Source organism: Senimuribacter intestinalis (assembly GCF_943192965.1).
GTDB classification, from domain to species: domain Bacteria; phylum Bacillota; class Clostridia; order Peptostreptococcales; family Anaerovoracaceae; genus Senimuribacter; species Senimuribacter intestinalis.
This window is the reverse complement of sequence record NZ_CALPCF010000002.1, coordinates 230,687-288,357: the sequence shown is the minus strand read 5'-3', so window position 1 is coordinate 288,357 and position 57,671 is coordinate 230,687. Positions and strand designations below refer to the sequence as shown.

Here is a 57,671-nt window from a genome sequence, read left to right as displayed (position 1 = left end):
CCCTGTGCCTGCCATCGGAATAGTCGAGGACACGCCAAAACTGGAAAGCTCTACAAGAATCATAACTGTACCATCTTTTATTATGGACATGCTTGCCGAACTGCAGGAACTACAAAAAAGAAGCATGCGTATCATACAGGGAGATTAGAAAGATAATAGCTATGTCTTTACAACTGCTGAGGGCACCCCACAATATCCCAAGAACACTTATGGCTGGTTTAAGGCACCCATATGTCAAGCCCACGACAAAAATAATTAAAAACAGCAATTGCAAACATATTTCTTTATGCTTACAATTGCTGTTCATACCCTCATGGAAATAGGTGACAAATAAAGCTAATACAAAATCTTCACGACTGAATTATACTGATGATCTTTTGAAGTTCCTCGTAAATTATCTCTTCTGCAATGAAGCCTTCTGTTTGGCTGGTTTCTTTGTTTCTTCTCATTGCAATAAGAAAGGCAACAACATCCTTCTTGGTTTCTTTTGAAAGAATCAAAAATTCATGAGTTGTTACAAATACATTCATACGCGAATAGGCGTACTCTACATCAATAAATTCACTGAGAGTTGGCTGATAAATAATTCCTGCTCTGCAACCCACCTTTCTGCTTGCGTCAGATTAGGCAAAATTATTTTTTATCTTCCAACCCTTGTAATTCTTCTATACTTTCAAGAAAATGACATTCCACCGGAGAAAGGATATCCTCCTGCTTTTTCCGATATTTCTCGTATTCTCCATGCGCCTTTTCAAGAGCCTGTTTATGTGTAACTCTTCCTTTTGTAGTTAAAATATCCCTTCTTGTCATTTTCAGATAGTCGTCAATTGTTTCCAGCCAGTCTTTCATATACATTGGTTCTTGATTCAAGGCATGGACTTCCGCAATATCTAAATACGCCATAACGATTTTATTTAACGCATCTATTTCTTTTTCGTTTAAATAATTCTTTGCAACCTCTACATCAGAACGTTTAATCTCCTTTCCAGCCCATGCTGTTAATCCCATATTGTCTTTGTCCGCATCTGCCCGTTGATAAATTACTTCTGCTGCTGTTTGCTTATGAGCTGCCCAGTGCATTTTATTTTGTACTTGTTTAAAAAATATAATTGAATTCTCTGCTTTCGGATTGTAATCAATACTGGTTGCATATATTTCCAATACTTTTCTCCAAAATACTTTTTCGGAAGAGCGAATATCACGGATGCGAGCTAACAATTCATCAAAATAGTTTCCGCCTCCGAGATTCTTAAGTCGATTATCATCTAATGCGAATCCTTTTTTCATATATTCCTTCAAAATAGAAGTAGCCCATATTCTAAACTGTGTTCCTCTCAGGGATTTTACCCGATAACCAACGGAAATAATAACATCTAAATTATAGAAATCTACCTGATAGGTCTTACCGTCAGAAGCAGTGTAGGCAAATTTTGCCCAAACTGCTTCTTTTGCCAATTCTCCTTCTTTAAAAATATTTCTTACATGTTTTCCAATTACACTTTTATCTCGTTGAAATAATTCGGCCATTTGATCTATGGAGAGCCAAACTGTGTCATGGTCAAATGTAACTTCTATTTTTGTGACTCCATCTTCTGTCGTGTACATGATGATATTTGATTGCGTCATTATATCCTCCGAATATTAGATATTTATAGATGCCTGAAGTTCAGGAATAAACAGCCGATAACTTAATCTTATTGAATATTCCCTAAAAATGAACATTATTCTTGTATAAAAAGAGATGCAAGAGAAGCATACTCCCAAATACGATTCCTCACGTTATCATTTTTTGAATGACGATACTATTCTCGCTTAATACGTGCACATCCATTGATATTGAATTGAACGAACTTCCCAACTGCTTTGCAGCATGGGAAATGCTAGTCACAGGAAAGAGCTTAAGGTAATCATATGCGATCCAAACGTTCTTAGTCAGCAATCGTATATCTTTTAAATGATTTTTTATCTTTGACCATAATAGTTTCATACTGTATCAGCAACTGATCTGATCTTTTTGCAACTTTGCCTATAGCATCTACAAAGAACTTAATCCAACGAATCTATTTTCAGTATATCACTAATATCGAAATAAATGAAGTGCGATTTATGGAGTTTATTTCAAAAAATAAAGAAATAATACAATATAATTTCAAAAGCAAGTTTCATGACTTCGGCACACTCATGCAGCTATATTATCCTCTATTGGCGTACAAATCGTTGATGTGTCCAAATGATTGGGCATAGCAACACAAGAATCACGCAAGAAATATATGAGTATTATTTTAGAAGTTCTGATAAGGGTGTGTCAGATAAATTAGAGCAATTTTATGAAGACATAACAAAATGTAGTCAATAAAAAACCAACGCATAAAAACGTTGGTTTTGCAATGTTTTTGTGGTGGAGATGAGGAGAGTTACACGGCTTGCTCTGCAACCCGCCGTCCTGCGGCTCCCCCTTTCGGTCGCCTTGGACCGTGACCTACTCGCAGGTTCACCGAACCTGCTCCCTTCACGGTCACGCTCTTTCGAGTTCGACTCTCTTTCACTTAGACATGACAAAAGCCTGCCAAAAGGCAGGCTTTGCATGTCTGGTGGAGATGAGGAGAGTCGAACTCCTGTCCGAAAGCATTTCCACAGGACTTTCTCCGAGCGCAGCTGATGATTTAAAGTTCGCGCTTCTGACCGCCCGTCAGCAAGCTGACAGAAGCACTATTCCGTAAGTCCCTTACGATACCGGAAACTCTCGCAAGGTTTTCCTGTATAATCGATGCCAGATCTCCAGCCTACAGGTAAACCGGAGCTGACACGCGCGCTGCGTTAATTAAGCAGCAAATGCGAAATTGTTATTCTTTTTAGCGTTTATATTTAAACGGCCACTTTTAACGTAGACTTGGCGACTACGGCTCGCTGGTCCGGCTTCTACACCCCCGTCGAAACCTTTACACCCCCATAAATGTTTATATGGCTATTTTACAACACTTTCAGTTCGTTTTCAACAGGAATAAATTGTATTATTTTGAAATATTTATGAAAAAAATCTCTCCAGTTCTCTATATTTGTCAAAAGAAAGTTCATCCATGGTCTCTCAGAAGAGCATTTTCAATGCATGAAGCAGTATGTAATTTGGAAAACTGTTCTCCTAAATGCGCATATCTCATCGTAGATTGTATGTTAGCATGTCCAAGCCAAAGCTGAATATCCTTCAATGATACTCTACGATCTGTATCCGCAAGTAAGACGCTGGCACAGCTGTGCCGAAGATCATGGAATCGTATAGGCGGAAAGCCATTCCGTTCCAAATGTCGCTTAAACTCCCCTGAAATATATCCTGGCGTATAAGGCATTCCATTATCTTTCGTAAAAACATACCCGCTATCATAATACTTCTTTGCTACCATAGCCTGCTGTTTCTGTTTCGACTGCTGTCGGAATAGCATTTCCTCTATAGGTTTCAATAACGGAAAAGTTCTATGACTTGCAAGGTTCTTTGTACGATCTTTTGCATCATATATAGTCTTATGTCCCTTCATCTGAACTGCTACAACTACATGACTGATTGTGAGCTGTCTGTTTTTGAAGTCAACTGCCTCCCACATAAGTCCTGATATCTCTGAGCGTCTAAGCCCATAATACAATGCTAGAAAGACTGGAATCTCAATCCTACTGCCAATTACGCTGTCCAACAAAGCAATTGCAGTATCGGCCTCGTAATATGCATTAACGTTCGTAGGAACCTTTAATTTTGGCACGTACTGAACAGGGTTTTGCCATGGAGGAACAACTTGCAGTATTACTGCATATTTGAACATATCATTTAAAATATCCCTCTGGTCCATTGCTGACTTTATTGACAGCTTTTCAGAAAGTAAGTATTCGATATATTCTTGGATTTCTCCACTCCCTATTCCTCTAACCGTATAGTTATGTGTCAGGAAATATGGTCTCATCCACTTACACACACGGTTATAATATCCAGCATAAGTTGATGCTTCTACAACGTACTTTTTATAATTCAACCATCTGACACAAAGCTCCTGCATCTCCATATCATCAGTTACTTTAGAGTTTTCAAAAAAAGCAATGTCAACTTTTCCCTCCTCATTTCTAAGAGGATCAAATTCGTGCCGATACTGTTCCAACAATTTCTCAGCATTGCGCTTATTTCCTTTAACTTTAAGACCTGTTGATTTCCACTTTGATGCAGGCTTGCCATTTTCATCAGTATAAGTTAATACTATATACCAATACCCCTTCTTCTGCTGTAAATGTCCTGCAACCACCTGGCCTCCTTTCCCACGCTCATTTCACAGTATCGCATGTTATAAATTACGAGTCAAGGTAAAGAAACTTACCTGTTTCCAACTTATGCTCAGTATATTCTTCCAAAATATAATTCCAACATATTCTAGTAGCATCGGAATGGCATCCGATCCACATTCACATTCCCTCTATAAGCCTCATAAAGCATCTTCATCCGCACTCTTTCTACTCTTCACAATCAAAGTAAGCTGCCGCCGCTGCCATAAATACTACGGTCATCGGTATTACAATGAATGTAAAAAAAATCCCAAAATAATTCAACTTCTCGGCTCCTTTCATTGTTTCACGCAAAAAACACTTGCAATTAGAAAACAGCCCCTTTATAATTAATTTAAAGAGACTGCTTTGTTTACTTGCTGAAATTGCAGTTCAAACAAGTAAAGTTAGTGGTTATTGGATTTTAAGGTTTACGTTTCCGGTCAAAGTTGCGTAAACCTTTTTCATTTCAGTGCTTCTTTTAAGCGCTTCCCCGCTTTAAACACCGGTACTCTCGTTTCCGGAATTAGAATCTGCTGCCCCGTTTTCGGATTTATCCCCATATGCGCTGATCTCGTCTTTGTCTCAAAGCTGCCAAACCCTATCAGTTGAATTTTGCCTTCATTCTGCAGTTCAGATTCTATCACATTCTGAAAACCTTCTAAAACAGTTCCTACATCTTTCTGCGCCACCCCTGTTCTTTCTGCAATTTCCGTAATTAAATCTTTCTTGTTCATCAATTTACCTCCATAAAAATATAAGTCTGTGCTGGCAGCACATTGCAGGGGGGGATTACCCCCCCCTGTATATCTACTGCCATTACGCAGTAATTTTCATTTTGTTAAACCATATTTGCTCTTCCTGCACCCCTGGTCCGGGCAACAATACTACATTCACACCGCTATCTATTACCTGATACGGACGCTTTGGTCTATGCTGGCTCATTTCATCGCTATTCCCTGCGCTGCAGGCAGTCTTCCAAAGTGGACCCGTGATCATAGGCGGCCAGGTCTTATCTCGTGAGCCTGGCTAATGTGTTGCTCATTGCGATTAGGTGTCTATGCGACTGCTCCCCTCCTTAATGCTGCTATTTTTAACTGGCAAACACTCCAACATCAATAAAATGCAGAAGGATCTTGGCAACTCTATATCGCAAATCGCAGTAAAGTTGGAATATGTAGTTGTCAAGGTACAGAAATTTATAAAATCTCTTATAAAGACTTTATGCTATGAAAAACGCCATCACTATCTATTTCAACAGTTTCAAGCAAATCTGTGCCTGAAGGAACTCCGAAAAATGCCTCCAGACGTCGATATACCTGTAGGCTAGGTGTACGCTGCAGCAGTTCATACGCTTTTATAGTTGTTTTACCTACGCCTACTGCATCGCCCACCTGAGACAAGGTATATCCACGAGCGAGACGTTCTGCCCGCAGCTTTGTCACCTTTATTTTTTCTCTTTTTTTCATGCAACTACCTCACTCTGCTAAATTAAGCAGACTTTTTGTTCAGAGTATGGTAGACTAAAAGTGCATAAAAGAATTGTTGAAATTTCAACAATCAAAAAAAGCGCCAGCTTGAAACAAAAAGTCTACCTTTTGTTTCAAAAAACTTCAAAAAAATTTTAAAGCCATCGCAAAAAAGTAGGCTGTGACACCTGCAACATTGCGGCAGCTTCTCTGGACGTAATTTGATTTGTTTCATATAAAGTCTTGCATTGCGCAAACTCTTCCGGAATCTGCAATTTAGGTCTGCCAAATTTCACACCCCGCTGTTTTGCTGCTGCAATACCCTCTGCCTGTCTTTTTTTAATATACTCCCGTTCTGTCTGCGCAACATAGGACAATATCTGAAGCACCAAATCAGCAATGAAAGTCCCGGTCAAATCTTTCCCCTTTTGTCTCGTATCAAGAAGCGGCATATCAAGCACGACAACATCTACACGTTTTTCTTTTGTAATAAGTCTCCATTGAGCCAATATCTCATCGTAGTTTCGTCCCAAACGGTCAATACTGCCGATTACCAGTATATCTTGCGGCTTCAGACGACGAATCAGTTTCTTGTATCCTGGCCGTTCAAAATCTTTTCCGGATTTACGGTCTACATAAATGTGCTTATCAGAAATGCCAAACTCCTGAAGCACTAATAACTGCCTATCCAGATTTTGATCCTTACTGGATACTCTTGCATAGCCATAGTTCATAAAAAGAACCTCCTTAATATAATTTTTACCTAATTATATCAAAGAGGTTTTCCTTCGTCCCACGGTGGGACGCATATATTTAATTGTAAAACACCTTGGTATACTCCGTTCGCGTATCAGCAATATGGTAAACAAAAACCTCATTCTGAATTCGTCTATATATTGCAATATGCTTCTCACAAATGACCATCCTATAGCCTTGCTCATTCAGCCATTTATCGGGAGTTAATGAGCCAGAGTCAGGAAATGACTCCAGTCTACCGATTACTTTAAGGATGGTTGAAGACACTTTTAAAGCCGTAGATTTTCCAAATTGATAATAGTACCAATCCTCTATACGCTTCAAATCTTCCCAAGCTGTTGGGAGAAGAGTTACTTTACATGTCATTTAATCTTTCCTCCAGCATCGCCTGCGCTTCATTAAGAGAATATGTCTTTGTGCCGCTCAGACGCTCCTGCTCTGCTTGGAGGACTTTCGCTCTCATCTGTAATATTTGTTCTCTTCTCTCGAATGCTTCAATATTCATCAAGACCATATCCCCTTCACCATTCTTCGTAATATAGATTGGCTCATTTGTCTCTTTAGCAATATTTGAAACCGCATTATAATCATTTCTCAGAGTAGTTGACGCTTTAATAATCATGCAGACCACCTCCATATATCATTTTTATGGTATAATTATACCTTTTTTCTGCTTGAATGTAAAGTGATAATCTCAAACTCTGTTTTACTTCTATGTCCCACGGTGGGACAGATGCTTTCAAGAAAATATTTAGGAATTTATTTTTGAAATAATTATCTTATCATCATCAATAGTAACCAAAAAATGTTCTCCAGCTTTTAAGTCTAACGCCTCCCTTATTCTTTGAGGAATCGTTATTTCTCCGTGTTTATTTATTGTTGTCTCATTGGCATATGCTAAGTTGTCTCTTGTACAATCAGGGATTAAGCCTTTATCTAAGGCGCTATATATTGTATTTACTGACCTAATTGAATCAGCCGCAAATTCAGTTTTTCCTTTATTTATTTCATCAATTATCTTTGCAGGACTATATTTCTTTTCCAATATGCACTCCGAAATATATTTACAAAGCGATGGATTTTTCTTTAATATTGGCTTTGGACCTTTCTCTTTAGCCGCTTCTTCATATCTTTTTTGTGCTAATTCTGCATTATACGTACCATCAACTTGCCCTGCTTTAATCTGATTATATATCGTAGAACGATGGCAGCCAAATTCATATGCTATACCCTCTATGCTCATTCCTGATCTGAGCAACTTCTCAAGTCTAACTCGTTGTTCAAATGTGAAGTGTTTATATTTGGTCATATTGCATTTTCCTCATATGTTCTATATAGTTCCTACTTACTCGCCCAACTTTTTAAACAGCGGCACCCTTGTCTGATCACCATGCTGTCGAAAGTATTCTGTTTCCGCAGCAATCAGCCCATCCAGATTAAGATAATTTAGCCATCTGATATAGTCACCTTTATCTTCGTCATACTCGAACACTGCAATCAGCTGCGCTTTCTCCAGCGTCCAGAGCAGATTCTTATCACTTTCTACCCGAATCAGTTCTGGATTATCAACGTGAATGTCATAATCCGCATCTGGTCCAGTCAAAGAATATGGTATCTTTCCAATCCGCTCATCATAAAGGATAATAAATTCATCCGACTCCTCGTCTTCTCCAAGCTCCCCTGCAATTTCTGCTTCCACCTCGGTCGAAGCAATCAGCGCCAGGCACAGTTCCTTTGCAGCGTCCACTCTCATATGCCAATCCGTTTCTGCGGACTGGCTTTCATAGTAGTCAGTGCCACAGAGAATTGCTACCAGATCCCTATAATCATCCGCTTCATACATATTATCATCCATTGCCTTCATCATTTGAAACCGCTTTTCCGGCTCTTTTACCTGAACTTGTCCGTTATGCACTACGCTAAACATCTCGCACCTCCTAAATTTTCATCCCATCCTTAGTGATAAAGCGAATCTCCAGCTCCGACTCTGTAGCCTCCGCAATATCCTCTAAATCCTTAACCTTGAAATTGTCCCTAGATAACTTGTTATACAAATTCTGAGACGATGTGCCCAAACACTTTGCCAAATCCACCACATTCATGTCATTAGCGGCAAGCAGCACTTCTATCTTTTTCTTCATCATCAGTACTATGCTCCGATTATCATTTTGAAATTTCATTTTAACACTTTTTTATTTTAAAATAACACGAATCAGTTTGTTTGTCAATGCCTGCTCCAAGAATTTTTTGCTATGACAGATAATACATGCTGCTTGTCCTCTTTCCGGGAAAAAACTACATCCAAAGTGCGCATAATCGCTTCATCTGACCTCTGATTGTTTTCCTCATACGCATTGATAATATTGGCACGCTTTTTATCCGAGTCCGTTGATACCAGTGATTCCGTGCTACGCAATCTTGACCGTTCCGCGGAAAGAACCATACCAGCTGCGAATTTAACATTAGCCTGAATGACCCCAGGGGTCAGTGTTCCGTTAAAGCCTCGAAATTCTACTGTTTTTTTGGATCCCAGCGGGGAAAAATTAATCATGCGGTATTTCTGCCCAAGTCTTCTGCTGATTCTGGAGAAAAAATCACTGGTATCTCCTTCGCCTGGAAGCCTCATAACAATACCTGTACGATTTAGATCTTCTGAAGATGCGGCATAATGACCTCCCCTGAACACGCCTTGCTCTCCTCCGGATAATCTTTTATAAACCTGCTCAAAACCAGCACCCATTTTAAAAAGGCGCCGCCATCTCTGTTTTTTACCATCCAAAGCTTCGGAAGCGCCTATATGTACATGACCACCAGTTTGAAAATTCACCTGTGCCCCATGTCGTTTTGCCACATCGCAGACCTTTTCAATCGTCCGCCACGTCTCCGGCGTATCCGTAAGGATTGGTGATATCAACTCCCCACCTCGGCTGCCTGAAGTAACACTTCCGTCTCTCTCCAGCGCCCATTTACCCGGAACGCGTCTGCCATGATACCCTGACATAGAATCATTTCCGCAGATACCCATCTGATACAGTTCTGCAGCAATCGCATCACTATCCCCATGGACAAATTCGAGTTCAATACCGAAGGTGATGTCAGATCCATTCAGCACATTCTCATAAGTATACGGCACCGGCTCGCCTTGCAACCGCGCCATATCGCTTTCAAATACATCAGGATGTTCCGTATAGAAAAAATCATCGTCGGTACGCGCTCTTGCCGCATTACGCAGCTCAGCCGCCGTCTCCGCCCTTTGATGCTCTGACAAAACCTGTCCGTTGGACATTTCTATATCTTCTCTGCTGCCCGGCATGATACCCTGTCTTGCCTGTTCTCTGGCCACATCCACAGCCTCAACATGCCGACATCTGCCCTGACGATGCATATAATCCGGACATGTACAAGTGCCTTCCCAGATATTTACCCGATAAGAACCTCCTTCTGTGTTTACCTCAGCTTGATCTCTATCCACAAAATCAACGGTGACTTGTTCACGCCTATGTCTGGTTCGACTATCAATTTCTACTGTAATCGGATCCATGGCCTGCAATCGTCTCTCCAGTCGATCGCTCATCTCTTGGTCATTTCTGTTCTCCTGCTCAGTTCGATCTATCTCGTAAGTTCTTCCTGCAATAGTTCCGCTGTTCCTGTTCTTGGGCATATTTCTGCCTCCCTTCTGTATGATTTATCATAGTACGCGAGATTTCTCAGCAAAATTTGATTTTTAGTTAATTCTCCCGGCGCTTTCCCCGTTTCCGACAGAATCCCACGGCGGCTATGGACATATGCCGACTGATTCAGCACCGACAAAGGATTGCTGCAGACATCCTTTAAGAACTGCACCCTTTTGGATGATACCATTCCCGCCACGATGATTTCTGTTTCTGCAGGAATCCGCTCTGTAAGATACTTAAAAGCGGCGAGATAGTGCACATAGAGGTTTGACGCCCTAAGACCCGTGCCAACGGTCTGAAAACTAAAGGCAACGCATCTGACACCTTTGCTATTGATTTCCTGGATCCACTGGTCCAGGTCAATCTTATTGTACCAAGAGATGTCCGGCACTGCCGGAAGTCCAGCATCCAACATCTCGTTATACACGATACTGCTGCGCTTAATGTTATATAGGTGGTCGATTCGCGGCGCATCTTCATAAACGCTGTAGTTCGGAGCTATGATCGCCTGCCAGGGAAATTCCTGCAGCTGTGCGTAGATTTCCCTGCGCTTATCCCAAATACCTTCCAAGGTTCGATCTTTGACATAAAATTGCAATACACCCTTCACTGGCTGCAACAGATTCAGTGTGTCCTGTATGCCTTTGCGCCTATACACCGGCGCTACACGCTCACCGTTTTCGCTGAAAAAATTACCACCGTGGATTCCTACGACTTGGCCGACATCAATAGCCTCTGGCATGTGATCTGGCAGCACGGGAATCAATGCTGGCAACTGCCGAGACATATTTCCTTGCAATGTGACTTGACCGCCGCCTACTTGAGCTAGATAATGCCAGGAGAAACCTCGTCGCGGGCAAAGAGAAAAGCACTGTTTACAATCAAATTTGCAAAAAGGCATCTCACATAGACTACAACCTTGGCAATACATACGCAGATTACAGATATCACAGCTCCGTTCACACAAATTATTCATAGTCTGAACACCTCAAATTCCGCTTCCACCGCTTCAATGGCTTTCAGCAGCTTTCTCCTTTCCTCCTGGTTCATCGGCACACCGCGCAGCAAAAGCAGCTGCCTTTTCACAATACGCAGCAATCTGACCAGTTCGATTACCGCCATTTCATAAACCTTATCCATATTCCTCCTCCGTTTGCATGTCTGTCTAAGGCTCAAAATCACACCTAGAATCGTTTTTGGCATCTTTTTCGATATTCTTTTCGCCCAGGACGATAAAATCGCTTAAAGCGCAAAATAAAAGCTCACATCTGTGCCCGCATTTTTGAAAACCGAATCCCATTCACCCTCTCCTTCCTCACTTCGCGCACACGCGCGTTGACTGTTGAGGATGTTTTTCTAGTAATTAAAGTTTTTTGTTGTAGTTCTAGTAATTCTATATAAATATACTGTTTATATTAGTGTGGTCAAAACGACTACATGGACCCATTTCAACGGTTTGCGGGTTTTTTGCATTTTTTGCCCGTGTGGTCATTTCAACTACATGGACGAATTTCAACGTTTTTACCGCGTGGTCGTTTTGACTACATGGACAAATTTCAACGTTTTTACCGTGTGGTCGTTTTGACCACATGGATCCGCTCCAATGTTCCCAGTCATTTTTCCACGTTTTCAAAGCACATCTCAAACGATATCCGGCAGTCCGTGGTCTTCCAAATAGGTTCGACGCCGGATATCTATTTCATCACGTTTTCTCATCAGTTGTTCTTTTTCCGCCGCATTATCAGTTAACATTACTTTCGTAAGTCTGCGCATCACCTCGGTATAATCAGATTCAAGAGTACGTAGCTCCGGATGCGCATCCAAAATCTCATAGCGCTTCGTCTTTTCTGCCTGTTCACATTCATCTTTCTTTGCATCCTCTGCTTTCTGCCGTTGTGCATCCTGATATGTCAGGAAATCCTCTATCTCAAACGGGCTGTTACAAATCAACGTCTGCAAAAAACTTCTCATATTATAAATTTTGTAGTCTTTATTATTTAATATTTTCTTAAATTTAAAAAGTACAGTTCTTGTTGTATCTGCGTTTAGATTGTTCAAAACTGCAGCTATCTGCTCTCTTGACTTTATCGTTCCTCCAACCTTAATCTGCTCAGAATCCGCCATATCTGTGGCTGCCATATAGATCTTCTCTAAATGCTTTTTGTCGTTTGGCTGCTGCTGTGAAATCTCATCAATTGCCATGACTTCACGCAGCCAGCTGTTGCCCCTTCCGGTTTCAGGCATTGGCGCCTGCCGTCTTCCCCGCTGTTCGGAATTTCCCGATTCGGAGTAATTGATTCTACTTCGTTTTGCTTGTTTTCTCTCTGCCGCATCTCCCACCGAACATTCTACCTGTTCTCTTGCGGCTGCTCCGCATAGCTCCGTCTCACTATTTGTCTGCAAATCCTCTTCCTCTGGAACGGGATTACTTACAAGAGTATAAATATTTCGATCAAAAGAACCATACCTGTCTCTCTGTTTTGTAACAGTAATATATCCGCATTGCTGCAACAGTGAAAAATGTTTATAATAGCGCTTTGATGACATCCCTAGTTCTTCCAGCATAATATCGCGGCTCGGAAATGCTGAATTTCCATTCCCAGCAAATGACGCTATGTACCCATATATAGCTTTCGCTTCCGGCGACAAACGTCGATCCCTGTAAAGAATCTTAGGACTGATGCCGAAGCCCTGTGATAATATCCCTTCTGTTCTCAAGATTTCAGTTATTTCTTTCATGGTTATACCTCTCTTCTTTGACGTTTGACGCAAAATCGAAAAAGGGTCCATCACAACAGACGTTAAAACATCTGGAGCAATGGCCCCACATCAATCCACATATTCAGTTTTCCTATAAAAGCAGTGTTCTTCTCAAATGATTATCCTGAATTTTTAATGAACAGCATTCTTATTTTTTTCCATTTTCTTTTTTAGAATCATCAATATAAGCCCTATAATAATGGACAATATTGCAATCCCCGCTGTTACGATCAATACCTTCTGTAACAGCGAAAGTCCCACTTCTTCGTAATCCACAGTTACCATCACTTCATAGCTGATATCTTTCATACCGTTGGTATATGTTGCTACTGCATCATAAGTAGCAAGTGCCGGACTATCTGCTGTCAACTCTTCTTCGTAATAGGCCGTCCAGTCGCTCACTTTCCGTAATCCGCTAAACTCTGCGTATCGAACAGTTTGCCCATTTTCTGTTACATAATTGCTGCTCCATTTTCCATCGGTAATGCGGTAATCAGCTGGATTATAGTTCAAATGCCGCAAAATAGTTTCTTGATAACCTTCAAACGTTGGTGTTTCTGGATTATTCGGGATTTTCGTGTCTTCCAGCTTATAATAAGCGACATCTGGATCACCGATGAACTTTGCAGTCACTGTGAATGGCTTGCTATAGCTACTGCCAGTCTGTTCAATTCTCTGTAATTTCCCAATTACAGATATTTCTTTTCCATCCGGCAAAGATGCTATAATTTCTTTTGTTTTTGGAGCTGTCGGTCTTTTATCACTACTATAGGTAAGTGTACCTGTTGCAGCATTGCGGCGATGCTCTGTCCACTCTACATCATCAAGTTTCAGCTTTTCGCCTGATTTCGTAATACTGTTCTGCACCTTTTTGTCGGTAAGATTTGTATAGGTCTTTTTTACTGTAACAGGCTCACTTTTGCCTACTACATTTGCAGTCACTTTTACTGCCTTATATGTCCTGCCATCCTCATCAATTTCTGCAGTCATATTGGCAAGCTCACCTTTGCCGAGATCGTCAAGGGTGATATTTGCATAGTCTTGACCCGTTGTGATAGTCCATGCCTTTGTTGTCATGCTCCCTGCATAAATACTTGATGTAAGCGATAGCAGAAATATAAGGCATAGCACCGTCACTCGCTTTCTCTTCATTTCATCACCTCCGTTTTTATATTACAAAAGGCAGCTTACTGCTGCCTTTTGTCTCTCATTATTTATCCAATTTTCTCGTTGCAGCCAGAAGACTTCCCGCCGCAAGCAGAATCATTAAATACTTTAAAAAGTCAAAGTCATCGCCTGTTTGTGGCGTTCTACCAGGTTGATTATCCTGCCCGCCCTCAGTCGGTTTTATCTCGCCCTGATTGCTACCGTTATTCGGTTTGGCTGGTTTTATCGGTTTCTCCGGCTTAACATTGTCATCTTTATCTTTGCTGGCCAGAATGTATGTGCCGGCAGAAGATGTTTTTACAGCGACCCAGTTACCACCATCTTTATCATAGCGGTTATTATCAAGTTCCTGCTCTTCTCCATTTTTTAGATGGATTGCGGTAATCTCTTTGTCCAGTAACGGGCCGTCCGCATTTAACAGTAGCGTGATTGTGCCGTTTATGGATTCAATCTCTTCGTCGCCAATAGTAATAATTACTCGGTAGACAATTCCATCGTCTCCGGCAATTTCTTTTGCCTTGCCAGCTGGATCATTGTCTCGAATAATCGTAACTACGATGTCATCCTGTCCAGCTTTTTCAGCGAGGTCTAAAACGCCGTCGGTGTCTATTACGACTTTGCCGATCAGCGTGTTGATAGACAGGTCAAGCCCCGGTCTTTTGCTGATTTCCTCTAGCAGCGAGCCGGGAATCTTAGTGCTGATGTCATCGTCATCTGCTGCTGGTTTAATTACCACAACGTCAGAGTCATATAGATCAGCTTGCCGGAGTAGTTCACGCTGGTTTTCTTCTTTTACCTTATTTGTTCCATCATCACCCTTTACAGTCGGTGTTGTCGTAGTAGTAATATTTCCGCTACCATCATATTTTGGCACAACCTCTGTTACGACATCAGAGGTTTCTGGTATAATGTAGTTAAATTTGCTTCGTGGCATTGTCAGATATCCGCCGGTCTCGGCGCTTGCGCTTTGCGCATATGCGCAGGCAGGGACAGCGATAAGCATAGACAGTACCAAAGCCATTACAAGGCTTCTTCTCATTTTCTTTCTTTTCATTCGCTCTCCCTCCTTATTCCGCTCCGGTTACAGTTACAACCAGATTTGCAATCCGCTGCTTGTTTATAGCGTTACTTACAACGCCCGTCTTACCGGTCAGCTTAAATACCTTTTGTTCATCGGTAGGAATACTGCCGCCAGCGGTATATGCACCTTTGGACAAATCAAATTCGCCTATTACAAGCGAGAACATTTTACTATCCTTTGCAAGTGCGGCAAAGTCAGTACTGTTTGCAGCAAGCGTCCAACCATTTAATATATTGTTCACCTGCACGCTGCTAACTGTAATCTCTTTACGACCAAGATTTTCTACCGTTAAATCAGTAACAGTTAAATCTGCAGTATTTGCAGAACCTGTCATGTCAATAGATTCAGTTACAGCAAAGTCGAGCATCTTGCGAAGGTACACATGGCCTTGTGAAACGCTTCCACTTGGACCGTATTTCGCTTCGGTTTCCTCTGCCCAGCTGTATGCTGCATCATCTGGCACAAGGTAGAGCGTGCCTTTCCCCAGATTTGCATTCTTTGCAAAGCCGTTCCATTCGCCCTCTTCGTTGCAAGTCTGCACGCCGTTTATGATTAGCTCGCCGTAAACTTCCGATGAACTATTAAACATATTGCTAATGTCACATGCTGCTGGAATGGTAAAGCTGTCAAATCGCACCGCTCCGCTGCTCATAAACATTCCGCTTAAATTTGCTCCACCTGGGAATTTCCAGTTTTCAATGCCGGAAAGCTCTATCGAGGTTGTCGCGCCCATGCAAAACCAACCAAACATGTTATGTGCGTCCTTTACGTTTGACACATCCCAGTTTTCCAATCCTGCAATTTCGCCGCAGGTGGATTCCCCAAACATTTCAACTGCTTTAGTCACATGTGACATATCAAGCAGGGACAAATCCATCCTGGTTACATTTAGCGCAAAGAACCATCTTGATGTATTCACGGGTGAAATTTTGCTGCCAACTTCTACAGCGGCTATATCATCTAACCAACTCCATGGTACGCCATTGCCGTCTATGTTGTAATCATTTTTTACGCCATCCCATGCAGGGTATTCTTTTTTGACTGCACCATGCTTTGCTTCATTAGCTTCCTGGTCCTTTCCAGATTCATTGATAATCAGGGTTCCATCTTCATAAACCACTGTTCTCATCAAGTAGTCTCTGAGCAAATATATATTGCCCTCTGACTCACTGCCAGAAGGGCCGTATTTACTAACAGCCTCTTCTGCAAAAGTAAGCGCCTCTTTATTGGTTGGAGCAAGATATAAAGCACCGCCTTTAGTATTTGCATTCCACGCAAAGCTAGTGTCTCCACCATATTCCGAAACTGGCTTGCCTGTAAGTTTCAAGGTGCCCTTCACATTATGCGCGCTCTGAAACATATTATCAACGATACATCCGCCCGGAATCGTTAATGTGCCAATGTTGTATTCTGAAACTGACGGCGTGCTTCCTGTGATGCTCGACATGTTAAACATGCCGGACAAGATTGCGTTGTTATTAAATTTCCAATGATCAAGTCCCAGAAACGTAACTTTCTCCGCTGAAACTCTGAAGCTGGCGAACATATTGCGCATGTTAGTGACATTAAAGATGACCCATTTTGATAGATCCATCACAACTTCTTGTTTGTCACTGCTTGCACATTCCGCAAACATGCTTTCTGTATTTTCAAGGTTTACAGTAACCCAGTTTTCAAATCCGGAAAGATTAACAGAAACTGCTTCATCCCCCAGACCATAGAACATCTTCGCCGTAGTTTTAATTTTTATGGTATTCCATCCGTCAAAACTCGAAAGATTGACCACCTTAGCACTTCTGCCGACAAACTCAAACATTTGGCTGGTATCTTCGGCATTTCGGATATCCCAATTTGTGAAACCTGTAATCGTCACGCTGCTGGCAAACTGACCAACCCACATGAACATCCCATGCAAGTTTTGCAGCTTACCAACGTCCCAAGTTTCCAATCCGGAAATTACAACGTCTTTCCCGGAAGCCATCCCGCCGAAATTGTAAAACATCTGATCAGCACTCGTAACATTTGACATATCCAGCTTTGATAATTCTGCGGTGGCCGCATAAGAACACTCGAAAAACCATTTTGATGTGTCCACAGGTGAGATTTTACTGCCTACCTCAACTGCTGTTATATCATAGCGATAACTAAACCATGGCACACCGGTATCTCCAAAGACATAGTCGTTTTCTTCTCCGTCCCAGGCAGGAAATTCTTTGCTGGCTGCGCCGTGTTTCGCTTCATTAGCAGTTTGATCCTCTGAAAGTTCATTCATAATAAATGTACCGTCTGCATAAAGTACCGTGCGACTAGCCAAATCCTCAGCCTCCAAATACACATGACCCTGCGAAACGCTGCCAGAAAGACCATATTGGGATTCCATTTTCATTGCCCAATTATGTGCGCTTTTATTCTCTGGCACAAGATACAACGCTCCACCGGTTACATTAGTATTAAGGGCGAATTCAAAATCAATACCTGTAAGCCCGTCGCTCGACAAAAATACTTTGCCTCGTATATTTTCCGCTCGTGCAAACATTGATGATACATAGGAATTAGGAATATGTATACTACCAAAATCCAAATTTTTACTTTCTGCAAACATTCCAGAAAAGTCTGCGTGAGGACTATCCCATTTTCCAAGGTCAATTTTCAGTGAACCTCCTATGCGCGCAAACATAGTTGTCATACTACCATTGCTTCTAAAATCCCAGTCATCGATAGTAGATAAAATGACCTCTTGTGCATTAGCGCCAAGGCTTGCGAACATAGACTCTGTATTCTTGACGCCTGCCATATTCCAATTTTCCAGACCTGTTATGCTAACTTTATTTGCATAGCGACCGCACCCCTCAAACATAGAGACGGTAGTGCTTAAGCTATCCGTGCGCCATGTGTCAAATGACAATGTAACACTATCAGCTACTGCGCCGAAATCTTCAAACATATACGAAGTATTCGTTACGTTCGACATATCCAAGTTTGTAAAGTCTGCGCTGCTTGCTTGGTCACAACCCGAAAACCAAAGTGCTGTAGATACAGGCTGTATGTTACTTCCTATTTCAACCCTCTGTATTAAGTCGCGTTCTTCAGCCCATGGCAACTCCGTATCGATGTCAAAACTATATGGATTTTCGTCACCATCCCATGCTGGATATTCTCGAATGATACCGCCATGCTGCTCCGCATTGACTTCCAGATTCTCCGCAAGCTCGTTGATAATCAGAGTGCCGTCCTCATGCAATACCGTTCGAGTATCATCGGCTACAACTACAGTCGCTTTTGCCTTTTTAATTTTCTCTGCCGTGGCTTCTTCTGCAGATTCCTCGCCTTTGGACACTGCGGTATCTTGTATCGCAGTGTTTGGATCTTTATCTGGCACATTCTGCTCTTGGTTTTCCGCATCTTCCTGTATCCCGTTATCTGCAGGCTGTTTCAAAGTACTGGACGGCTCAGCAGCAAATGTCGAAACAGAAATTGACAGAAGCATGGAGGCTGTCAATGCAATAGAAAGCCATCGCTTTATTTTCTTCTTCAACGTTTTCCTCCTTTCTTGTAAAAAGGACGTCCCTGACAGGGACGCCCTATCCATTAGTCATTGAGATAAAGGTCAATAATGGTATTGTTTTGACCAATTAACTCATTATCCATATTGTAATTGTAAATTTCAGCAGTTGCTTGATTCTTCCCTTTTTTTAGGGTCGATGTATCTACAATATCTGCCTGCACAACATCCCCGGATTTAATAAGCCCAGAATCATAAACGTAGGTATCCCCCACTCTAATTTTACACTGCAGCTGCCGGTCTTTATTCAGATTCGCAAAGGCTAAGTCCTGCATAGTTTCCTCATAAATCTGTACCGCAGAATTGATTCTGATTCTAAGCTGCCCATCGTTCATATTATTCAGTTTTTCGTTTGTCTGTACGATAACGGCCGTTTTGCTGGTCTCAAGACTATCTGTGTGCAGGGCGTAAAATAGTCCTACACCCATCAGAACAACTGCGATTAGTAAAACTACAATCAGTATTTTTTGTTTTTTGTTCTTTTCATTTGTACTTTCCATTACGTACCACCCTTCCTAATTGCAATAATTTATGCCAGACTTAAAGTCAACACAATAGATGCAGCCTGTACACGATTTACAGATGTCGTTACAATGCCGGTTTTACCCGTAAAAGTAATATCCTTAGATGCACCCGCTCCTACATTGCTGTCAGCAGCGGAAAAAGTCGGGCAAGTCTTTGTGATGTCCCATGTTGAGCTGCCAAGCGTCGGTGTTAAAGACAGTTTTTGGGCGTTAGCATTTAATGACTTAAAATCCGTTGTAGCTTCTACAAGTGTCCATCCGGTTGCCGCAGTCGCAGCAACTTTGTCGATGTTGACAACACCAGCCTCACTGTTATTGGTAACGGTCACTTTATCCACTGTCAGGTCAACAGAATTTGCTACTGCCGTCATGTCAATGGATTCTGTCACAGATACGTCGATGGCTGTTGCTGGAATCGTCATATAGGCTGCAACATTGCTGTCATCAGCAAAAGCTACTGCAGATGTGCTGACCATCATACACAGCACGCATACGATGGATAAAATCTTCTTTTTCATTTCATGTACCTCACTATATAGCTTTACGACTATTCTTCCACTACAGAAACTGTTGTAACGAAGTTAGCAACCTTAGCCTTGTCCAGCGCTGCGGTTACTCTGCCAGTCTTACCAACAAGTGCAACAGTTACCTTATCCTGCGGATTGATGTCACCAGCGTCAGTATATGCACCTGTGGACATATCGTGGCTTCCTGCTGCCATGATGCCGATTTTCTTTGCGTTAGCGCTAAGTCTTGCAAAGTTGGTGGAATCAGCAACAACTGTCCAGCCATTATCGCCGGTGACTTCGATGCTTGCGGTCAATACACCGATTTTGCTGTTGTTGGTCACTTCCAGGTCATTGGCAGTTAAGTCTGCCGAATCAGCAGTACCGGTAAAGATGACTTCCTCTGTTACGCTAAAATCAATTGCTGTAGCAGGAATATTGATGTAAGCCTGCGTGTTCTGCGGATTTGTTTCCGCTGCGAAGCAGTTTGCAGCAGTACCCAGTGTCAACGTAAGTGCGCACAGCGCGGTAATCATTTTCTTTTTCATTTTTGTTTTTCCTTTCATATTTAAAATTAGTAATTTATTATTTCGTGCCAGATTAGGCGGCACGTAATGGACTTTTTTCAGATTCAAAGACCGTTTCCATCAATAACTGATAAGTCATTGGGGCTTTTGTTTTGAGCTGATCCGGATCTTTAATCAAAACAGCGATACATTCTGCGAGCCATTCTGCTGCGTTACTCACATAGTACGCACCAAGCTGTAATTTCCCGTTCTCTCTCATGAGATATTCCAGTTGATTGATACTTTGCCCCGGCCACAAATGCCTGCTCAAAGCATGACCGATTTCGTGATGCAGCGCATATTCCAGGTTATAATTTTTGATTTCCTTCACAAAAATCACAGCCTTCTTTGCGCTGCTTGTGGTATATCCTCCATTGCCATTTGTTTCAAAGGGTTCTTTCAGCTTTTTCTGGATATATATTTCTGCATCTCTCATAATTAACCCGTCCCGCATATATTGTGGCAATAAGGCATATTGCACATAAAACCTGTTTCTGATCTGGTTTTGTTTTGCGGCAGAATAATCCTTACTGTCAATATGCAGCGGTACATATGTTGGCTTTTTAACCTTTTTAATCGCTGCCGACTTTTTCGATATATACTGCAATTTTCCGTTTAAAAAAACTACATACCAATTCTGCATTTCGCCGATAGTGTATAGCTTTGTTTCTTTCGTTTTCACCTTGGAAGCAGCGCTTCTCGGCGATGCGTAAAGATACAGCTTTGGTGACACCTCTAATTCCTTAAAACAAAACTGCATCGTATATACAGTTTTTGGTTTCTTTGTCGTCAACTTAGATGCAGGGAGGTAAAAGGTTTTGCCAAAGTAGGTCGTTTGGTAATAGTAGTCCTTTTTACCATCCGGCATGGTGGCATAGACCTTTTTTCCAACTTTGATTTGTTGATTTTTTCCCACTGGGCAAACCGCATATTTTGCGGTTTGATAACCGTTACTATAGATCCATGTCTGCTGCTTTGCGTACATGGTTTTCTCGCTGGTTCCAGCAAATGCTGTGCTTGTGCAGCACAGGTTTAAAGCCAAAAGAAAACATAATATTAAGATGATTTTCTTTTTCAACGTTTTTCCTCCTAATGAAAAGAGGACAGCTAAAAAGCTGCCCTCTAGGGTAATAACGTATTCTTTTATTCTTTTCTCTCTTTTGTCCTTACTTTGCGATAAATTTCAAACAAAGCAAGGCATGCCATCACAGCAATGGCAATCCATATCAATAGATTTGCAGTATCTCCGGTTTGCGGCGTGATTGTGTCGACTGTAATGCTCGTATCATCATAAGGATTCGGTCCTTTTGGGGGTGTCAACTCGACAGTACCGATTTTCTTTTTAAAGATCACTGTCTGATTCTTATCCTTGATATCCTTATGAACCGCAACTTCTTTGCCATCATATTTGAGACTTTCAAATACAACGGTTGCTTTTCCAGCAAGTGCAGATGCGTCCAGAGTAAATTCTAAGGTCACACTTCCGTTTGCGGAGTCTGCAACGAAGGTCTTTTCTGCGGTTATTTTTTTGCCGTCAACCAAGAGCGCCTTACCAGTTTCCTTGTCCATCAGCACGCCGCTTACGGTATATTCCTTGCCAGGGATCAGATTGTAGTATGTTACTTCGTCCTTAATTGTAACCTTTTTATCTGCATTAGAGATGTGATCTTCTGTCTCACTATCTGTTGCATTGGTTTTAATTTTGGGGAAGTAAATGGTCTGTCCCTCATCGGTAATATCCTTGTGGGCTGCTGCCAGCTTATCTTCCGGTGTATCCGGCTTACCGTCTTTATCGGTGTCAATATTTTTATATAACTCCTCAAATACAACGGTTGCCATATTTTCTAACTTGGAACCATCGAAGGTGAATTCCATATCAACGGTGCCGGAGGATTTTTCCGGTATGAACACTTTCTCGGCAGTCACAGGTTTACCATTTACCAGTAATTCTTTACCGGTTGCCTTATCCATTAACACGCCTTTTAAGGTGTATTCCTGACCAGGGGTTAATCCGGTATAGGATACGGTATCAATGATTGTAACCTTACTATCAGCTTTTGAGATGTGCTCATGAGTTTCACTGTCCTTTGCAGTTGTGCGAATAGATGGAGTATCCGGTGTCCCTGGAATATCCGGGATTTCCGGTACATCAGTCGGAATTCTGTCATTTTTGATGTTGTTTACAGTGATATTTAGCACGCCCGCATCGGTATTGTTTCTTGCATAGGTTTTAGCAGTGGTGTTTTTGATGTTAATCAGCTTCATTGTTTTGAGGAAATCGGCTGTTACTGGATTTCCGTCAACAGACAAGATGCTTTCTGTTTCCAAGTCATCATCAACATAACCGGAAGCATCCATATAGAAGTTGCCAGAAGCATCAAACTGAACGGTATAAGTAACGCCGTCAGCAAAGTTGATAACAGCTTTTGTAGCATTTACAGCGGTTTCATATACAGGTTTTCCGTCTTTATCTACCTTCTGGATTTTTTCTCCATCCGGATTATCTGGGTTTTCGACCATTACAGGTGTTTTAATAATTCGCTTCAACGTGATGCCATCTGCATAATCTGCAGCATCTAATTCGTTTTCATCTACGGTTACACCAGTTACAGTGCCTTTAGTAAAGGTCAACTCTGCTGCAGCATAAGCGTAGTCAATAGACGCAGTGACTTCGGAAGTTCCAACTGCACTTGTCAGTGCCAGCTTCTTGTTTGCAGGCCGCACTACAGTAAAGCCACCTTCGCCCTTATGGGTGTTTTTCGGTGCTTCGTATTCATAAGACACCTCGCTGAGCCAATTTGTTTTAGTTACTTTCGGGCTGTAGGCAACAATTGTCTTTGTTCCTTCAACGGTTTTTGCTAAAGTCGTTTCGTTGCCAAGGTCTAATTCAGGGGCTGCACCACCATCGAAAGTTGCAGTATATGTTGTCTTAGTAGCTGCAATATTTAATGTGCTGCCGTTTGCAAATGTAACAGTGCTGCTCTTTCCCGCAGGAACCGTAACTTTCGTTCTGGTTCTGCCGTCCAGTTTTTCTACAACGACATTTTCTGTAGTCACTGACTGCAGCAGATTATATTCTGTGCCATCTACTTTCAGATTGTTCATCGGCTTACTGTACAGGCTTTCGATATTAACAATCGTCTGGTCGTTGCCGTCCTGCGTAACATAACCGCTTACTCCGATATCATCATAAGCAAAATCAATCTGATCCGCAGTCAAAATATCCACGGCGTCAAAATAGTATTTTGTTCCGTTCAGTTTATATCCTTCCGGTGCAGATAGCTCCTTAATATAGTATTTGCCAAGCGGCAACTTCACGATTGCTGTACCGCTGCCATCTTCTCTAGTTGTGATTGTTCCAACTAAAGAATCCGGACCAATCTTTTTTGCATCAATTTTTTTCTCGGTCTTAGTATTTGCGATAATTTCTTCAGCGGAAAATACGCCAAATACAGCACCGCCGCCCGGCTGATATTCTTTGCTCTTGTATGAGGTTTCAAATAACTTAGAAAGGTCAACTTTTACACTGACTGCTGAGTTATCCAGTGTCGCTTCATCCCAAATGAGAGGCGTATACTGATCCGCATATTTCAGTTCAAATTCTCTCCACTCGGAGCTATTTACATGACCGTTTCCGGACTTCACTTCTTGGATGTAATATTTACCAAGCGGCAGGTTTGGCGTTGTTGCAATACCGTTTTCATCGGTGGTAATTGTAGCAACGGGGCTGCCTAATGGATATACCATTGTGCCTTCAATGCTCTTAAACACGAGCTTACCGGCTTCTTCACCGTCATCGGTGCAGTTTATCGGCTGCAGGGTTGTTGTATCAGGGTATGTTACCTTAAAGCCGAGGTTTTCGTCCTTGTTATCAGTTACAATCACGATTTCATAGGATACTTCGTCTTTGCTTTCCGGGCTGACTTCATGACGGATTACCTTGACATAGTTTGATTCATCAAATACTCTGTCAAACTTTGTGTTATCCGGCGTCAGGTCTTTGCACCACTCAATCAGCTCTGTTTCTTCATCAGTTGTATATTCAATAGTAGGATACAGCTTTTCAACGGAAGTTGTATCTTCCGGCTTGCTGTCCACGCCAAAGTTATATAACTGGCTCTGTTTTACGTTAATGGTTGTAATCGTCTGGCCGCCCTGATAAATCATAGACGTTTTAATGCCGTTATTTACCTTAAAGTAAACAGGAGCTGCATCAGTCGGTGCAGCAGTAAATGTTGTGATATTATCAGTTGTTTCATACTGATACGCATCAGAGTGCGTAATTTCCGGAGTTACTTTCCAAGGGTTTGTTACTACGGTTTTAGCAATCTGTGCTGCATTGTCAGCAGCAGCATCTACGATCAGACCGTCAAAGGAGAACACAAAGCCGTCTGCACAGTCAAAGTGCTGAGACAATGTGAAATCCCATTCCTGGTGATAAGATCTGTAGAAGTTGCCATCCGCATCACAGCTTAGCCAGCGGCCCACGCCGCCATCGACAGCCCATACCATATATACTGCTTTACCGGATTCTGCATCATTTTTTGTAATCTGATACATATCAGTTTTATCAGTTTTTGTAAAGCCTTCCGGCATATCTTCCGGTGTATTTACATCTTCAAATGCGCCTTTTTCATCGGATTCTACCCATTTCTTTTTGCCGTTGTCGTTTACATAAACCTTATAAATGGTTTTTGTAACCGGTTCGTTGGTTTCTTCGTCAAGGATTGGATTTCCATCATCATCAACCTGTGGTTCTTCAAAGGTTGCCAGATACTTGTCAGCTTTCTTCACAAGTGTCCAGCCATCTTTGACCTCCGGATCTTTATCCTCGTCAAGAGGTACAACAAGTGTCATTGGTTTCAAAATTCTGGCGGTAATATCATCATTACCATATTCATCAACAACTTTCTTGTTTAATTTCACCATGTTTTTGTTCGGCAAAATCAGGTCCATAATATCAACATCTTCTTCCCCACTTTTTAATGTTGGAGTTGTGTAGTCGATACCTGCAACATAATCATCCGCTACCATGTCTTTCTTCACATGGATATTGGTATAGTTCATGCCGCCCTTTGTATAGCTGAGGGAGTAATCTACCGTGTATGTAGATGTGGTTCCTTCCTTGTCCTTTACAGAGTATTTTGCGGAATAAGTCGCACCTTTTTCAGACTTTGCAATGTATTCGGTTCTGCATTCATTGTCATCACCGATGTCAAGCCCAAACCAGCGCAAAATCTTTTCGCCAGTCTTCAGAAGCTTTTCCCAGAAGCTCAGTGCGCCGTTCTTTTTGCTATGGTCACGGGTGACTTCTTCTAGCGCCACTTCTTCATTTGTTTTGCTGTCATATGCTTTGATTCTCTGCACATCATCGACCTGCAGAATATCTTCTGCTGCGTATACGTTGAATTTAGCATTCTTTAATTTTGTTTTGCCCCATACTGCAGAGAAGCCTTTGTTTCCACCAAATTCTTCATTCAGCCAGCCTGCGAGAGATTCACCATTTTTGGTAATCTGGATTTTTCCTTTGACCGGATTGTTCGGCATTTTAATAGTCAGATAGTAGGTCACATAGTCCTTGCCGTCCTGATGCGGCGTCTGCTCTGTAACACTAAACTTATATTTGTTAAAAATAACCTTCTTGTTACTGGTAAAGTCCGTTACTCTATCACCAGAAGCATCGTAGATAACAACAGCATCTTCGAATTTCTTCGGCATATTTGTGCTGCTGCCGACACCTTTTTCATCGTATTCGCCGATAAAGTATCCTTCTGGGGCAGTCACTTCTTCAATCTGATAATTACCGTACTCAAGCTCATATGGCAGCACAATTTGACCGTCCGCATTACACTTGAAAATGTAATTGTTCTTGCCGGATGCAGCGCCATCGGTGTAGCTGCTACCATTTGGCAGATACTTACCGTAGTTTGGAGACAAGGTTGGATCTGCTAAATCCGGATTGCCCAGATATTTGATTCTAAATGCAGCGTTTTCATTCAGTCTGACAGGTTTGCCGGTTTCGGAGTTTGTTTTGATAATCTGCACCTTATTTTTCTTTGGTGCATTGTCCGTATCAGTGGAAATCAACTGTCCGTCTTCTGTTACTGTCACCTCATGGGATTCAAGGACATATCCGTTAGAATCCGCAGAAATTTCTTTTACGAGGTAGTTACCATAAGGCAGATCGATAATCCTAATCTGACCAAACTTGCTGACAGTTAAAGGATGTTCATCATCTGCCGGTGTACCGCTATTGTCTTTTACAACACGATAGCAATTGGCAAATTCATCATATCCTTTTTCCCCTTCTTTCACAGGTACGACTCTGATATATGGGTGGTCTTCAAAACCTCCAGAGGTAAGCTCAATGGTCCACTTAGAATTTGTCGAGTATTCGAGTTTACCGCTTCCGTTATCTGGAGTGAACGGGTCAAGGTCTGTTTTTGTTTTTACAATCTGCAAACGCCCACGGTAGTTATCATTCACGTATGCCTGACTTCCCATATCATCCAACATCGGCTGCGGATTTTCCGGATCGATATCTGCAGCGTCTGTTAAAGTACCGTTTTCATAAGTGATGTTGTACTCAATCGGACCACCGTCTACAGCGTGCGCATAATATGTGATGGTTCCGTGGTCACGAGTACCGCCCTTTTCATCCGGGAAACGACCGTCTGGCACGCCCGACTCTTCGGTGCTAACCGTCTTGGTTCCCCTCCAGTAGTGATGTACAGTGACTTTCTCAGTTCCCGTATCCTTTTTCTCTACTTTTTCATAATCCAGTTCAGATACATCATCCCATGGCATAAAGCAGAACGGCTCATCGCTATATCCATTTACGTCCAGTGTTTTGGAATCAACTACTTCGCCGTCTACGAGAAGGTCTATCGTTGCATCCAGTGGAGCATCACCCATACCGGTATGCGTATTATTGTCAAAGCCTAAATTGGCATCCAGTTTCTCAACGTCCAGCTCAAAAGACGGCAGTTTCGGTTCCTCCGGCTCTCCTGGCTCCGGTTCTGTTTCTTCTGCTGCCGCTAATTTGAAGTACAGTTCAATCGGGTCATCACCACCGGTTGCAACAGTCTGCAGGTGGTTGGAGTCAGAAATTGGGCTATCCTGTGTGGTGGTCCAAACCAGTAAATCCTGTTTTGGCTTGGAAATACCTTTTACATCTTTCGTTGCTTTAATAGGTTTTTTGATTGTGTTAGGATCTACATTGGAGGTAATGGTGTACTCATTGCCATTACGCTTAATCTTGATATTCTTATTAGTAGTTTTAATATCTTGATTCAGTTTATTAGAATCCTTTACGACTGCAACCCAAGTACCATCTGATTGAGCTTGCATTTTAATAGTTTGACGCTTTTTTATTTGTCTTTCTGTAGGTGCTGTAAAACTGAACTGCTTTTGATATTTTTTAATCTGTTCATTCATCCAGTTGTAAATTTTTTCAGCTGGTCTACCCTTTACAGTGTCTTTAAACCAGTTTGCACTCATTGCATGAGAACCGGTTCTTGCTTTAAGACCGCTTGTAGGGGATTTTCTTAAACCTTGCTGATATTCCCAGATGATGTTTTGTGTAGCCCAGTACCAGTCATCCAGATTGCAGCCCTTTACAGGCACATCAGATTGCGTATGTCCCGGCTGTCTGCCAAACAGCAAAGCAAGTTGCATTCCCCTTAAAGTATCTTTGCTATATGGTCTCATCCATCTCAGTCTTTCTAATTCCTGCTGCGCATCGGCACTGTAGCCTGTTGCACCTGCATTCAGCCATGCACCATGCTCCAGACAGTATCCGCTATATTCGTGTTTTCCATTTTTTACAACGATGGTTTTCTTGGCTGAGGTTGCTCTTGCAAGTCTGTAAACAAAACCATCACCGGCACGATTTGAGAATTTCGCCCAGTAGAAGCCGCCGCCTTTATTGTTTGGATAATATGGCTTTCCATCAGAACCTTTCAGCTGTCTGCCGTCATAGACAGAGGCTTTCGTGGCTGCAAAGGCTTCAAAGGTGGCCTGCGGCATATATGCTGCTAAGATGGTAAAAATCAGTAACAGCATCATGCTGCGGCGCAGCCAAGGATGTTTCATTCTTTGTTCCATACTTTTTTGTTCCTCCTTCTTAAATTATGTTGAAATTTAGTAGTGAAATATATATAAAAACGGCTATGCAAAGGCATAACCGTTGATTTTTTTGTATGAAAAAAGACTCAGTATATCTGAGCCTTTTTGGTAAATTCGTATGAAGTTTATTATATATAGTTTAAAACATTACGTAAAAGTCATATCCCGCTCTATTTTTTCTGGTGTAAAGCGAAAAACTGTCTATTCCTCCCCATCCAGCTTCAAACTGCTCATCTGCCGGATACCACACTAATGGATTATCTTCAAATTGACCTTTGATAGAGGCCTTGATTGCAGATTTCATTTCTTTGAGAGCAATTTCTTTTGACCAGTAATAATCGATTTCCATAGGAAACATTGCAGACCATGAACTGTTTTCTGGTGTGTATCTTTTGAAGGTTGGGTCTTTTGTTGCATCTGTTTCTCCATATCTGACGCCTCTATAGCCGGATTCTGTTGTCGGATCTTCAATATGTCCGATAAAATGATCCATCGTATATGTGGCTCCTTCTGGACCGGTATATAGTTTATGGATTGGTTCGTCATTTTCATCATACTGATCTGTAAATTCTAATCGTTTACCTTCGATGCTTTCTCCATATGCAATAAGTTCCGGCATCAACTCTTCCATAGTCCAGTCAGGAACATATTTCTTTGACGTTGAAAAGTAGCTATAAATCTTTTTCCCATTTACAATACGGTATGCTCTTACCTTATACTCATAGGTATAATAGTATTTAAAATCTGTAGAATAGCTATCAGTAAAGGATGTCTTCTTTGTAGTACAGATTTTTTTATAGCTGTTCTTACCCTCACGGGTTCTATATACTTCGTAGCCAGATGCACCGCTAATAGCTTTCCAAGTAGATTTTGGCGTACGGTCATAAGGGTTTTTATCTGTACCGCCAAGTGTTACAGTAACAGTCGGCTTTGTTAAACGAGCACTTGTGCTCTTTACCGGCGAGAACTTGGTGTAGTAAGTCGTTTTACCAATCTTTTTATAACCACGCATTTTATAGTAATAAGTCTTGCCGGTAGTTCTGTCGGTGTTGATATAAGACAAAGTATCCGAACTGGTTGTGGTTTTCACGAGGCTATATTTACCATTTTTAGAAGTTGCTCTATATACTTTATAGCCGTCCAGACCGTCAATCTTATCCCAGCTTGTCTTGATTTTCGTGTAGCTATAACTGGTCGCCTTAAAATTTTTCGGCGTGATAGCCCTGACCTGCTTACTTGTCAGCTTCACTTCTGTTGGAGTTGATTCTGCAGGAGCCTGATTGTCTGTTGCAAATACTGGAACTGCCATAGTCAACACCATGGTCAAAGTGATGAGCAGGGTTATAATCTTCTTCATTTCCGTTTCCTCCTTTACTTTTTAACAGTCCGTCAGCAAGGTAGTTACAAATGATTTTGGATCAAGCACAGCCACCCTGGACTCTATATAATCTTTTGTATTTCGTGTCACTATACAATCAGCTTTGATACGTTCTGCAGTTTCCATCATTACAGCATCCTCAAAATCACCACTATCCTTTATGAGCGCTTCATGACAATCAGAAGCTGCTGTATCCGCTATGGTAAAAAGCTCCGTCAGTTTACGCAAAATCTCCCGCGTCGCTTCATTATCATGAGTGAAGCGATGATGTATATAAAACAAATCCGTTATAGACTTTGCTGTCAGGATGCCTTCGATTTGATCCGACGCTGCAGCATAGAAAATTTTGACGGCATCATGGAAAAAGGGTTCTCTCTTCTGTAATACATCCAATACCACGCACGTATCAATAACCACTTTAATCATAATACTTTTTCAGCCTTTCTTCTCTTGCCTCTTCCAAAGTGATATCTGCCGGCAGAATACCGACCAAAGAGTCGACAATATCCATTTTTGTTTTATATGGGCTTGTGAGCTTTGCTACGACTTTCCCATTTCTGGTAATGTACACATCTTCCGTCTGTGATATTGTTATATATTTTCCTAAATTATCCCTAAACTCTGTAGTTGTGATTGACATATGCCAGCCTCCTTTCTGTACTTTTATTATATTATAAATGTACAAAAAGTCAACTCTTTCGTACATATCTTCTAGATTCGATCCCATCCCAGATTCATAGCAGTATTGGCATTCACCTATTTAACCACTCATTTAAAGTTCTGCTCATTTTGTGGAAGAGGATCTACCTGCTCAGGTAAAATTTCATTCGCAACAATAACCTCTCGAACCTTCTTATGGTTCTTTCTTCTCTTCTGTATTTTGCATGTAGCATAACCCTTTTTATCAGTAATCGCATAATGGATATCTCTACCGTTATAGTCTATCGTTAGCTCAGTTACATCGTCATAGCTATCAATTATCAAGCCACAGTTTTGACTCGGTTCCATCTCTACAGAAGACCAATCATATAAATTTTGAGTTACTCCATTTTTCAAATGGAGCTCCGCAATTAAAATGCATAATGAGGAGTTGTTTCGTACATGTATGTATCTATACCTTTTATAGAAATCAATCTCTTTGCACTCGCTGAGATTACAAATTTTAACTGGACTATTTTTTGAAATAGTAAAATAATAGCAATTCTGATAATCAAAATTTTCCCAATCAGCAGGTGAAGATATTGTACTGCTGCGTACCTGAATATCACCCCTAAGAATTAAGTCCTCTAGCAATTTTCCTCTGTGAAATGTAAAATAAAGTTTGCTGTTTAAAACTCTTGTAGTCACTATGCTTGCCAACACCGAGAGTAGGATGCTTAATAACGCAGTTCCGAGGGAATCCATATTTCTACCTCCTGCGAACTAGGGTCTCGCCTTGATTGATAAATAAATGTCTTTCGACTCTTTCAAAGCCTTTGCCCACCTTTTTATCCTTGACTTATTGTAATTCCTTACGCTCTCTAGTACAATATATTCGCCTAAGTTCTCTTCTTGCAGTAACGGGTATCCAAGTATATACAATGTCAGCGTATTTATAATACTAGCAGGAGCTTCTGTCCCAACAAAACAAATTACATCAAACGGTCTCGCCTCAAATACAATAAATGGGCCTTTCAACATTGCTTCTTGTTTTTGCAATTCCGGCGGGAGATAAGGTATGCTAAAATCATAATACGGAGTATTGTCTTTTCCTATATATGCTTTTAATCCATCAATTTCGAGAAGATCTAATGTACGAAGCAAAGTTGTAAAATCTTTTTTCTTTGGTTCCATAAAATACAATTGCCTTTTTTTTATATTACAAACGGTGTTTGCATTTGATAAATCAATTTTATCACTAAACCTTCTGAATGGAACATTTTCTATATTATTCTCCGGTTCATAAATGCCATCCCGATTAAAGGAAATTTGGAAACCATCTAGCCATTTCAATCTCTCAGCCTCGTAATCTTCTATACCAAGGGCCTTTAACAATTCCTCTGTTTTTCCTGGACCATGTCCGCCGTATCCACAGTTATATTGCTCTGCAAATAATAAGTCGCCTTCAAAATTTTCAATTATTATAGTATTCTCCATACTTTCATCATAAGGATAATTAAACATGAGAAAGTTTTCTTCATCAAATGAAACCGTAATACGATAACAACCGAAAGCTTTAATCTTCAGCGCCAGCTCCTTTGGCCGAAGCTCTACTCGAGTTCTTTGTGGGATTACCATAATTCTGTTTACCTCTTAAATGCTGGACTGTAAGTCGAAGGTATGCAATCTCTTCATCTTTGTTAGAGTCCAGCCTACACACCTTTTTCATTTTAACAGCTAATACTACAGTTATAACTAATAGTATACTAACTGCCATACAAAATATCAATATCCAATTCGCCTCCATTTTCATATAAACCTCCCTCTGTACACAACTCTTCTATTGATATATGTCTCTTAATTATATTCCTAATTCCAAAATACCAGAAAATCAGGCAAATATGCCGTTATCTCATCTAATATCTCATGAAATAGAATCAGCATCTCGGCACGCGGCTTAGGATAAAGCATTGCCAGCACTCCAATCGAGAAAAAAAGCAAAAAGATAATAGCCATCAATTTCCTTCCCCAATTCCCTGCCTTTTCAATCAGGAATTGCCATGGGGACAGTTTTACAATGTTGACAGTCTTATCGCTCCCCACATCATACTTTTGCCTCAATGCCTGTTGTGTTTTTTCCTCTTGCAACTGATCCTCGTATTCTTCAACAAACCCTTTTTGGAATTTCATCGCTTCCTCCTCCAAAATCCGCTTTTCTGTGCTTTTGATTCTTTTACTGATTCGGTTACATCTCCCGCTTTCGCCAAAGCATCAGCCATCATTTCCGCTAAATAGACATTTTCATCCACCGTCGCAAACGGATCTGGAAGCCAGGATGCAAAATAAGTTGCGTCCGTCCTACTTCCCATCCTTACTTTGACATCATGCTGCTCTGCTTGGCTACAGAAATTAAACAGATACTTAGTGTTCTGATTGTAGACCTGCTTTACAGCGTACTGGAATTGATTAATTTCATTTGGTTTTGTGCCTGCAACCAGCACTTTAATATCCTTCTCCAGCCAAGTAATCTGTTCTCGCGACCTCAGCCCATGAATATCCCCGAAGTCGTAAATATAAAACAAATACGGCAATCTAAGCGCTTTGGGAACGCTGCCGGGATCATAATACATATCCAGTCCTTCGTAAGTAACTTTTCCTGCTGCAGCATCTTCCTCCGCAGCTGTATAAGTTGCTGCCAGCCGACGGATATAATCAGAACCATTAAGTTCAATATACGCCGTCTTGTATCCCCGATCATTGAGATATTTAGCAAGACTCAGTGCGTGGGTCGTCGTTCCGATCCTGGGCATGATTCCTAAGACAGCCACTGTTGTTTTCCTTTTTTGTACTGCAGACTTCGCCCCCGCTGTTTCGCCCTCCTCTGCATGATCCTGCAATAACTGGTAGTCAAACTGCTCTGGATACGCTTCTAGGCACTCTGGAATACGGTAAAGCTCATCAATTTGGACAAAAGCTGTGACTCCACACCCTGCAAGGCTCAGAATCAGCTTCCTGTCCATTTTAAAATCTGCGACGATACAAATTACCTTCACCTGCATTTGCTGCGCTCTTTGCGCAAAATGAAGGCTCTTTTCCGCTGAAAGCATCGTATTGATGACTGCAAAATCTGCATCCACAAATTCCATCACCTCTTCTATGATTTCAATATCACCATTTTCCTCAACCACCTCTACCTCGTCAAATTTTTTGATTTGATCAGTAATCTGCTCGTGGCCGGCAGCAAGCACAAGTTTATATTTCATAGACACCTCCTTCACCCTACTTCTGCTCATCCATATTGCTTCGCAGAATCTGGTTTACCGTAGAGTAGCTGACGCTTTCTTCGCTGCTACTGAACTGACTTACGTTCTCCTCGCCGTATTTAGCACACATTTTCTCATAATACTTCTCACCTTTTTCTTCACCGAACTGCGCTTTGAAAAAGCTTAATCCTTTTGCCACATGTTGATTTTGCTGCAGCTGCGTCTCTGCTTCCGCATCAGAAGCAGCGTTTGCTAATATAACCTGCGACTCTGAAGGGTCTGACTGCTCAGGCCGCAGTTCTGATTCAATAGTAGAATCTCGCTGATTAGATGCTGCAGTGCCCTCCATATTGTTTGCTTGTATTTTTTCCTGCTCTATCTGCGGCATATAATCCATTACGCTTTGCAGTCGAAGTTCTTCTTGCTGAGCAAGATCTTCCTCCCCGCTGTTCCGCTCCTGCGGATCCCCAATCAAATCATCCATGCTGCCTCCGGCAGCTTCCGTACGCTGCAAGATGCGCGCGGTTTTGAGAATATCACGATCATCAAACATAGCATCACCGCCAAGTTCACGGATTGCATCAGTTCGTTGGACAAAATCGCTGTACTGTACCGGCTCTCCGCTTTCCTGCGCAGTCCGCTCCGATTTCGCCTTTGACAGCTGATAATTTTGCTCCAATATCTCCTCCGCCTTTTTATAATCCTCACCGGTGAGATATTCGCCCTGCAGCGTTCTGCCCTGTCCTTCATGACCCTGCTGCAGCTCATCATTATCTGCAGGATTATCTGAAGTCTGCTGCGTCTGCTCAGATGTCCTTCCCGTATAATGACTATCCTGCTGATTTGAGTTAGAAGATTTTCCGGCATCTGTTCCAGAGTTCTGATTTTGCACTGCGTCCATACGCCTACGGTACCGCCGTAACTCTGCCTCAGACAAATACTCGCTGGCGCTCCGGTTCATCTGCTCCTCACGACGCTCTCTTTCGTCATCTTCTTCATCATCCATCTCCCGTTCCTGGCCGCGGCGCAGATCAGTCAGCTTATCTTTTAGTCCTGTCAATTCCGAATAGGTTCCATGGGCGATGTCTCCGGCAGCGCCTACTACCTTACCTCCCGAAGTTCCCAGGAACAGCTCCGCGATTTCCTTACGCTTGATTGCCACGATGAGACACATAGATATCATCATAAAGAGAACCGGCAGCAGACCGTAGGTTGCTGTAGCAGTATACAAAAAATTCATGATGATAAATAAAATCGCCATGAAAAACACCAGAATTATTTTGACAGCTGAGGATGACAGTAGCTTCAGTGCCCACCGTTTCAGCAGACGAGTGCCATATCCGGGAATTAACGCCAAAACGAAAATGAATGTGCCCAGAATTGCCAAGAACAGCACGAAGAATTGATAGCCCAGTATCAAGACTGAAAAGCCCAGGATAATAATCAGCAGCAAAAGATCAAAAATGAAAAAGATCAGCGCAAGGCCAAAGCGTTCAATCTGTGCCGCCGTATTACCTTTTGTCAGTCCCGGATGTTCCAGATCTCCGATGTATGCAAGCCTTTCATCAGAATCAACCTCTAATGGCAGAATCGTGTCCTCGTGTTTCTGCGCCTGCTTCATGCTGCCAAACTCTAGATATTGCCACTGGGAATGTACCATGACGTTAAAGATCAGAATCACGGATTTGTCCCCCGCTGTTGCCTCCTCTGCCTCCTCATTGGTCAGCGTATCATAGGGTGCATCCATCACTGTAGATGACAGTTCCGTTGTGATATCGTTAAGCGTACTGAGTACAAACATTGGTCTCGCGTAGAAAAAAAGTCCCACTGCAATAATCATCGTGACAGCAAGCAAGCCACCAATGACCTGAGATTGTCTGTTACGTAGCAGTTGGATTAAGAAATAGAATGCTGCGATAGCAATGAAATATGTTGCATAGCTGTCAAAGACAATTTTTCGCATGCTGTTGAAAAAAGGGGTGATAAAATCACTAATTAGATTATAGATATCAACCCCTAACGCAAACCGCGTTGCAACTGCTGTCAGGCAGCCAATATTTTTACTCCATCCGAAAATACCGTTAGCAAGAAGATTAAATATCACTGCTCCCGGACTGGATAGAATTGAGGTGTCCTCCATGTCCAGATAGTAATTATCACGATACTCCAAGTAACTGCCCTGCGCTTTGACTTGATCCAGAGAAGAAAACAAGCCGTCATCTGCCCCACCGTCCGAGCCTGCAGCATATACTGCCACTGTATTCAGTGCAATAATCAAGACTATGCACAGAGCAAATTTCGCGTACCTTTTCATGATGCGTCACTCCTCGTTTTTTCCTCTCCAGGCGTAGTATTAAATGCGTCAATAATGTCCTGCCAAATTGCATCAAATCGCAATACCCCAACATGGCCTTCAAGATCCTGAAACAGACAGGTACGATTCGGCAGCTTCATCACGAGTTCTATATTCTCATCCGTTGCTTCCAGATTCAAAAATTGCAGTGATTTTACAATTTCTTCTCGAGTCTTCGCTTTGAAGCAGAACTTGTATGTGATGGCTTCTCGCAACCCTGGACTGTCAACATCGGATACGCTATGGCCGATAAAGATAGCGCTGGCATACAGCGATCTTCCCATTCTGGCCAAAGAGTTAGTCAGCTTTTTCCCCATTTGGGTCGTATTCAGCGCCCACGACTCGTCAAAAACAATGATATCAAATTCATTTCGGTCAGCAGCTGCAAACTTCATACAAAACGAAGCGATTGGCAGCATCAGAACTGTCGATAATCTTTCTTCCTGGGTATAGTCCTGTTTTGGCGTTTCCGCGTCAGGCATTGTCATATTCTGGATCTGCAAAATGTTGATCTTTTTTGTGAATCTCAATCCATCCTCATCTCCATATCCAAATAACAGTTTTGCCATGCCAGCGCGGCGCAGCAGCTGAATCTTCCTGGCCAAATTTTTGGCTACTGGCTTTAGCTCATCCTCATCAGGAAAGTTCGCCAGGATCTCCGCAAGCAGGTTCATACATGGTTTCCCCGCTGTTCTGATCTGATCGATTGCTGCTAGAATTGCGGTGTACTCCAGATCTTTTGATGTTATTCCAAAATACTCGCAAAGAATGTTAGTCGCCAATTCCGCAGCCTGATCGATGTCATCTCTGTAAATTATGAATGGATCCAAGCTGCCCTGGCCTTTATCATCCGGCGATAAGGTTATAATGGATATTTGATCCGCCAGATAAGGCAGACACTCAGCCCATCGATCACGGTCACCTTTTGGGTCAACAATCAGGACTTTAGCTCCCGCATATAGCACGTTAAGATAAGCAAGAAGGTTGGCATTAAAGCTCTTTCCGCCACCTAACGTACCCCAGAAAAAAGCAGATGCGGAGTTGTTAAGCCTACAAGCACGGGCAAGGTCCAAGAATACAAGTTTGTCCAGAACTCCTGTTGTACCAATGTACGGTCCTAGGTTATCTCCCAAAAGCCGAGTTACAGCAAACATGGATCCAGCCACAGTTCTCGGCGGCAGAGGTATAATGTAATCTGTCATATATCTGCCTGCGCCGGGAATGCATTCCATAAATAGCTTAAATTGATCTGCCATGGAACGCTCAACGATGAACTGTTTATCCTCATACCGTTCCCGGACGAATTTTGCGTGAGCTTCCATCAAATCCTTATCATCACTGGCAATGCAAAATGTGACTGATACCTTGCACAGTGGATCTCTCGTGCGGCGCAGTTCCGCCTCCAGCTGATTTGCTTCGCTGGCAGCTGCTCGCAGCTCGTCCGGGATCCGCGCTGACTGCGCTACGTGTTCCTGCTGTGATTCTATTTCCTGCTTCTTTCCGCTAATTTTTTTAAGAGATTCCCTATACTCGATTGTCGTAATGTGAATGCAAACTTCTGTGGCATAAGGGTAATCCTGCAGCAGCAAAAGCCACTCACCTCCAGGATAGATCATGCCATCCGGAACCGATGCCATAGACAAGAATGTCTGATACGATATTGTCCCGTCTGTATTTTCACAGGTAATATACCGATGTGCTTTTGGATTTATCAGTGCTTCCGACAATGTTAAAATATCCGTCTGTAACGGACGGATTGCCTTTTCTCCATCTTTTAACACGGGAGCTGATGCTGGCTTCCATGCAGAACCATCTGCATTCTTTCGAAGTTTTCCATCGCCGTTGCTGATGCCCCGGCGAGTCATTCGCCGGTATAACCACTGCACGGTCTCTACGTCTGCCGGTTCCATGCGGATCCTCCGGGTTTGAGATTGGCAGTAATTCCCGGCAACCTCTTTATATGCGCGTATGTCACTTTCCAGAATATCCCTTTGTTCAACGTCAAACAATTCGTTGATTGCCTTCATCGGTTTCCTAATCAGCTCTTCAAGATTTCCCCCGCTGATCTTCTGTCGTTCTAGCTTTGCGATCAGATAGATGTTATAATCATTTGTGGCACCGTTATCCTTTATCTTCTGTTCCAGGTAATGCAATGTTCCTTTAGCGTGTGCCTGGGACACTGCATATAACGGATCATTGCGATTCATCGCGTCCATCAGCGCCTCCTGATGCTTCCTGACATCCTGGGCAACTGGAATAATTAGAAGCTGCGCTTCCTGTCCGATGTTTGAGATAAACCTTGTCACACGATTCAAAAGCATGATTTTTTTATCCTTTGACAGATAGTCATAACTCACGCCCAAGATTTGATAACATGCCCAACACTCAGCGCGTTTATTAAAAATCAAATTCCCCTCAAAATACTTGATAGGAAACTCATAATTCATTTCTCTCCCCTCCTCTTTTTCTTTCCAGTTTTGCCTTTACTGCTCTGTAATCTGGCATCAATAATGTTAATAATCTCTGTTCCGCGATATAATACGTTCTGGAAGCAACCCTCTGTATAATCATTGCACTCCTGGAATTTTGATAGGTATTCCGGCAACAGCCTATACTCCACATATCCCAGAGCAAACTTATGCGGCGACTTTCCGTCAAACTTCATTTTTGTAAAAAATTTCATAATCAAGAAAGGTATTGCCCCGTACCTGATTACCCAAGGAATTGCCGCAAAAACCGAGATTTTTGATAAAATTACCACCAGTACAAGTCCCACTACAAAAAAGAGCAGATCATTTGCTGCGACCGGAATCCAAAGTTTCAAAGAATCAATCGAATATAGCTTTTTTTCGTATTGCCAAACTGTAGCGTATGAACGCAGCACAATAACGCGGTCTTCATCTTTTGCCATTCTTCTCTCCTTATATCATGTTGAACAGCTTTTCGCCAATTCCCTTTAGCGACTCTGGAGAAGAAATGAGAAACAGGCATAACGCTCCCAAGACAATAAAAATTACCATCTGTACCCAAGCCTTTTTAATAAGGAATCGCACAATCATAAATGCGCATACTGCCAAGGCCAAATACCAAATCTGGTCTAATGCCCATTCTCCAAAATTTTTACCTGTCTGTAAATCACCGCTGCTGGCAGCAAATGTCGGTGCCGTCGCACAAAGGATTAGCAGCACTGCAGCTATAGCAATAACAGCCGCTCTCATAATCATATTTCTTCTTTCCATCTTTTTGTTTAAGTAATTAATATTCATTTTTCATTCCCTCTAAATTCTCGTGTCTATTTTTTTGATATAAAACCTGTCTCCGTCCCTTTCAGCAGTCAGATACAGATGTTGAGGCAGAGCCACCCCGCTGTTAGCAACTTTAATCTTTACGTCAATCACATAGTTATCAGTTTCTGCGACATAAACTGCTCTTAAGTTGTCAATGCTCTCAAACTCCATGCCCTCCACAGTATTCGTTATACCGCTGCCCTCCGAAACGTAATACAACAGATCATTGTCGCTGCCGCCATAGTAAACCTTACAGAAACTCTCTACAACAGATGTAATCTGATCTTTTTCGCTATTGGAGACTTCCGTTCCACTAATCGTACCTGACGCAGCCCCGACGTCTGCCACCTCCATGCCCGGCATAATCTGTGGATATTCATCCACAGCATACCTGCCTCCACTGGAGACCACCGGCACCTTCAAGTTGAACTTGTTAGTCATCCTTCCAATTTGTGCCTCTACAGTTACTGTAACATTCACACGATTCCCATCAAGCAGCTGCACATCCACCGCATTTACGGCGATAACAGTGATTGCCGCTCCTTCGTCCGGAGCTTCAATGCGAAGATTTCTTGCTGTATAAGCTGCAATTCTGTTCTCGTAGTCGCTGCCAAGTTCTCCATCAAAAGTAAGGTACTCTCGTACAAATTCTTCGGCAAATGCCATAGAACCATCTCTTAACTCCTGCTCTGAACTGACTACCGCCATGTACGTCTCCAGCGCTTCACGCTGCTTTGAAATGGTATTTCCCATGATGATGTCGGCGGCACCCTTGATAAAAACTGCTCCCAGCATGATCCAAAGCAAAATCCTCCCTGCAGTTCGCATCCTTGTAGATTTGATTTTGGATACTTTTACTTTTTTCTCCTTTTTCAACTTTTTCCTCCTTTCTAAAACCCTCTATACTCATTGTCGGTTTCAAAATCTTTCGGACTATCATATTCATCGTAATACTCTTCATCGCCCTGCCGAACTACATCCAAACCTTCCTGCTCGTCAAGCAACATTTTCCCCCGCATATAATTTCCTGGCCTGATGTCTGAGTCTTGGAAATTATATGCCTGAAATTCCCAAGTGTCTGCACCCACAGAATACATAAACCTGCCGAGCGTATCTCCAAGCTCTGCAGCCTTGGTATTACCCAGCACCATCTCAGACGCCTGAGAGTCGACCATTCTGCCGCTTATTCTGATCGGTAGGTTATTCTTGATCTGTCCAACGATCACCTTTGCATCGGGACGTTGCGTAGCCAAAAGCATATGTATTCCCGCTGCACGAGAAAGCCTTGCCAAAGATGACATCTCCTTTTCAATTTCATAGAAAATGGCTTTGTCGGCTGCCTGCAAACCAGTCTTGTCCAGCATTTCCGCAATCTCATCGCATACCAACACAATCCTTGCCAGCTCATCATTGGGATATTTCCGATTGTACTCTGACAGATTCTTCGTTCCTGTATGCCGGAACAGATCAAGTCGCATCATCATCTCACGATTCAAATCTTTCAGCAGATCCAGTGCATCCTGACGCCGGGTGATGACCTCACCAAAGCTTTCAAAAGCGGAAAACTCAATTCCACCCTTGAAATCAATCATATACGGTTTTACACCTTTATAAATGCACTGCCAGAATAGACAGCGCAATGCTACAGACTTGCCTGATCCGGTGACTCCAGCAATTAACGCGTGAGGATATTTATCCAGATTGAACTCCACCGGTCCCAGCAGATCTTCACCGGCGACAATAACGAACTCTTTGTCACTGATGCACTGATCTGACCATGGAAGATTGGTGCTAAGACCATCGCTGCTTGGCACAGTGTGCATCTTGATGATTTGCTTCGTGTGTGGAGGAGCCTCAAATTTAACAATATTGCAGTCGAAAGCGGTCTCCAACTCCGATTTACGACTCCGCCAATCAGTGACTGTCAAACCGGGAGATCTAAATGACAGAATAACCTTTTTCCCGTCAACTTCCTTACCGATTTGCTCCGGATACTGGCCCTGGCGATTACAAAACTTAATTGATGCAAATGCCTCTGCTGCATCCGTCGTCTGACCTTCCATTCTGCTGAATCCATATAATGTTAGAATTGGTGCTATCCAAATTAAATGAATCGCAATCGTGAAGATATTGAACTCTCCCTCCGAAAAAAACTGTCCTAAAATGACATCCCGTAAATAAAAAATCACCCCGCAGCCAAGGGTGACCAAAATAAACGCCAATATCAAGTTGGGGTTCTTGACCATCTTCTTAACTCCATTGCCAACACCCCGAAAAAAAACTTCCGCACCGGCTTCTAGCTGCCGGTCAAGCTTGCTCTGATTCATTGTTAATCACTCCACTCCTTCCCTAAATATGCGCTTGTTGTAGCGGCTTGAGCATGTCCCAGCTGCTTCTGTACTTGTCTGCGAGCTTCCCTTCTTCCAAATCCATTTCCCCGCTGCTGCCGATATCGCATCCTGGAATTGATCCGACGCAGATCATGTGTAGGTATGCCTAGTGCGTTTGCCTTCTTCTTTAAATAAGCAGTCGAATAATCAAACGCCCTGTCATCGCCAGACTTGCCCTCTAACAGCTCTTTTAGATGGGTTTCAAGAAAAACATCCTTTATGGCATCTACGTGCCGAGATTTTCGACCTTTTCCGCACCTGACGAAAAGCTTAATACCGTCTTCGGTAATCTCAATGTCCGCTGCTCTTAAATCTCCAATCTCTGCAATCCGCAAGCCTGACCGCACCTGCAGACGCAGGGCGACCCTGACCGTTTCATTATTCAACCTGTTGATTTTGCGTAAATACGTCTGCTCTGGCAAAACCGGTTCCCTGCCGATTGGCGCCTGCTTGCACTGTTTGCGTAGATCGACCAGTTCTTGCCCGTAGAGCAGGCTTTTAGGTGCATCAAGTATATCCCGTTCATATTTTTTGACCGCCGCAATATATTTTCCGCCCTGCTGTGTGTTTTTGCAAAGCGCCCTGATTACTTCAGCTATGCCTTGATCTGGACGAATTTTCTCATCCAACCGCTCCAGGCAGCCAACATATCCATCAGCAGTCAGACGAGATATCTTTTGTTCTGCGACCAGCTGATACAAATGCTCGCGATAAGCTTCAATATCAAACATCATCCACCTCCACTATCTGTGCAAAATACTCATAACGTCTATACCATACCACCCAGCTAAAAGCACTGCCAATATAATGGCGACAGCTATCTCTCCAAGACTGCCGGTTTTGATTGGCAATATACTGAGTTTTTTGTTCGATACAGGATAAAGCCACATGATACCTCCGGGGTTGCAGGTATCCAGCAGCAAATGAGACAGCATTCCCGGTAAAAGACCAAAATATAGGCTCCATGCGGCCAAGACAAAATCATCGTTCGGCAAAATATTGATTACCGTTCCAAGCGCCAATGCCAGGATCAAAACAAACAGTGGAGTATGAAAGAAACCTCTGTGCTTTGTCACAGCTGAAACTACATAAGATGTAATTTTCGCTGCAGCTGATGACCGAGATACTTTTGACCTGGTGTGATCAATATCTGGCAGCAATGAACCGATAACAGCGCCGGACATAATTGCGGCTGCAGCAACCTTGTCTCCAGGATTAAGTATCGCGATTACCGCTGTTCCCGCCAAGGCACCTCCCAACGAATGTGTTATATATGTCATTTTCTTATCTCCTCTTCTATCGTCATCTTTATCTGATAAACTGATGTCCATGGCAAATATATCTGTTCTCCTCCCATATTGAGTTCAAGACCAATTTCTTCCCACACCACCGCATCACAATTATTCAACACTTCTTTCGGCGAACCATATGGTTGAACAGAAAACAAATGTATCTCTGTTAATCCCTTCCGATGTAAAATCTGCATTTTATATGCTACCTGTCGGCCGTCTTTCTCAAAATAGACTTTCCTGTTTTCTTCTTCCGCTTTTATAATCTGCTTCTTCTTTTTCAACCTTTTCTCATAGAACCAAGCAGCAAATACTGCTATAATTGTACTTAAGAATAAACTAATCATTTTACGGAGGTACTCCTTTCCATGTTTAAAAAAATACTGCCTGATGTCATCAACAATCTAATCAAGCAAGATTTTACTTTTATTAACCGCCTAAAATTCTATTTCAGGACACTATTACTCTTTTTAGTATTCTTATCCTTCTTCGGCAATGACACCTTAGATGCTTTGACCACTCTTGATTCTTTCAGAAATTCGGTCTTCATCTGCTGGATTACAGAAAATGAATCAATTCTACTATCCGTTGAAAAACTATACTTAAACTTTGAGTTTTTCATTCTCATACTACTCATTCTTTCAGACCGAACAGACATATACACTGTTGAATTGACCTGTTTATTTGAGGCGCTCATTTCTTTCCAAATCTATTACTTGCTTATTCTGCAGTTGTTTTCAAATCTACATATTACATCGAGGGGGATAGACTATTGGCTTGATCTTTGCCTTAACAGCAATCTAAGTGCCTTTCCACTCCTCTTCTCTTTTGGGGTCAATCTATTTTTCACAGGTATGACGATTGGGGGATACTTTTATCAACGCCATGAATAAAATCAAAGCCAGAGGGTAAAGGTGGGATTCCTCCCTTCTCTCTCTGTTTTCTTTTGTATGTAAAAGGTATCTTGCCCTCTGGTACGAATCGAACTAATTAAGATGAATCTCTCGATCAGAGATCTGAAACTCTGTCTCTCCGATTACAATAGCGTTTTTCTTGATTCTAAATATCTCTGTTGTCCTCGTCCCATCTCCCCAATCGAGCGTTATCTCAGTCACATCGTCATTAACGCTATACTGTGCCCACTGGCTGCTTAATGGTATGGATTCTGACTCCGTATCCTCCCAATAGTAGACCACCATCGTCCCGTCTTCGTAAAAAGTATAGGTAATTGGCTTTCCTTCAAGAAATTCATCATAATAGACATACGTGTTTTTAAAGATTCTCTCCAACTTCTTCTCTTGGCTCTGATTAAACAATTCCTCATTGTCATCAATTTGAGATAACTGCTGATCAGACTGCTGCTTATCTGCAGTACCCACTTCACTAGGATCTGCAATATCTGCAGATTCTGTCCCCGCTGTTCGCGGTCCCATGATCAGCAAAGCTGCCGCCAGAACCGCTGCCAACAGTAAAACTACTGCTATGGCGACCTTTTTTCTTCTCATCACTATTGTTCTCCTACTCTTTTACTCGCAAATATTTCATCGGATCCACCGGCGTGCCATTTACCCGCACTTCAAAATGCAAATGTGGCCCGGTAGAAACACCCGTATTTCCGGATAATGCAATTACATCTCCAGCTTTAACTTTCTGTCCCTGTCTTACTTTGATTATGCTATTATGCCCATAGCAGGTCACAAGTCCATTCCCGTGATCGATTTCTACATACTTGCCATAGCCTCCATAGGTGCCTGCGATCACAACCGTGCCGGATGCGGCTGCAACGACCGTTGACCCTTCTGGCACTCCGATGTCAATACCTGCATGATTCGTGCTGCCGCCAGCATAAGACGCATCTGTTCTGTAGCCGAACTCCGAAGTAACGTATGTAGATGTTGTTGGCCACAACAGATCTCCTCCCGCTCCAGATCCGTAGTAGCCGGCCGCCTCAAAATGCCCGCTGTTGATTTCCCCAGATGCAGAAAACGGCGTGCCATTGGCAGTACCTGAAATCTTGATAGAATTGCCTGAAATACTTCCCTCTACTTTGATCGTCATTCCAATTTTTGAAATTCCAACCAGAGTTCCAAATTTTTCATTGATGATGGAATTATTTTTGCTATTCCGGGTGCCCATGATAAACTCAACTACAGTCTTATCGCCTTTGGCATGATACTGATGCTTTGCATCCGTTTCTGCATCACTTTTGCAGTCACCCAATACTGCAATGATCTCCTTAGTCGTTCCTCCACTGAAGGTTAATCTATACTGATCTCCGATGTTGTCTCTGCCGCCGTAATATGTACCCATCGCCACTAGATAAGCATCACCCTTACGCCGAAACCCCTCGGCGTCAGTCCGGCACATTTGATTTAACTTAAACTGAGGTGACGATGTATCCAGTTTGATTGTATAAAGGCGCTGATCAAACTGCGGCATATAGGAGAAAAAATCCGTCCGTGCCGGTGATCCAGGCACTTCCATCTGTACTTCAGAGTTTTTTGAGCTCGCAGTGAATTTTCCGCCTGAGACAGTTCCTTTAATATCTGCTGCGTTGATACCCCCGGAAATATCCATTGTGATCGAATTGCCCCGGATATCACCGGTAATCGTAATCGGCAGCGCCACATTAGCACCGTAAGCCGACGACTCATCTAAACCACCGCCCAAAATACCCGCAATCAGCACGAATATCATCATTACCATCAAAAAAAAACTTCCTATTCCGAAGCCTATAATGATTTTTTTCATGATTCAGTTTCTCTTTCTGTCCCATTGTGGGACACTCAATTCCCTTAACTAAGAATCTTCCCAATCTAGAGATTTCAGTAACTCATATTTGCTGCGATCTACTGTTAATACTCGAGCAGATTTTTCATTAATTTTTTGGACATTCGTAAATCGTTCCTTATCACAGATAATCCATTGCAACACCTTGAAGTCCTCTAAAATAGGTTTTATTTTAGAGGAACTAAGGCAACTATGATTTCTTAACATAACTTCTTTTAATTTTCGTTTAAAATCGTCGGCTCTAAAATTGATATATCGTTCTCGATTGCTCAGCGCATATAGTCGTGGCTGAGACATCAGTTCATCAACAACCGATAAAAAAATTCTAATTAGTAAAACACCATCCATTTGTAACTCCCTGTCCCATGATGGGACACCACTTAATCACGGTGAGCAAAATATGATATTTTTATGATTTGCAGGATATTATTGAAATCTGAAATCACTTGTAAATTTGTATCCTGCAGACTGTTAATATCTAATATCTTCGTAAATCGTCTTGCTGTCTCATTTGCTAAATTTTTATCACCATTCAATATTTGTTGGCCTACTTCAGTATGTACCAAACTATCACTGAGTTCTTCCAATCCTTTCAACTTTTTTGTGCATCGTGCCGATTCTTTGGCAAATGCAGAAATCATTCCTATACGCATATTACTTCACCTGATTCTTACTTTTAACCTATCCAATTGCCGTCTTCATTTCCGTCCCACTGTGGGACATTGGCAAATTCACCATTCTTTCTGAACATAATCGACAATCTCTATACCAACAATCAAATTCTCAATTTCATCTACAAAATCCTCAATTTCAAGTATTTCACCCTTTTGATTTTTCAGCTTTGCCGAGAAAATGCCGCTTTCCTTGAAAAAATTACAGTCATTCTCTACAAAATGTTGTATATCATCCTCATCAGCTTCAACAATATAGCAGGGATCCAATAGGATTGCTCCTTTGCAGTTTCCGTTTACTTCAACTGCAACGTGTCCCACATAGTCCCATTGCATCAATGTAATTCTGATAGTGTGTCTCCCAAAGCAAATATTTGGATCATACTTCTCAAGCATCTTCAGTGCCTCCCTTAACCTTTTTCAATCCATCAAGCGCATAGCAACCTGTATAGCCTTCCAGCATCACGCACATTTGACCGCATACTTCAAACGGACTTGAGCTTACAAGGAACACTTTGTTTTTATTTTTTTCTGTCACATGATATTTTTCGTTCATAATAACTTTATCTCCATTTGTAATCATAATAAACACCGCCTCTCTTTCTGACTGATTGTTTTCTTTTACTCCAATGCGACCCGTGTTCCGCCCCGTCATGAATGTCTGCCAACCGTAGCAGCCCGACGGATAACAGCCTCAGCATACCAAACAGTCCAACCACTATTCCAACTCAGCAAATACATCACAGTTACTACTATAGTTAGCACTACTGTATTATACATATTCTGCTCCCAATGTCACAGCTCAAAAAACCTCGTTACCGGAAAAATCTCTACTTATTTTTTTAAATACTATTACTGGTAACAAAAAAGGCTGCAGAATACCGATAGCTATGCTAAATTACCAACTCCTACCGAAAATAAACTGGTAACAGTTCACCTGTTCATTGCTTTTTTTGGTTACCGGTAGAAATCTGCACCAAATATGCCTTGATTGCCTCCGTGATGACTCGCTCCAGTTCCGCTGACTCTACCTGGTCAGCCTCCGGAACATCCAGATTTGCAAAAGCTTTTGCTGTCGATTTAAGAACCGGCGTCAGGTTAATCCGATTCATCGGCTTCGTGGGGCTAATCATTTCACAGAGTTCTTCAGCAGAAAGATACTGCTCGTTACAGCGTTCTCTGATTTGCTTAATCAAAGCAAGGCCCGGACATTTCGTTTCCTGCATCGCATCAAAAAGTGCTGATTGCTGCTCCTCACTCAGGGCTGCAATCAATTCGGCGACTGGAATCGTCAATTTCTTGTCATCAACCATTTGCAGAATTTCCGGTATGAGTTTCTTCAGTGCCAGATATCTCTGCAATGTTGTTCTGCTGATGCCCATAATTCTGGCAGCCACTTCATCTGTCCGTTCTGTCCCATCGTGGGACAGTATTGCCGGGTTCTGCTGTGCTTCCATCTTTATCAATGCATATTTAGTGCTGTATGCATCAGCACGCTCACTGGGAAGCTGCTCCTCACGCTGGATATTGGAATCAAGCATCCAATACGCAGCCTTAATATCATTACAATCTTTTAAGACTCGAATTTGCCCCAACTGGCTGCTTAGGCTATGATGTCCAAGTTTACGCATTGCATCTCTTCGGTTGTGCCCGGCAATGACTTCATAGTATCCAGTCCGATCTCGATCAGCTCTCAGTATAATCGGCGATATCAATCCGTTTTTTTCGATACTTTTGCATAACTCCAACTGCTTAGCTTCAGAAAGTCGATTGAACGGATGTACCTTTACACCGGGAACATTTATTGTTGTATGCCAGTCCAGCATTCTATCAATGTCAATTATAATATCCTGCTCCTGCTTATTAACTTCCTCTTGATTCGCAGAATTATCTGCAGGTAGTCCGAACATTTCTTCCAATGGTGTAAAATTGATTTTTCTTTCACCCATCACCATTCACCACCTTCCTTCTGTTATAGCTTTTATATCGCTGCATAAAACTGCCTATCGACACAAAAATTCCCTCTGTCCCATCGTGGGACATTTCATCAGTAAGCATTTCAGCATACGCACCCAGTGTTTTCACTATTTTCCCGTCTCTTGTTCTCCTGTCGTAGTAACCATAGTGAATCAGATATCGATCAGTTCCTATTTGCAGGACATCACCAATTTCAATCTGGCTTCCTTCCAAGTTTACATATTGCGTAATACCCATATACTCTGTCAGCCAATTTTGATATGCTTTGGCAGCCGCACCATCCGGATCAAAAGAAGTGATTGCCTCCTGCTCCTTTGATGCCCTCGAACCATTGACCTGCAAAGGAATAACTGTCTCAAATTTGGGTATGGTATTTCCAAAGGCTGCATCAAGCTGCAGCACAGTATCTTTTTGACTTCCGCTGCGGCCGTCTACCATCGTAAGCAGGATTCCCGCAATCTGCAGATCTGGATTAATCCGTTTTGCAAGAGATATTGACTTAAACAACTGCTCCATCCCTTTAACTGCAAAAACCTGTGCCTGTACTGGGATTACTACCTCATCAACTGCGACTAGACTGTTAATTGTCAATAATCCCAGCGAAGGTGATGTATCAACGATAATATAATCATATTGATCTCGAATATCGTTAATAATCAGCCGCAAAATCTGTTCTCGCTGGAATGCGTTAATTAACGACATTTCCAGCCCTGATAGAACTATATTTGCCGGAAAAAGGCTTATTCCAGGTTTTAAGGCAAATTCGACGGCATTATACTCTGCTGCCTCTCCATTTGCCTTTGCCATAATCAAATCTGTAACTGTATGCGACAGTTTATCTGGTCGTTCAATACCCATGTTATATGTCAGATTAGCCTGTCCATCCATATCTATCAGCAGAACCTTGAACCCAGCATGATTTAACATATCCCCCAGCGCTGCCGCGGTTGTTGTTTTTCCAACGCCGCCCTTTTGGTTTGCTACAGCAATTACTTTTCCCATGCTTTTTCTTCCTTTCCGTCCCACAGTGGGACATTTCCTCTCCGTCCCATCATGGGACAAAATATAAGTCAAAACTTTCTTTGCAACCTTCCGTTTGCAGGCCTAGTAAATATCAGAATGTTATCTGACTGTTTTATCACAGCAGCTGCTTCCTCCATATGAAAAGAATCTGAAGAAATTATATCTTTAGATATCATTTCATTCGCCTCTTGCAAAGCAGCATCCTCATCTGGTGCATTTATCTCTACAACGGCTGCCATCTTTTGTGTTATCTCGACCTGAAATCTCATATAATTATTCTCCTTTTTGGCATTAAAAAAGGGACATAACGAATATGTCCCTTAGTGAGCGTGTTCTCTATTTGTTCTCTGTTAGTTCTCTATTTTCATCAAATTATAAAGAAATATGACATTTCAATCCATTGAAAATGCAAGTTTCAAAACATAGTAAGCATCTTATATAGCTTCTACACCCCCGTCGAAACCTTTACACCCCCATAAATGTTTATATGGCTATTTTACAACACTTTCACTTTGTTTTCAACAGGAATAAATTGTATTATTTTGAAATATTTATAAAAAAAAACCGCCAGTTCTCTATATTTGTCAAAAGAAAGTTCATCCATGGTCTCTCAGAAGAGTATTTTCAATGCATGAAGCAGTATGTAATTTTAAAAACCGTTTTCCTAAATGCGCATATCTCATCGTAGTTTCGTCCCACGGTGGGACGCATATATTTAATTGTAAAACACCTTGGTATACTCCGTTCGCGTATCAGCAATATGGTAAACAAAAACCTCATTCTGAATTCGTCTATATATTGCAATATGCTTCTCACAAATGACCATCCTATAGCCTTGCTCATTCAGCCATTTATCGGGAGTTAATGAGCCAGAGTCAGGAAATGACTCCAGTCTACCGATTATTTTAAGAATGGTTGAAGACACTTTTAAAGCCGTAGATTTTCCAAATTGATAATAGTACCAATCCTCTATACGCTTCAAATCTTCCCAGGCTGTTGGTAGAAGCGTTACTTTACATGTCATTTAATCTTTCCTCCAGCATCGCCTGCGCTTCATCAAGAGAGTATGTCTTTGTGCCGCTCAGACGCTCCTGCTCTGCTTGGAGGATTTTTGCTCTCATCTGTAAGATTTGTTCTCTTCTCTCGAATGCTTCAATATTCATCAAGACCATATCCCCTTCACCATTCTTCGTAATATAGATTGGCTCATTTGTCTCTTTAGCAATATTTGAAACCGCATTATAATCATTTCTCAGAGTAGTTGACGCTTTAATAATCATGCAGGCCACCTCCATATATCATTTTTATGGTATAATTATACCTTTTTTCTGCTTGAATGTAAAGTGACAATCTCAAACTCTGTTTTACTTCTATGTCCCACGGTGGGACGCAGCCTTATCTAATACCTTCAAAAATTTCTTTGCTGTCATATGACTAAGTCTCGATTGATATCTTTTCCCTCATTATAAATTTCAATCCAATACATTTACACCCCCATATTTGTTACTGTATTCATTTTACATTACTTTTGTACTGTTTTCAACCAGTAATTTTTGACACATTGCGCGCTACAGCATCCAGCACAAAGAAAAACAGGAGCCTGGAAAAATTCTTTCCTCAGCTCCTGCAGATTATCATGCGCACATACTAGCAGATGTGCATACGATACCTTAGTTCTCCGCTTGCTCTTTTTTCTTAAAATAAGCGTGATAGAGAATATACCCCGCAATCGGAATTACGACACCGATGACGGAATTCATTGGATCTTCCCAAAGGGTTGTTACCAGTACCACCAGCGACAGCAGAATGGTCACTGCGGGCAGCACGGGATAGCCCCAAACCTTATATGGTCTTTCCATCTGCGGATTTCTCTTTCTAAACACATAGACCGAAGATACACCCAGCGTGTAATAAATCCATGCACAGAAAGCCACAAGGGCAGTCAATTGCTCAAACGTACCAAACAGAATTAATACAGAAGATACAATCATGGTCGCAATCTGTGCATTGACAGGCGTACCAGTTTTCGGATGGACTTTCGCAAAGACATCGAAAAATCGCTTGTCCCTAGCCATTGCATAGTATTCTCTCGGATACGCCAAAATGCAACCATTACAGGAACCAAAGATTGCAATCAGTGCACCGATGGTGACTAAAACTGCGCCTGGCTTGCCAAAGAGTGCCTCTGCAGCCATGGTTCCTGGTGCCTCAGTCGCAACAATTTGATCAATCGGTAAAATTTTCAGTAATGCAAAATTGAACAAAACGTAGACAAGGGTCACACCTAAAACCCCGATTGTTACTGCTTTCGGAAGATCTTTTTGAGGGTTCTTCAGTTCCTCTGCTACGATATAGACCGAGCTCCAACCGTCATATGCCCATAACGCCGCTACAATGGACAGCGCAAAAGCGCTCATTGGATTCAAACCTTCTCCCGGTACAATCTCCATCGGATTATTCATGCTGCCCATCATAAGACCGCATACGATAATAATCGCAATCGGCACCAGCTTTGCAATCATGAAGATTCCCTGCACATTTCCACCTTTTTTCACACCAGACATATTGATCAGTGACAGCATGATGATAATCCCAATCGCCATTGCCTTAATCTGCCACTCCGTCAATGGCACCAGAATACTAAAATAAGTAGAAAATCCTACTGCAAGGGCACTGATCGAACCAGACTGTGAGATAAAAAAGTCCGTAATTCCCATAGAAAATCCGATTCCTGGTCCATAAGCTTTAGAAATATAGTTGTAGGTACCTCCTGCCTGCGGCATGGAAGTACCCAGCTCCGCATAACATAATGCCGCCATCAGCGACATAAAGCCGGCAACAACCCATGCTAAAATGGAAAATCCTGCGGATAATCCTGCTCTGCTCAGCACATATGTACTGACATAAAAAATACCTGAACCAATCATAATTCCACTGACAATCGATACGCTGTGAAATAGTCCCAGTTCCTTTCTCAGTCCTGCTTTTTCTTGTTTTTCAGACATGTTATTCCTCCTTAAACATATGAATATCAACATCTGCCATATGCAGATTGCCAATCAGATACTGTAACAGCTGCGCTGACTTTTGATCCAGTCTCTTAGGATGGGACACCTGAATCTCCACTTTCCCTTTGAGACTGATCTCCTGCAGCAGTTTTTTAATGCAGTAAAAAAGATACGATTCCGACAAATTCTGTGCTGCAAGCCATTCCGAATATTGAGGAAACAACATGGCCAGCCCTGGTTTGAGATAAGTTGGCACTTTCACATCCTCCTCGATGATTGGCTCCAGCATACGATAAATCCCTTCAAAGTCTATTGGCTGTGCAGATGCAGTATAAAGCTGCAGCTCACATAAATCATCTTTCTCTTCTACTATCGTAATGTGTCCCATTTCCACCGGCGCATCTTCAAGAATCTTTCTGTAGAGAGCCCGCGTCTCTTCCATAGGACCAATATTTAACTCTTCACCAAGAATGCGCACACACTCTTTGTACTGGCAGATTGCTTTTGCCCGCTCCTGGTTCTGGCAGTACAGTTCCATCAGCTGCAAATGGACTTCCTCCAGCAGCGGATCCATCAGCAGCAGTTTTTTCAGGCAGGAAATCCCCTGGGCGAACTGTCCATTTTCCCGATACAGAAACGCCAGTTGCTTCGATACATCAATAAATGCCTGATTTACCGATTCCCGCTCCATCATAACCCACTCTTCAAAAGCCACACTTCCACGCACCGATATACCGTCTAAAAAGCTGCCGCCATGTACATTCACTGCATGCTGCAAATGCCGAATTTTCTCCTGCCTGCTGTCACAAACAGACGCTGCTTTCAGCGCTTTGCGAAATTCTGCCACGTCCACGAAAACGCCTAAAGATGCATTAAGACTGCACATGTTCCGCTCCGAAAAAATGATCGATGCCTCCTCTTGTCCACCCCATTCTTCTGCACAGATTTTTCTAATATAAGAAAGGCTCTGCCGCAAATTAGAGCGAGCATTTTCTTCTGGCAGTTCTGGCCAAAAAATTTCACTGAGCAGTTCTTTAGAAACCATCTGCCCTTTCCTGGCCGCCAGATAAAAAATCATCGCAAGCGCTTTGTGATTCAATTTGGCAAGCGCCTCTCGTCCATCGATTTCAATGTGCGGTCTCTGCAAAAGGTAAACTTTTATTTCCATAATACATCCTCCCGCGCATATACAATTTCCCCTTTTTTAATGGTCATTTCCACGCGAAGGGTTTCAATTTCTGCAGGAGAAAGGGTGCACAGATTTTGATCCAGTACGACAAGATCTGCCTGCATACCGATGCCAAGACTTCCAATTCTGTCTTCTGCCATGTTGGCATAGGCACCGTTTGCAGTATAGGTCCGCAGCGCATCATAAAGGGAAAGCTGCTGTACTGCATTGTGATGCAGCAGGCAAGAACCAATTGATTTTAAAGGGTTCAACGGTGTAACTGCATATTCAGAACCACCCGCCACAATACCTCCCTGCGCCACCACAGCGCCGATGGGATTGGTTCCCTTCCATCGATCTCCAAGCAGTGCAGCATATTTACCTTCCGCACCGCCCCACTGCCTGTCATAATTGGCTCGCATAGACAAAATCAGCCCCATAGAAATCGCCCAGGTGATTTGTGCTTCTGTCGGCAGAACAAAAAGTTCCAGCCTGTGACGCAAATTTTTTCTGCCTGCTATTTCAAATGCCGCAGCAAAAGCTGCCAACGCTTGTTCAATCGCCCTTGGTCCGATGCACGACAATGCAATCTGCAGGCCGGCAGTATGGGCTTCCAGCACAAACTGATTTACATCTTCCTGTGAATAATACAGTACCCCTTGGTGCTCACCATCTATATAAGGTTCATACAGTGCCGCCGTCTGAGATCCAATAGAACCGTCCAGATATATATTGCCTCCAATCCGCGGCAGTTTTGCCGCCTGTACCGTTGCCACATCCATGGTCTGCGGAAACAGAAAAATTTCCAGCCTGCTGTGCTCTGCAAACCGCTGCACCATGCGGATATCCTGATTTGAAAAAAAGGCGCCACCTTCCATAGCATTGACCGTTGTAATGCCGCAGCGGAACGCTTTTCGCTCCATATCTGCGAGGGCAAGTCTTCGGATGTCATCCGTTACAAAACAGGTGTATAATTTCCGTCTTGCAAATCCGCTGGCCTCTCCCTGCAAAACCCCTGTGGGCATCCCTTTTTCATCCCGCTGAATGCCAGAAATACTATAGGGAATTTTAAGTAAATTATAAGCAGAAGTATTTAAAATCGTTTTATGGAATTCTGTCTTGCTGACCACAACAGGATGTATGGAAGTAATTTGATCCAAATCCCATCGATTCAATTCCACAGTATCCTCATTATAGCCAATACACCAAATCAGTTCTCCCGCTTCAAATGCCTGCACTTTCTGTTGCAGCTGCTGTAGAAAGGCTTCTCTGGTATCCGCTTTAATTTCCACACAGTACTGCATCAAACCGCCCTGTACCATATGGACATTGCTGTCAATGAATCCAGGTAAAACCGTTCTGCCTTCCAAATCCAGCATCTTCGTACCAAAAAACCGTTTCGGCATCCTGCATGGCTTTTCCCATACCTCCGTAATCGTCTCACCCGTAATCCCAATGGCACAGTACTGCTTATCCGGTCTTTCCATTGAAATAAAATTGCCGTTATATAAAATATAATCTGGATTATTTTTCATAAACAACCTTTCCACCTACGACTGTCATCGCGACCTGTACTTCTGCCAGATCCAGCGGCGCAGTTTCATACAAATCCTGCGCTAGGACAACAAAATCCGCATACTTTCCAACCTCTATCGTTCCCTTGCAGTCCTCTTCAAATGTCGCATATGCAGATCCTGTCGTAAAGGCATGAATGGCATCGTGTACACTGAGTTTCTGTTCCGCATGATAACCACCCTTCGGTGTTTTATCATAGGTACAGCGGGTAACTGCCGCATAAATGCCGTGGAGCGGACTGTATTCCTCTACAGGACTATCCGAACCTGCTGCAATCGTTACGCCCTGCGTTTTAAACCGATTCCAGTTATAGGACATACTTGCCCGCTGTGCTCCGACCCGCTCCTCTACAATGGCGATGTCAGAAGCCAAAAAGATCAGTTCAAGACCGCCGATGATATGGTATTTGGCAAAATCTTCAATAATCCCTTCTGTGGTAATCTGGCAATGGTCAATACCAAAGCGCAAATCTTCTTCTGGATACTTTTCTATAATCTTAATGAATGCATCCAGTACGCTTCGCATGGCTCTATCTCCGATGCCGTCTGAAACTAGCTGCAGACCATGGTCAAAAGCCATTTGCGTTAGTGCTTCCAGTTCCTGCTGACTGATATACATTTCACCCGTATTTTCTTCCATTCCTTCCGGATTATCGCTGTATGGTGCCCGCAAGGCAGCAGTTCTTCCTCCCAACGACCCGTCTGTAATCGTCTTAAACGGTCCAATCCGAAAATACGGGCTTCCGTCTCCTGTGCGATACCCAAGTGCCAGAAAATCAGAAAGCTCTTCTAACGTGGCAAGGTGCAGCATTAGATTAACTCGAATCGGCAGCAGCCCTTCTCTGTCAAGTTCTTCGTATGCCTGCAAAATTTCTGTAAAATGGCCAGCACGAAGCAGTTCAAAATCATCGGTCTGCGCAGAAGTCATTCCCGCTGAAACATAACGATTGCACGCCGCAAGAATACACTTTTTAATGCGCTCTACCCCCAACGTTGGAATCATTCTGTAAATGATTTCCGTTGCCAGTCCAGTCAGCACGCCTGTTGCCACTTCATGGGCGTCTGTCAGAATCATACCGCCCTCAATCTGCTGTGGTTTGTGCAGCAGACCGCCAAGTTCCAGCACGTTGGTGGTTACGACACAAATTTGTGCACAGGTTCTGGTCAATACCAAAAAATATGCGCCGAATTCTTCGTCTAAGTCCTCTCTTGTCGGCATTTTCTTAGTATCAAACTGATTTTGATCCCATCCGCGGCCTTCTACCCACTGGCCGGGTTTAATTCCATTCTCCTTGATATAGCGGCGCAAACGGTCTTTCAATTCATCCAGGCTCCGGCAATCATTTAAATCTGCGACTTCCAGGCTATATCCATAACTCAAAAGGTGCAGATGGCTGTCGTTAAATCCTGGCAGTACCGTCTTTCCTTGCAGATCGATGATCTGGCATGCGGTCCCCGCTGCTTCCTGCACCGCCTCATTAGTACCAACACACGTAATCAGCCCGTCTTCTACCGCAACGGCTTCAAAGCGGTGCTCTGCTGCATCCATGGTGTATCCGTTGGCATTGATAAATACTTTCTTCATATTTGATTCCTTTCTCCACTACGCGCCGCAGTGGGTTTCTACGATAGAAATACTATGGATCTGCTGCGGAGGAACCAGAAGCGGATTTCCATCCAGTACAGTAAAATCACCGAAGTAGCCTGGCGCAATGCGCCCCATCTGTCCTTCCATTTTTACTGTATAGGCAGGCGCCTTTGTATAAAGCGCCAATGCCTCATAAGGCGACAGCCTTTCTTCCGGTAAAAATCCGCCAGTCGGTCTCCCCTGCAAATCCATCCTGGTAACAGCTGCCTGCATCCCGTAAAGCGCATCGCAGCGCTCCACCGGGCAGTCCGAACTGCCACTAATCATCATACCTTTTTCTAACATGGTGCGCCATGCATAAAGCGCATATGCTTGACGAAGATCCAGTTTCTGCTCCGCCACTGCATAATCGGTCGGTACAAACGCCGGCTGAATGTCTGCCAAAATCCCCGCTTGCGCCATTCGGTCTAAAAGAGGCTCCGTCGCAATTTGGCAATGCACCAGTCTAGGGCGGCAATCTGTTCCATACTTGTTTTGGAAAGGCGTGATCACACGTATGGCCTGTTCCATTGCTCTATCACCGATACAGTGACATAACAGCTGCATCCCGCTTTCATAACTTTCCCGAACCAGCAACTCTAACTCTGCATCGCTGAAATTGAGAAGTCCCCGCTGCCTGCGATTTCTGTAAGGTACGGTTAATGCTGCCGTCTCAGCACCCAAAGAGCCATCCAAGATCAGTTTTAATCGTTTCCAGGAGAACCACTGGTCATCAGCAATCTCTA

Annotated in this window: 57 protein-coding genes and 1 other RNA gene (1 of these 58 cut by a window edge); all 58 read right to left on the bottom strand. The window is 42.5% G+C overall.

What is annotated here, in order from left to right; genetic code table 11:
- Positions 1 to 350 precede the first annotated feature (350 nt).
- Positions 351 to 605, bottom strand: a complete 255-nt coding sequence (locus NFR88_RS03375) for a hypothetical protein (protein ID WP_160203281.1) — start codon at positions 603 to 605, stop codon at positions 351 to 353.
- A gap of 28 nt (positions 606 to 633) precedes the next feature.
- A complete protein-coding gene (locus NFR88_RS03370; RefSeq protein WP_160203280.1) occupies positions 634 to 1,626 on the bottom strand; it encodes a virulence RhuM family protein in 993 nt (330 codons plus the stop codon).
- Positions 1,627 to 2,589: 963 nt separating this feature from the next.
- Positions 2,590 to 2,949: a transfer-messenger RNA gene (gene ssrA, locus NFR88_RS03365) on the bottom strand.
- Positions 2,950 to 3,071: 122 nt separating this feature from the next.
- Positions 3,072 to 4,280, bottom strand: a complete 1,209-nt coding sequence (locus tag NFR88_RS03360; protein WP_251613550.1) for a tyrosine-type recombinase/integrase — start codon at positions 4,278 to 4,280, stop codon at positions 3,072 to 3,074.
- Positions 4,281 to 4,760: 480 nt separating this feature from the next.
- Positions 4,761 to 5,033 carry an HU family DNA-binding protein gene (locus NFR88_RS03355; RefSeq protein ID WP_251613548.1) on the bottom strand — a complete coding sequence of 91 codons (273 nt, stop codon included), beginning with the start codon at positions 5,031 to 5,033 and terminating at the stop codon, positions 4,761 to 4,763.
- A gap of 474 nt (positions 5,034 to 5,507) precedes the next feature.
- The gene (locus tag NFR88_RS03350) at positions 5,508 to 5,765 is read right to left on the bottom strand and encodes a helix-turn-helix domain-containing protein (protein ID WP_160203277.1); all 258 of its coding nucleotides are present in this window, start codon (positions 5,763 to 5,765) and stop codon (positions 5,508 to 5,510) included.
- A gap of 155 nt (positions 5,766 to 5,920) precedes the next feature.
- On the bottom strand, positions 5,921 to 6,499 hold the full coding sequence (locus tag NFR88_RS03345) for a recombinase family protein (protein WP_251613546.1): 579 nt from the start codon (positions 6,497 to 6,499) through the stop codon (positions 5,921 to 5,923).
- A gap of 79 nt (positions 6,500 to 6,578) precedes the next feature.
- A complete protein-coding gene (locus tag NFR88_RS03340) occupies positions 6,579 to 6,887 on the bottom strand; it encodes a type II toxin-antitoxin system RelE/ParE family toxin (RefSeq protein ID WP_251613544.1) in 309 nt (102 codons plus the stop codon).
- Complete coding sequence (locus tag NFR88_RS03335) at positions 6,877 to 7,143, bottom strand: type II toxin-antitoxin system prevent-host-death family antitoxin (protein WP_251613542.1); 267 nt, start codon at positions 7,141 to 7,143, stop codon at positions 6,877 to 6,879. Before NFR88_RS03335 ends, NFR88_RS03340 begins: the two co-directional genes overlap by 11 nt.
- Before the next feature lie 129 nt (positions 7,144 to 7,272).
- Positions 7,273 to 7,830 (bottom strand): helix-turn-helix domain-containing protein, encoded by a 558-nt coding sequence (locus tag NFR88_RS03330; protein ID WP_251613539.1) that lies wholly within the window; start codon positions 7,828 to 7,830, stop codon positions 7,273 to 7,275.
- Between the two features lie 36 nt (positions 7,831 to 7,866).
- A complete protein-coding gene (locus NFR88_RS03325; protein WP_251613536.1) occupies positions 7,867 to 8,448 on the bottom strand; it encodes a hypothetical protein in 582 nt (193 codons plus the stop codon).
- A gap of 10 nt (positions 8,449 to 8,458) precedes the next feature.
- A complete protein-coding gene (locus tag NFR88_RS03320; protein ID WP_251613534.1) occupies positions 8,459 to 8,701 on the bottom strand; it encodes a phage regulatory CII family protein in 243 nt (80 codons plus the stop codon).
- A 44-nt stretch (positions 8,702 to 8,745) separates the two neighbouring features.
- Positions 8,746 to 10,182, bottom strand: a complete 1,437-nt coding sequence (locus tag NFR88_RS03315; RefSeq protein WP_251613532.1) for an amidoligase family protein — start codon at positions 10,180 to 10,182, stop codon at positions 8,746 to 8,748.
- On the bottom strand, positions 10,131 to 10,982 hold the full coding sequence (locus tag NFR88_RS03310; protein WP_251613530.1) for a DUF4417 domain-containing protein: 852 nt from the start codon (positions 10,980 to 10,982) through the stop codon (positions 10,131 to 10,133). The genes NFR88_RS03315 and NFR88_RS03310 overlap by 52 nt, the downstream gene beginning before the upstream one ends.
- A 38-nt stretch (positions 10,983 to 11,020) precedes the next feature.
- A complete protein-coding gene (locus tag NFR88_RS03305) occupies positions 11,021 to 11,158 on the bottom strand; it encodes a hypothetical protein (RefSeq protein ID WP_251613529.1) in 138 nt (45 codons plus the stop codon).
- Between the two features lie 9 nt (positions 11,159 to 11,167).
- Entirely contained in the window at positions 11,168 to 11,335 is a 168-nt protein-coding gene (locus NFR88_RS03300) for a hypothetical protein (RefSeq protein WP_160202098.1), read from the bottom strand.
- A 25-nt stretch (positions 11,336 to 11,360) separates the two neighbouring features.
- Positions 11,361 to 11,495, bottom strand: a complete 135-nt coding sequence (locus NFR88_RS15040) for a hypothetical protein (protein ID WP_285813809.1) — start codon at positions 11,493 to 11,495, stop codon at positions 11,361 to 11,363.
- A 341-nt stretch (positions 11,496 to 11,836) separates the two neighbouring features.
- Positions 11,837 to 12,934, bottom strand: a complete 1,098-nt coding sequence (locus tag NFR88_RS03295; protein ID WP_251613527.1) for a helix-turn-helix domain-containing protein — start codon at positions 12,932 to 12,934, stop codon at positions 11,837 to 11,839.
- Positions 12,935 to 13,087: 153 nt separating this feature from the next.
- On the bottom strand, positions 13,088 to 14,107 hold the full coding sequence (locus tag NFR88_RS03290) for a hypothetical protein (RefSeq protein ID WP_251613524.1): 1,020 nt from the start codon (positions 14,105 to 14,107) through the stop codon (positions 13,088 to 13,090).
- A gap of 58 nt (positions 14,108 to 14,165) precedes the next feature.
- Entirely contained in the window at positions 14,166 to 15,176 is a 1,011-nt protein-coding gene (locus NFR88_RS03285) for a hypothetical protein (RefSeq protein ID WP_251613522.1), read from the bottom strand.
- A 13-nt stretch (positions 15,177 to 15,189) separates the two neighbouring features.
- Positions 15,190 to 18,738: a BspA family leucine-rich repeat surface protein gene (locus NFR88_RS03280; RefSeq protein ID WP_251613519.1), complete on the bottom strand. Its 3,549-nt coding sequence runs from the start codon at positions 18,736 to 18,738 to the stop codon at positions 15,190 to 15,192.
- A gap of 53 nt (positions 18,739 to 18,791) precedes the next feature.
- Entirely contained in the window at positions 18,792 to 19,265 is a 474-nt protein-coding gene (locus NFR88_RS03275) for a hypothetical protein (protein ID WP_251613516.1), read from the bottom strand.
- Positions 19,266 to 19,294: 29 nt separating this feature from the next.
- Positions 19,295 to 19,807, bottom strand: a complete 513-nt coding sequence (locus tag NFR88_RS03270; RefSeq protein WP_251613514.1) for a hypothetical protein — start codon at positions 19,805 to 19,807, stop codon at positions 19,295 to 19,297.
- A 29-nt stretch (positions 19,808 to 19,836) separates the two neighbouring features.
- Positions 19,837 to 20,343 carry a hypothetical protein gene (locus tag NFR88_RS03265; RefSeq protein ID WP_251613512.1) on the bottom strand — a complete coding sequence of 169 codons (507 nt, stop codon included), beginning with the start codon at positions 20,341 to 20,343 and terminating at the stop codon, positions 19,837 to 19,839.
- A 52-nt stretch (positions 20,344 to 20,395) separates the two neighbouring features.
- The gene (locus NFR88_RS03260; protein WP_251613510.1) at positions 20,396 to 21,439 is read right to left on the bottom strand and encodes a hypothetical protein; all 1,044 of its coding nucleotides are present in this window, start codon (positions 21,437 to 21,439) and stop codon (positions 20,396 to 20,398) included.
- A 65-nt stretch (positions 21,440 to 21,504) separates the two neighbouring features.
- Positions 21,505 to 28,467 (bottom strand): VaFE repeat-containing surface-anchored protein, encoded by a 6,963-nt coding sequence (locus NFR88_RS03255; protein WP_251613508.1) that lies wholly within the window; start codon positions 28,465 to 28,467, stop codon positions 21,505 to 21,507.
- Between the two features lie 160 nt (positions 28,468 to 28,627).
- A complete protein-coding gene (locus NFR88_RS03250; protein ID WP_251613506.1) occupies positions 28,628 to 29,845 on the bottom strand; it encodes a fibronectin type III domain-containing protein in 1,218 nt (405 codons plus the stop codon).
- Positions 29,846 to 29,866: 21 nt separating this feature from the next.
- Positions 29,867 to 30,292: a PIN domain-containing protein gene (locus tag NFR88_RS03245; RefSeq protein WP_201759517.1), complete on the bottom strand. Its 426-nt coding sequence runs from the start codon at positions 30,290 to 30,292 to the stop codon at positions 29,867 to 29,869.
- Positions 30,285 to 30,506 carry a type II toxin-antitoxin system Phd/YefM family antitoxin gene (locus tag NFR88_RS03240; protein ID WP_251613504.1) on the bottom strand — a complete coding sequence of 74 codons (222 nt, stop codon included), beginning with the start codon at positions 30,504 to 30,506 and terminating at the stop codon, positions 30,285 to 30,287. The genes NFR88_RS03245 and NFR88_RS03240 overlap by 8 nt, the downstream gene beginning before the upstream one ends.
- 128 nt (positions 30,507 to 30,634) lie before the next feature.
- The gene (locus NFR88_RS03235) at positions 30,635 to 31,270 is read right to left on the bottom strand and encodes a hypothetical protein (protein WP_251613503.1); all 636 of its coding nucleotides are present in this window, start codon (positions 31,268 to 31,270) and stop codon (positions 30,635 to 30,637) included.
- A gap of 18 nt (positions 31,271 to 31,288) precedes the next feature.
- Positions 31,289 to 32,143, bottom strand: a complete 855-nt coding sequence (locus NFR88_RS03230) for a hypothetical protein (protein ID WP_251613502.1) — start codon at positions 32,141 to 32,143, stop codon at positions 31,289 to 31,291.
- Positions 32,144 to 32,374: 231 nt separating this feature from the next.
- Positions 32,375 to 32,695: a hypothetical protein gene (locus NFR88_RS03225; protein WP_251613500.1), complete on the bottom strand. Its 321-nt coding sequence runs from the start codon at positions 32,693 to 32,695 to the stop codon at positions 32,375 to 32,377.
- Positions 32,692 to 33,768: a hypothetical protein gene (locus tag NFR88_RS03220; protein ID WP_251613498.1), complete on the bottom strand. Its 1,077-nt coding sequence runs from the start codon at positions 33,766 to 33,768 to the stop codon at positions 32,692 to 32,694. Before NFR88_RS03220 ends, NFR88_RS03225 begins: the two co-directional genes overlap by 4 nt.
- 16 nt (positions 33,769 to 33,784) lie before the next feature.
- On the bottom strand, positions 33,785 to 36,082 hold the full coding sequence (locus NFR88_RS03215) for a secretory carrier-associated membrane protein (protein WP_251613496.1): 2,298 nt from the start codon (positions 36,080 to 36,082) through the stop codon (positions 33,785 to 33,787).
- Positions 36,079 to 38,568: an ATP-binding protein gene (locus NFR88_RS03210; protein WP_251613494.1), complete on the bottom strand. Its 2,490-nt coding sequence runs from the start codon at positions 38,566 to 38,568 to the stop codon at positions 36,079 to 36,081. The genes NFR88_RS03215 and NFR88_RS03210 overlap by 4 nt, the downstream gene beginning before the upstream one ends.
- Positions 38,565 to 39,032 carry a TcpE family conjugal transfer membrane protein gene (locus tag NFR88_RS03205; protein ID WP_251613492.1) on the bottom strand — a complete coding sequence of 156 codons (468 nt, stop codon included), beginning with the start codon at positions 39,030 to 39,032 and terminating at the stop codon, positions 38,565 to 38,567. Before NFR88_RS03205 ends, NFR88_RS03210 begins: the two co-directional genes overlap by 4 nt.
- A 10-nt stretch (positions 39,033 to 39,042) precedes the next feature.
- Positions 39,043 to 39,360: a TcpD family membrane protein gene (locus NFR88_RS03200; protein WP_251613490.1), complete on the bottom strand. Its 318-nt coding sequence runs from the start codon at positions 39,358 to 39,360 to the stop codon at positions 39,043 to 39,045.
- Positions 39,361 to 39,399: 39 nt separating this feature from the next.
- Entirely contained in the window at positions 39,400 to 40,284 is an 885-nt protein-coding gene (locus NFR88_RS03195) for a conjugal transfer protein (RefSeq protein ID WP_251613488.1), read from the bottom strand.
- A 14-nt stretch (positions 40,285 to 40,298) separates the two neighbouring features.
- On the bottom strand, positions 40,299 to 41,735 hold the full coding sequence (locus NFR88_RS03190; protein ID WP_251613485.1) for an FtsK/SpoIIIE domain-containing protein: 1,437 nt from the start codon (positions 41,733 to 41,735) through the stop codon (positions 40,299 to 40,301).
- 2 nt (positions 41,736 to 41,737) lie between these two features.
- Positions 41,738 to 42,529, bottom strand: a complete 792-nt coding sequence (locus tag NFR88_RS03185; RefSeq protein ID WP_251613482.1) for a site-specific integrase — start codon at positions 42,527 to 42,529, stop codon at positions 41,738 to 41,740.
- 12 nt (positions 42,530 to 42,541) lie between these two features.
- On the bottom strand, positions 42,542 to 43,078 hold the full coding sequence (locus tag NFR88_RS03180; protein ID WP_251613479.1) for a metal-dependent hydrolase: 537 nt from the start codon (positions 43,076 to 43,078) through the stop codon (positions 42,542 to 42,544).
- Positions 43,075 to 43,434 (bottom strand): hypothetical protein, encoded by a 360-nt coding sequence (locus tag NFR88_RS03175; protein ID WP_251613476.1) that lies wholly within the window; start codon positions 43,432 to 43,434, stop codon positions 43,075 to 43,077. The genes NFR88_RS03180 and NFR88_RS03175 overlap by 4 nt, the downstream gene beginning before the upstream one ends.
- Positions 43,435 to 44,073: 639 nt before the next feature.
- Positions 44,074 to 44,592: a hypothetical protein gene (locus tag NFR88_RS03170; protein WP_251613473.1), complete on the bottom strand. Its 519-nt coding sequence runs from the start codon at positions 44,590 to 44,592 to the stop codon at positions 44,074 to 44,076.
- Between the two features lie 13 nt (positions 44,593 to 44,605).
- Complete coding sequence (locus NFR88_RS03165) at positions 44,606 to 45,793, bottom strand: M23 family metallopeptidase (RefSeq protein ID WP_251613470.1); 1,188 nt, start codon at positions 45,791 to 45,793, stop codon at positions 44,606 to 44,608.
- A 93-nt stretch (positions 45,794 to 45,886) separates the two neighbouring features.
- On the bottom strand, positions 45,887 to 46,225 hold the full coding sequence (locus NFR88_RS03160) for a hypothetical protein (RefSeq protein WP_160202074.1): 339 nt from the start codon (positions 46,223 to 46,225) through the stop codon (positions 45,887 to 45,889).
- Between the two features lie 32 nt (positions 46,226 to 46,257).
- Entirely contained in the window at positions 46,258 to 46,530 is a 273-nt protein-coding gene (locus NFR88_RS03155) for a hypothetical protein (protein ID WP_160202073.1), read from the bottom strand.
- A gap of 78 nt (positions 46,531 to 46,608) precedes the next feature.
- On the bottom strand, positions 46,609 to 46,944 hold the full coding sequence (locus tag NFR88_RS03150) for a DUF5406 family protein (RefSeq protein WP_251613467.1): 336 nt from the start codon (positions 46,942 to 46,944) through the stop codon (positions 46,609 to 46,611).
- Positions 46,937 to 47,131: a hypothetical protein gene (locus NFR88_RS03145; protein ID WP_160202071.1), complete on the bottom strand. Its 195-nt coding sequence runs from the start codon at positions 47,129 to 47,131 to the stop codon at positions 46,937 to 46,939. Before NFR88_RS03145 ends, NFR88_RS03150 begins: the two co-directional genes overlap by 8 nt.
- Positions 47,132 to 47,489: 358 nt before the next feature.
- The gene (locus NFR88_RS03140; RefSeq protein ID WP_251613464.1) at positions 47,490 to 48,497 is read right to left on the bottom strand and encodes a ParB/RepB/Spo0J family partition protein; all 1,008 of its coding nucleotides are present in this window, start codon (positions 48,495 to 48,497) and stop codon (positions 47,490 to 47,492) included.
- Complete coding sequence (locus tag NFR88_RS03135; protein WP_251613461.1) at positions 48,490 to 49,527, bottom strand: ParA family protein; 1,038 nt, start codon at positions 49,525 to 49,527, stop codon at positions 48,490 to 48,492. Before NFR88_RS03135 ends, NFR88_RS03140 begins: the two co-directional genes overlap by 8 nt.
- Before the next feature lie 68 nt (positions 49,528 to 49,595).
- The gene (locus NFR88_RS03130) at positions 49,596 to 49,817 is read right to left on the bottom strand and encodes a hypothetical protein (RefSeq protein WP_160202068.1); all 222 of its coding nucleotides are present in this window, start codon (positions 49,815 to 49,817) and stop codon (positions 49,596 to 49,598) included.
- A 446-nt stretch (positions 49,818 to 50,263) separates the two neighbouring features.
- Positions 50,264 to 50,572 carry a type II toxin-antitoxin system RelE/ParE family toxin gene (locus NFR88_RS03125; RefSeq protein ID WP_160202067.1) on the bottom strand — a complete coding sequence of 103 codons (309 nt, stop codon included), beginning with the start codon at positions 50,570 to 50,572 and terminating at the stop codon, positions 50,264 to 50,266.
- The gene (locus NFR88_RS03120) at positions 50,562 to 50,828 is read right to left on the bottom strand and encodes a type II toxin-antitoxin system prevent-host-death family antitoxin (protein WP_160202066.1); all 267 of its coding nucleotides are present in this window, start codon (positions 50,826 to 50,828) and stop codon (positions 50,562 to 50,564) included. The genes NFR88_RS03125 and NFR88_RS03120 overlap by 11 nt, the downstream gene beginning before the upstream one ends.
- Positions 50,829 to 51,218: 390 nt before the next feature.
- Positions 51,219 to 52,553: an APC family permease gene (locus NFR88_RS03115; RefSeq protein WP_160202065.1), complete on the bottom strand. Its 1,335-nt coding sequence runs from the start codon at positions 52,551 to 52,553 to the stop codon at positions 51,219 to 51,221.
- A 1-nt stretch (position 52,554) separates the two neighbouring features.
- A complete protein-coding gene (locus tag NFR88_RS03110; RefSeq protein WP_160202064.1) occupies positions 52,555 to 53,724 on the bottom strand; it encodes an AfsR/SARP family transcriptional regulator in 1,170 nt (389 codons plus the stop codon).
- Complete coding sequence (locus tag NFR88_RS03105; protein WP_161908390.1) at positions 53,715 to 55,259, bottom strand: amidohydrolase; 1,545 nt, start codon at positions 55,257 to 55,259, stop codon at positions 53,715 to 53,717. Before NFR88_RS03105 ends, NFR88_RS03110 begins: the two co-directional genes overlap by 10 nt.
- Positions 55,249 to 56,883, bottom strand: a complete 1,635-nt coding sequence (locus NFR88_RS03100; protein WP_251613457.1) for an amidohydrolase — start codon at positions 56,881 to 56,883, stop codon at positions 55,249 to 55,251. Before NFR88_RS03100 ends, NFR88_RS03105 begins: the two co-directional genes overlap by 11 nt.
- Positions 56,884 to 56,901: 18 nt before the next feature.
- A protein-coding gene (locus NFR88_RS03095) for an amidohydrolase (protein WP_251613454.1) crosses the window boundary here: on the bottom strand, positions 56,902 to 57,671 show its end. The gene runs 841 nt beyond the window's last position; the window shows 770 of its 1,611 coding nt (coding positions 842-1,611); its start codon lies beyond the right edge, outside the window — the gene reads right to left on this strand; it ends in the stop codon at positions 56,902 to 56,904.

Excerpts from the sequence above, each read along its gene's own strand:
- NFR88_RS03205 (WP_251613492.1), bottom strand. The coding sequence starts at position 39,032 with ATGGCAAAAGATGAAGACCGCGTTATTGTGCTGCGTTCATACGCTACA.
- NFR88_RS03350 (WP_160203277.1), bottom strand. The coding sequence starts at position 5,765 with ATGAAAAAAAGAGAAAAAATAAAGGTGACAAAGCTGCGGGCAGAACGT.
- NFR88_RS03130 (WP_160202068.1), bottom strand. The coding sequence starts at position 49,817 with ATGAGATTTCAGGTCGAGATAACACAAAAGATGGCAGCCGTTGTAGAG.
- NFR88_RS03300 (WP_160202098.1), bottom strand. The coding sequence starts at position 11,335 with ATGGATAAGGTTTATGAAATGGCGGTAATCGAACTGGTCAGATTGCTG.
- NFR88_RS03155 (WP_160202073.1), bottom strand. The coding sequence starts at position 46,530 with ATGCGTATAGGAATGATTTCTGCATTTGCCAAAGAATCGGCACGATGC.
- NFR88_RS03265 (WP_251613512.1), bottom strand. The coding sequence starts at position 20,343 with ATGAAAAAGAAAATGATTACCGCGCTGTGCGCACTTACGTTGACACTG.
- NFR88_RS03310 (WP_251613530.1), bottom strand. The coding sequence starts at position 10,982 with ATGTCTCGGCAGTTGCCAGCATTGATTCCCGTGCTGCCAGATCACATG.
- NFR88_RS03160 (WP_160202074.1), bottom strand. The coding sequence starts at position 46,225 with ATGGATGGTGTTTTACTAATTAGAATTTTTTTATCGGTTGTTGATGAA.
- NFR88_RS03180 (WP_251613479.1), bottom strand. The coding sequence starts at position 43,078 with ATGACATATATAACACATTCGTTGGGAGGTGCCTTGGCGGGAACAGCG.
- NFR88_RS03115 (WP_160202065.1), bottom strand. The coding sequence starts at position 52,553 with ATGTCTGAAAAACAAGAAAAAGCAGGACTGAGAAAGGAACTGGGACTA.
- NFR88_RS03225 (WP_251613500.1), bottom strand. The coding sequence starts at position 32,695 with ATGAAATTCCAAAAAGGGTTTGTTGAAGAATACGAGGATCAGTTGCAA.
- NFR88_RS03320 (WP_251613534.1), bottom strand. The coding sequence starts at position 8,701 with ATGAAATTTCAAAATGATAATCGGAGCATAGTACTGATGATGAAGAAA.
- NFR88_RS03100 (WP_251613457.1), bottom strand. The coding sequence starts at position 56,883 with ATGAAGAAAGTATTTATCAATGCCAACGGATACACCATGGATGCAGCA.
- NFR88_RS03200 (WP_251613490.1), bottom strand. The coding sequence starts at position 39,360 with ATGGAAAGAAGAAATATGATTATGAGAGCGGCTGTTATTGCTATAGCT.
- NFR88_RS03105 (WP_161908390.1), bottom strand. The coding sequence starts at position 55,259 with ATGAAAAATAATCCAGATTATATTTTATATAACGGCAATTTTATTTCA.
- NFR88_RS15040 (WP_285813809.1), bottom strand. The coding sequence starts at position 11,495 with ATGGGATTCGGTTTTCAAAAATGCGGGCACAGATGTGAGCTTTTATTT.
- NFR88_RS03170 (WP_251613473.1), bottom strand. The coding sequence starts at position 44,592 with ATGAGAAGAAAAAAGGTCGCCATAGCAGTAGTTTTACTGTTGGCAGCG.
- NFR88_RS03235 (WP_251613503.1), bottom strand. The coding sequence starts at position 31,270 with ATGGATTCCCTCGGAACTGCGTTATTAAGCATCCTACTCTCGGTGTTG.
- NFR88_RS03345 (WP_251613546.1), bottom strand. The coding sequence starts at position 6,499 with ATGAACTATGGCTATGCAAGAGTATCCAGTAAGGATCAAAATCTGGAT.
- NFR88_RS03120 (WP_160202066.1), bottom strand. The coding sequence starts at position 50,828 with ATGATTATTAAAGCGTCAACTACTCTGAGAAATGATTATAATGCGGTT.
- NFR88_RS03220 (WP_251613498.1), bottom strand. The coding sequence starts at position 33,768 with ATGAAATATAAACTTGTGCTTGCTGCCGGCCACGAGCAGATTACTGAT.
- NFR88_RS03145 (WP_160202071.1), bottom strand. The coding sequence starts at position 47,131 with ATGATTACAAATGGAGATAAAGTTATTATGAACGAAAAATATCATGTG.
- NFR88_RS03295 (WP_251613527.1), bottom strand. The coding sequence starts at position 12,934 with ATGAAAGAAATAACTGAAATCTTGAGAACAGAAGGGATATTATCACAG.
- NFR88_RS03330 (WP_251613539.1), bottom strand. The coding sequence starts at position 7,830 with ATGACCAAATATAAACACTTCACATTTGAACAACGAGTTAGACTTGAG.
- NFR88_RS03165 (WP_251613470.1), bottom strand. The coding sequence starts at position 45,793 with ATGGTAATGATGATATTCGTGCTGATTGCGGGTATTTTGGGCGGTGGT.
- NFR88_RS03335 (WP_251613542.1), bottom strand. The coding sequence starts at position 7,143 with ATGATTATTAAAGCGTCAACTACTCTGAGAAATGATTATAATGCGGTT.
- NFR88_RS03215 (WP_251613496.1), bottom strand. The coding sequence starts at position 36,082 with ATGAAAAGGTACGCGAAATTTGCTCTGTGCATAGTCTTGATTATTGCA.
- NFR88_RS03210 (WP_251613494.1), bottom strand. The coding sequence starts at position 38,568 with ATGAATTATGAGTTTCCTATCAAGTATTTTGAGGGGAATTTGATTTTT.
- NFR88_RS03325 (WP_251613536.1), bottom strand. The coding sequence starts at position 8,448 with ATGTTTAGCGTAGTGCATAACGGACAAGTTCAGGTAAAAGAGCCGGAA.
- NFR88_RS03290 (WP_251613524.1), bottom strand. The coding sequence starts at position 14,107 with ATGAAGAGAAAGCGAGTGACGGTGCTATGCCTTATATTTCTGCTATCG.
- NFR88_RS03355 (WP_251613548.1), bottom strand. The coding sequence starts at position 5,033 with ATGAACAAGAAAGATTTAATTACGGAAATTGCAGAAAGAACAGGGGTG.
- NFR88_RS03150 (WP_251613467.1), bottom strand. The coding sequence starts at position 46,944 with ATGCTTGAGAAGTATGATCCAAATATTTGCTTTGGGAGACACACTATC.
- NFR88_RS03255 (WP_251613508.1), bottom strand. The coding sequence starts at position 28,467 with ATGGAACAAAGAATGAAACATCCTTGGCTGCGCCGCAGCATGATGCTG.
- NFR88_RS03245 (WP_201759517.1), bottom strand. The coding sequence starts at position 30,292 with ATGATTAAAGTGGTTATTGATACGTGCGTGGTATTGGATGTATTACAG.
- NFR88_RS03315 (WP_251613532.1), bottom strand. The coding sequence starts at position 10,182 with ATGCCCAAGAACAGGAACAGCGGAACTATTGCAGGAAGAACTTACGAG.
- NFR88_RS03110 (WP_160202064.1), bottom strand. The coding sequence starts at position 53,724 with ATGGAAATAAAAGTTTACCTTTTGCAGAGACCGCACATTGAAATCGAT.
- NFR88_RS03275 (WP_251613516.1), bottom strand. The coding sequence starts at position 19,265 with ATGGAAAGTACAAATGAAAAGAACAAAAAACAAAAAATACTGATTGTA.
- NFR88_RS03340 (WP_251613544.1), bottom strand. The coding sequence starts at position 6,887 with ATGACATGTAAAGTAACTCTTCTCCCAACAGCTTGGGAAGATTTGAAG.
- NFR88_RS03230 (WP_251613502.1), bottom strand. The coding sequence starts at position 32,143 with ATGGTAATCCCACAAAGAACTCGAGTAGAGCTTCGGCCAAAGGAGCTG.
- NFR88_RS03240 (WP_251613504.1), bottom strand. The coding sequence starts at position 30,506 with ATGTCAATCACAACTACAGAGTTTAGGGATAATTTAGGAAAATATATA.
- NFR88_RS03125 (WP_160202067.1), bottom strand. The coding sequence starts at position 50,572 with ATGACATGTAAAGTAACGCTTCTACCAACAGCCTGGGAAGATTTGAAG.
- NFR88_RS03135 (WP_251613461.1), bottom strand. The coding sequence starts at position 49,527 with ATGGGAAAAGTAATTGCTGTAGCAAACCAAAAGGGCGGCGTTGGAAAA.
- NFR88_RS03250 (WP_251613506.1), bottom strand. The coding sequence starts at position 29,845 with ATGAAGAAGATTATAACCCTGCTCATCACTTTGACCATGGTGTTGACT.
- NFR88_RS03175 (WP_251613476.1), bottom strand. The coding sequence starts at position 43,434 with ATGATTAGTTTATTCTTAAGTACAATTATAGCAGTATTTGCTGCTTGG.
- NFR88_RS03285 (WP_251613522.1), bottom strand. The coding sequence starts at position 15,176 with ATGAAAAGAAAGAAAATGAGAAGAAGCCTTGTAATGGCTTTGGTACTG.
- NFR88_RS03190 (WP_251613485.1), bottom strand. The coding sequence starts at position 41,735 with ATGAATCAGAGCAAGCTTGACCGGCAGCTAGAAGCCGGTGCGGAAGTT.
- NFR88_RS03270 (WP_251613514.1), bottom strand. The coding sequence starts at position 19,807 with ATGAAAAAGAAGATTTTATCCATCGTATGCGTGCTGTGTATGATGGTC.
- NFR88_RS03185 (WP_251613482.1), bottom strand. The coding sequence starts at position 42,529 with ATGTTTGATATTGAAGCTTATCGCGAGCATTTGTATCAGCTGGTCGCA.
- NFR88_RS03370 (WP_160203280.1), bottom strand. The coding sequence starts at position 1,626 with ATGACGCAATCAAATATCATCATGTACACGACAGAAGATGGAGTCACA.
- NFR88_RS03140 (WP_251613464.1), bottom strand. The coding sequence starts at position 48,497 with ATGGGTGAAAGAAAAATCAATTTTACACCATTGGAAGAAATGTTCGGA.